General features: G+C 41.5%; 50 protein-coding genes and 1 pseudogene (2 of these 51 cut by a window edge). 32 read left to right on the top strand and 19 right to left on the bottom strand.

Annotated elements, in window-relative coordinates; genetic code table 11:
* On the bottom strand, positions 1–1,293 hold the 5' portion of the coding sequence (surA, locus tag EGC82_RS17465) for a peptidylprolyl isomerase SurA (protein ID WP_124731887.1). 12 nt of this gene lie to the left of the window's left edge; 1,293 of the gene's 1,305 nt are visible here — the first part of the coding sequence; the start codon lies at positions 1,291–1,293; the stop codon falls past the left edge of the window.
* 144 nt (positions 1,294–1,437) lie between these two features.
* Positions 1,438–3,738: an LPS assembly protein LptD gene (lptD, locus tag EGC82_RS17460; RefSeq protein WP_124731886.1), complete on the bottom strand. Its 2,301-nt coding sequence runs from the start codon at positions 3,736–3,738 to the stop codon at positions 1,438–1,440.
* A gap of 143 nt (positions 3,739–3,881) precedes the next feature.
* On the opposite strand from lptD, the gene EGC82_RS17455 reads away from it, so the two are divergent.
* From EGC82_RS17455 to EGC82_RS17435, 5 genes are all read left to right on the top strand, one after another.
* Positions 3,882–4,910, top strand: a complete 1,029-nt coding sequence (locus EGC82_RS17455; protein WP_124731885.1) for an aminoglycoside phosphotransferase family protein — start codon at positions 3,882–3,884, stop codon at positions 4,908–4,910.
* Positions 4,907–5,590, top strand: coding sequence for an N-acetylmuramate alpha-1-phosphate uridylyltransferase MurU (murU, locus tag EGC82_RS17450; RefSeq protein ID WP_124731884.1), 684 nt, complete (start codon positions 4,907–4,909; stop codon positions 5,588–5,590). Before EGC82_RS17455 ends, murU begins: the two co-directional genes overlap by 4 nt.
* Positions 5,591–5,658: 68 nt before the next feature.
* Positions 5,659–6,432, top strand: coding sequence for a co-chaperone DjlA (djlA, locus tag EGC82_RS17445; protein ID WP_124731883.1), 774 nt, complete (start codon positions 5,659–5,661; stop codon positions 6,430–6,432).
* A 46-nt stretch (positions 6,433–6,478) separates the two neighbouring features.
* Positions 6,479–7,432, top strand: coding sequence for a D-2-hydroxyacid dehydrogenase (locus tag EGC82_RS17440; RefSeq protein WP_124731882.1), 954 nt, complete (start codon positions 6,479–6,481; stop codon positions 7,430–7,432).
* 35 nt (positions 7,433–7,467) lie between these two features.
* The gene (locus EGC82_RS17435; RefSeq protein WP_124731881.1) at positions 7,468–7,926 is read left to right on the top strand and encodes a hypothetical protein; all 459 of its coding nucleotides are present in this window, start codon (positions 7,468–7,470) and stop codon (positions 7,924–7,926) included.
* 98 nt (positions 7,927–8,024) lie between these two features.
* On the opposite strand, the gene purT is transcribed toward EGC82_RS17435, so the two are convergent.
* From purT to EGC82_RS17420, 3 genes are all read right to left on the bottom strand, one after another.
* On the bottom strand, positions 8,025–9,215 hold the full coding sequence (gene purT, locus EGC82_RS17430) for a formate-dependent phosphoribosylglycinamide formyltransferase (RefSeq protein WP_124731880.1): 1,191 nt from the start codon (positions 9,213–9,215) through the stop codon (positions 8,025–8,027).
* 305 nt (positions 9,216–9,520) lie between these two features.
* Positions 9,521–10,156: a peroxiredoxin-like family protein gene (locus tag EGC82_RS17425; RefSeq protein ID WP_124731879.1), complete on the bottom strand. Its 636-nt coding sequence runs from the start codon at positions 10,154–10,156 to the stop codon at positions 9,521–9,523.
* Positions 10,157–10,304: 148 nt separating this feature from the next.
* Positions 10,305–11,606 carry a DEAD/DEAH box helicase gene (locus EGC82_RS17420; RefSeq protein ID WP_124731878.1) on the bottom strand — a complete coding sequence of 434 codons (1,302 nt, stop codon included), beginning with the start codon at positions 11,604–11,606 and terminating at the stop codon, positions 10,305–10,307.
* A 653-nt stretch (positions 11,607–12,259) separates the two neighbouring features.
* Here EGC82_RS17420 and EGC82_RS17415 point away from each other — a divergent pair.
* Positions 12,260–13,066 (top strand): alpha/beta fold hydrolase, encoded by an 807-nt coding sequence (locus tag EGC82_RS17415; protein ID WP_124731877.1) that lies wholly within the window; start codon positions 12,260–12,262, stop codon positions 13,064–13,066.
* 5 nt (positions 13,067–13,071) lie between these two features.
* Positions 13,072–14,001: a sensor domain-containing diguanylate cyclase gene (locus EGC82_RS17410; protein WP_124731876.1), complete on the top strand. Its 930-nt coding sequence runs from the start codon at positions 13,072–13,074 to the stop codon at positions 13,999–14,001.
* Positions 14,002–14,125: 124 nt separating this feature from the next.
* On the opposite strand, the gene EGC82_RS17405 is transcribed toward EGC82_RS17410, so the two are convergent.
* The gene (locus EGC82_RS17405; protein WP_124731875.1) at positions 14,126–15,913 is read right to left on the bottom strand and encodes an aminopeptidase P family protein; all 1,788 of its coding nucleotides are present in this window, start codon (positions 15,911–15,913) and stop codon (positions 14,126–14,128) included.
* Between the two features lie 389 nt (positions 15,914–16,302).
* Here EGC82_RS17405 and EGC82_RS17400 point away from each other — a divergent pair, with 389 nt between their 5' ends.
* Positions 16,303–17,517 (top strand): M24 family metallopeptidase, encoded by a 1,215-nt coding sequence (locus EGC82_RS17400; RefSeq protein WP_124731874.1) that lies wholly within the window; start codon positions 16,303–16,305, stop codon positions 17,515–17,517.
* A 532-nt stretch (positions 17,518–18,049) separates the two neighbouring features.
* On the opposite strand, the gene bamJ is transcribed toward EGC82_RS17400, so the two are convergent.
* The 6 genes from bamJ to EGC82_RS17370 all read right to left on the bottom strand — a co-directional run bounded on the left by bamJ (position 18,050) and on the right by EGC82_RS17370 (position 23,238).
* Positions 18,050–18,523: a BamJ family beta-barrel-assembly machinery protein gene (gene bamJ, locus EGC82_RS17395; protein WP_124731873.1), complete on the bottom strand. Its 474-nt coding sequence runs from the start codon at positions 18,521–18,523 to the stop codon at positions 18,050–18,052.
* Between the two features lie 102 nt (positions 18,524–18,625).
* Complete coding sequence (locus EGC82_RS17390; protein WP_124731872.1) at positions 18,626–18,976, bottom strand: DUF1294 domain-containing protein; 351 nt, start codon at positions 18,974–18,976, stop codon at positions 18,626–18,628.
* Between the two features lie 27 nt (positions 18,977–19,003).
* Positions 19,004–20,407 (bottom strand): hypothetical protein, encoded by a 1,404-nt coding sequence (locus tag EGC82_RS17385; RefSeq protein ID WP_124731871.1) that lies wholly within the window; start codon positions 20,405–20,407, stop codon positions 19,004–19,006.
* Positions 20,408–20,451: 44 nt separating this feature from the next.
* On the bottom strand, positions 20,452–21,498 hold the full coding sequence (locus EGC82_RS17380; RefSeq protein ID WP_244212483.1) for a DUF418 domain-containing protein: 1,047 nt from the start codon (positions 21,496–21,498) through the stop codon (positions 20,452–20,454).
* Positions 21,499–21,829: 331 nt separating this feature from the next.
* Entirely contained in the window at positions 21,830–22,717 is an 888-nt protein-coding gene (locus tag EGC82_RS17375; RefSeq protein WP_124731869.1) for a prohibitin family protein, read from the bottom strand.
* Positions 22,718–22,761: 44 nt separating this feature from the next.
* The gene (locus tag EGC82_RS17370) at positions 22,762–23,238 is read right to left on the bottom strand and encodes a hotdog fold domain-containing protein (RefSeq protein ID WP_124731868.1); all 477 of its coding nucleotides are present in this window, start codon (positions 23,236–23,238) and stop codon (positions 22,762–22,764) included.
* 188 nt (positions 23,239–23,426) lie between these two features.
* On the opposite strand from EGC82_RS17370, the gene EGC82_RS17365 reads away from it, so the two are divergent.
* From EGC82_RS17365 to EGC82_RS17305, 13 genes are all read left to right on the top strand, one after another.
* A complete protein-coding gene (locus EGC82_RS17365) occupies positions 23,427–24,317 on the top strand; it encodes a polyprenyl-phosphate transporter (RefSeq protein WP_124732695.1) in 891 nt (296 codons plus the stop codon).
* A 296-nt stretch (positions 24,318–24,613) separates the two neighbouring features.
* Positions 24,614–25,576 carry a YbgA family protein gene (locus EGC82_RS17360; protein ID WP_415837615.1) on the top strand — a complete coding sequence of 321 codons (963 nt, stop codon included), beginning with the start codon at positions 24,614–24,616 and terminating at the stop codon, positions 25,574–25,576.
* An 11-nt stretch (positions 25,577–25,587) separates the two neighbouring features.
* On the top strand, positions 25,588–27,030 hold the full coding sequence (gene phrB, locus EGC82_RS17355) for a deoxyribodipyrimidine photo-lyase (protein WP_124731867.1): 1,443 nt from the start codon (positions 25,588–25,590) through the stop codon (positions 27,028–27,030).
* A 270-nt stretch (positions 27,031–27,300) separates the two neighbouring features.
* Positions 27,301–28,512: an NnrS family protein gene (locus EGC82_RS17350; RefSeq protein WP_124731866.1), complete on the top strand. Its 1,212-nt coding sequence runs from the start codon at positions 27,301–27,303 to the stop codon at positions 28,510–28,512.
* 127 nt (positions 28,513–28,639) lie between these two features.
* Positions 28,640–30,061 (top strand): ammonia-forming cytochrome c nitrite reductase subunit c552, encoded by a 1,422-nt coding sequence (locus tag EGC82_RS17345; RefSeq protein WP_124731865.1) that lies wholly within the window; start codon positions 28,640–28,642, stop codon positions 30,059–30,061.
* 327 nt (positions 30,062–30,388) lie between these two features.
* The gene (locus EGC82_RS17340; protein ID WP_164839240.1) at positions 30,389–30,787 is read left to right on the top strand and encodes a nuclear transport factor 2 family protein; all 399 of its coding nucleotides are present in this window, start codon (positions 30,389–30,391) and stop codon (positions 30,785–30,787) included.
* Complete coding sequence (locus EGC82_RS17335; protein WP_124731863.1) at positions 30,787–31,542, top strand: SDR family NAD(P)-dependent oxidoreductase; 756 nt, start codon at positions 30,787–30,789, stop codon at positions 31,540–31,542. Before EGC82_RS17340 ends, EGC82_RS17335 begins: the two co-directional genes overlap by 1 nt.
* A 60-nt stretch (positions 31,543–31,602) precedes the next feature.
* Positions 31,603–32,871, top strand: coding sequence for an NAD(P)/FAD-dependent oxidoreductase (locus tag EGC82_RS17330; protein ID WP_124731862.1), 1,269 nt, complete (start codon positions 31,603–31,605; stop codon positions 32,869–32,871).
* Positions 32,868–33,689 (top strand): DUF1365 domain-containing protein, encoded by an 822-nt coding sequence (locus EGC82_RS17325; RefSeq protein WP_124731861.1) that lies wholly within the window; start codon positions 32,868–32,870, stop codon positions 33,687–33,689. Before EGC82_RS17330 ends, EGC82_RS17325 begins: the two co-directional genes overlap by 4 nt.
* Positions 33,690–33,817: 128 nt before the next feature.
* The gene (locus EGC82_RS17320; RefSeq protein WP_124731860.1) at positions 33,818–35,056 is read left to right on the top strand and encodes an SAM-dependent methyltransferase; all 1,239 of its coding nucleotides are present in this window, start codon (positions 33,818–33,820) and stop codon (positions 35,054–35,056) included.
* A gap of 76 nt (positions 35,057–35,132) precedes the next feature.
* Positions 35,133–35,663 carry a DUF2878 domain-containing protein gene (locus EGC82_RS17315; protein ID WP_124731859.1) on the top strand — a complete coding sequence of 177 codons (531 nt, stop codon included), beginning with the start codon at positions 35,133–35,135 and terminating at the stop codon, positions 35,661–35,663.
* Positions 35,660–36,322: a chalcone isomerase family protein gene (locus EGC82_RS17310; RefSeq protein ID WP_124731858.1), complete on the top strand. Its 663-nt coding sequence runs from the start codon at positions 35,660–35,662 to the stop codon at positions 36,320–36,322. The genes EGC82_RS17315 and EGC82_RS17310 overlap by 4 nt, the downstream gene beginning before the upstream one ends.
* A gap of 107 nt (positions 36,323–36,429) precedes the next feature.
* Complete coding sequence (locus EGC82_RS17305; protein ID WP_244212482.1) at positions 36,430–36,930, top strand: DUF3833 domain-containing protein; 501 nt, start codon at positions 36,430–36,432, stop codon at positions 36,928–36,930.
* A 102-nt stretch (positions 36,931–37,032) separates the two neighbouring features.
* Here EGC82_RS17305 and EGC82_RS17300 read toward each other — a convergent pair whose 3' ends face one another.
* Positions 37,033–37,377: a DUF3634 family protein gene (locus EGC82_RS17300; protein WP_124731856.1), complete on the bottom strand. Its 345-nt coding sequence runs from the start codon at positions 37,375–37,377 to the stop codon at positions 37,033–37,035.
* Between the two features lie 340 nt (positions 37,378–37,717).
* Between EGC82_RS17300 and EGC82_RS17295 the strand changes: the two genes are divergently transcribed.
* Positions 37,718–37,897, top strand: coding sequence for a hypothetical protein (locus EGC82_RS17295; RefSeq protein WP_124731855.1), 180 nt, complete (start codon positions 37,718–37,720; stop codon positions 37,895–37,897).
* A gap of 224 nt (positions 37,898–38,121) precedes the next feature.
* On the opposite strand, the gene EGC82_RS17290 is transcribed toward EGC82_RS17295, so the two are convergent.
* The 4 genes from EGC82_RS17290 to aptA all read right to left on the bottom strand — a co-directional run bounded on the left by EGC82_RS17290 (position 38,122) and on the right by aptA (position 42,246).
* On the bottom strand, positions 38,122–38,844 hold the full coding sequence (locus tag EGC82_RS17290; protein ID WP_124731854.1) for a TorF family putative porin: 723 nt from the start codon (positions 38,842–38,844) through the stop codon (positions 38,122–38,124).
* A 120-nt stretch (positions 38,845–38,964) separates the two neighbouring features.
* Positions 38,965–39,342 carry a cupin domain-containing protein gene (locus EGC82_RS17285; RefSeq protein ID WP_124731853.1) on the bottom strand — a complete coding sequence of 126 codons (378 nt, stop codon included), beginning with the start codon at positions 39,340–39,342 and terminating at the stop codon, positions 38,965–38,967.
* Between the two features lie 9 nt (positions 39,343–39,351).
* The gene (locus EGC82_RS17280) at positions 39,352–40,851 is read right to left on the bottom strand and encodes a CoA-acylating methylmalonate-semialdehyde dehydrogenase (RefSeq protein ID WP_124731852.1); all 1,500 of its coding nucleotides are present in this window, start codon (positions 40,849–40,851) and stop codon (positions 39,352–39,354) included.
* Between the two features lie 42 nt (positions 40,852–40,893).
* A complete protein-coding gene (aptA, locus tag EGC82_RS17275) occupies positions 40,894–42,246 on the bottom strand; it encodes an omega-aminotransferase AptA (RefSeq protein ID WP_124731851.1) in 1,353 nt (450 codons plus the stop codon).
* 316 nt (positions 42,247–42,562) lie between these two features.
* On the opposite strand from aptA, the gene EGC82_RS17270 reads away from it, so the two are divergent.
* The 4 genes from EGC82_RS17270 to EGC82_RS17255 all read left to right on the top strand — a co-directional run bounded on the left by EGC82_RS17270 (position 42,563) and on the right by EGC82_RS17255 (position 47,212).
* Positions 42,563–44,059, top strand: coding sequence for an aldehyde dehydrogenase (locus EGC82_RS17270; protein WP_124731850.1), 1,497 nt, complete (start codon positions 42,563–42,565; stop codon positions 44,057–44,059).
* Positions 44,060–44,448: 389 nt separating this feature from the next.
* The gene (locus EGC82_RS17265) at positions 44,449–44,871 is read left to right on the top strand and encodes a VanZ family protein (protein WP_124731849.1); all 423 of its coding nucleotides are present in this window, start codon (positions 44,449–44,451) and stop codon (positions 44,869–44,871) included.
* Between the two features lie 37 nt (positions 44,872–44,908).
* On the top strand, positions 44,909–45,742 hold the full coding sequence (locus EGC82_RS17260) for a sulfurtransferase (RefSeq protein ID WP_124731848.1): 834 nt from the start codon (positions 44,909–44,911) through the stop codon (positions 45,740–45,742).
* A 681-nt stretch (positions 45,743–46,423) separates the two neighbouring features.
* Positions 46,424–47,212 (top strand): hypothetical protein, encoded by a 789-nt coding sequence (locus tag EGC82_RS17255; protein ID WP_124731847.1) that lies wholly within the window; start codon positions 46,424–46,426, stop codon positions 47,210–47,212.
* Positions 47,213–47,470: 258 nt separating this feature from the next.
* Here EGC82_RS17255 and EGC82_RS17250 read toward each other — a convergent pair.
* Positions 47,471–47,887: pseudogene (locus tag EGC82_RS17250) on the bottom strand (transposase); the annotation flags it as partial.
* A gap of 1,565 nt (positions 47,888–49,452) precedes the next feature.
* On the bottom strand, positions 49,453–50,760 hold the full coding sequence (locus tag EGC82_RS17245) for an NAD(P)/FAD-dependent oxidoreductase (RefSeq protein WP_124731846.1): 1,308 nt from the start codon (positions 50,758–50,760) through the stop codon (positions 49,453–49,455).
* Positions 50,761–50,993: 233 nt separating this feature from the next.
* Here EGC82_RS17245 and EGC82_RS17240 point away from each other — a divergent pair, with 233 nt between their 5' ends.
* From EGC82_RS17240 to potA, 6 genes are all read left to right on the top strand, one after another.
* On the top strand, positions 50,994–51,542 hold the full coding sequence (locus EGC82_RS17240; RefSeq protein WP_124731845.1) for a cupin domain-containing protein: 549 nt from the start codon (positions 50,994–50,996) through the stop codon (positions 51,540–51,542).
* Positions 51,543–51,987: 445 nt separating this feature from the next.
* Positions 51,988–52,752: a gamma-glutamyl-gamma-aminobutyrate hydrolase family protein gene (locus EGC82_RS17235; protein ID WP_124731844.1), complete on the top strand. Its 765-nt coding sequence runs from the start codon at positions 51,988–51,990 to the stop codon at positions 52,750–52,752.
* 2 nt (positions 52,753–52,754) lie between these two features.
* The gene (locus EGC82_RS17230) at positions 52,755–54,110 is read left to right on the top strand and encodes a glutamine synthetase family protein (protein ID WP_124731843.1); all 1,356 of its coding nucleotides are present in this window, start codon (positions 52,755–52,757) and stop codon (positions 54,108–54,110) included.
* Positions 54,111–54,206: 96 nt separating this feature from the next.
* Positions 54,207–55,607 (top strand): aspartate aminotransferase family protein, encoded by a 1,401-nt coding sequence (locus EGC82_RS17225; protein WP_208646904.1) that lies wholly within the window; start codon positions 54,207–54,209, stop codon positions 55,605–55,607.
* Positions 55,608–55,864: 257 nt separating this feature from the next.
* The gene (locus EGC82_RS17220) at positions 55,865–56,965 is read left to right on the top strand and encodes a polyamine ABC transporter substrate-binding protein (protein WP_059745648.1); all 1,101 of its coding nucleotides are present in this window, start codon (positions 55,865–55,867) and stop codon (positions 56,963–56,965) included.
* 423 nt (positions 56,966–57,388) lie between these two features.
* Positions 57,389–57,671, top strand: the 5' portion of a protein-coding gene (potA, locus tag EGC82_RS17210; RefSeq protein ID WP_124731842.1) for a polyamine ABC transporter ATP-binding protein. 854 nt of this gene lie beyond the right edge of the window; only the first 283 of its 1,137 coding nucleotides appear in the window; it begins with the start codon at positions 57,389–57,391; its stop codon lies beyond the right edge, outside the window.

Below are 57,671 nucleotides of genomic sequence, written 5' to 3'. Positions count from 1 at the left end.
GCTTTCTGGCTCAACGATTTCGATATACGCTTCAGAACGCATTTCGTCTAACCAGGTTTGTAGCTCTTCATTAAACTTACGACGGAAGATTAATTGGTGAGCACGGTTACTGTTAAATTGCTCTGTAGCATCTGTTTTACGGCTAGCTTCAAGTTGAACAATATGCCAGCCATGAGTTGTTCTAAATGGCTCACTGATTTGACCTTCTTGAAGACTCGCTAAGGTTTGAGAGAACTCTGGCACATAAATGCTTGGGTCTGCCCAGCCTAATTCACCACCTTTAGCCGCAGAACCTGGATCTTCTGAATACTGGCTGGCTAATTTTGCAAAATCAGCATCACCTGAACGTACTTGAGCTAAAAAGTTAGTTAACATCGCTTTAGCACGATCTTCCGATAAAATCGGTGATGGTTTTAATAAGATGTGGCGAGATTTAACTTCTGATAATTCTTGCGTTTGTAATCCACGAGTATCAACGACTTTAATGATATGAAAGCCTGAACCTGATTTTATTGGCCCAATAATGTCACCTTTTTTTGCATTGCTAACAACTTCTGCAAATAAAGTCGGCATTTCATTAATGTTCATAAAGTCCCATATACCCCCTTCTAAGGCTTTTGGGCCGCCAGAAGATGCAATGGCAGTGCTACGGAAATCATCACCGTCATTTAAGCGTTTAAGTACGATATCCGCGCGGCGGCTAGCACTTTCAAGCTGTTCGCTTGTTGGGTTACTTGGTATTTCAATCAAGATATGACCAATTTGGAATTCAACATCTTTTAAGCCTTGTTCTTCAATTAGCTTCACTAAACCACTAATTTCTTGTGGTGAAACCTGAATGCGGCGTTGAACTTGAATGCGCTGAATTTCACCTAGGGTGACTTCTTGGCGTAACTGCTCTCTATATTGGCTAAAGCTGGTGCCTTCGCTTTCGATAGTTTGTTGCATTTTTGCAACTGAGACTTTCTGTTCTTTAGCGATATTTTCAATCGTTTGGTCTAATTGTAAATCACCAATTTGTAAGCCGATACGTTCAGCTGTTTGCATTTGTAAATGCGTTAAAATGAGGCGTTCGATAACTTGGGTACGTAAGGCATCATCAGACGGTAAAGCTTGATTAGCAGCTTTAGCATTGGCTTTAACCGTTGACACCATGTTGATGATTTCACTCTCAAGAATGATACCATCATTAATTTGTACTGATACGCGATCTAATGGTATTGGCGCTGCAACACTGGTGTTACTCATAGCCAATGCTAGTAATGCAAAAATTATTTTTTTACTGTGTTTCATCCACAAAATCCTTGGCACATTCGATTCAATATAAACTGGCGATACATCGCCAAAATAAGATTACTACTTCATACTCAACAGCATGTTTGTTGTTATTGGACTATGAGTTTATCGCTAGGTTCAGCAATCTATCACAAAAGATTGCTAATTCCTCAAGTAAAGTGGTTTACGGTAGTTAAATAAGCCTTCATTTAACATGTCGTCTACCCCTAACGGACCCGATCCCCCTAGGCCTTTTATAACAAAGTTTAGGTAAACGCCGCTTTCAAACTCTTCGCGGCCGTCAATGGTTTCTGATAAATCATCATCATAATTAGTTTTGATACGGTAATGATAACTTAGGCGTAATGCCCAGCAACATGATTCGTATTGTACGCCAGTATAAGTTTCAATATTACGAGATTCATTGAGGTCGTAATAGTAGTTACCGACAAAATATAAATTGTCACTAATAGGCCAAGATGTGCGGACACCAGCTTGTGAAATATCAACTTGGTCATTGGTATTGGTATTAAGTAAGTCGGGTACAAAGCGATAGCTTAACTGCAATAATCTGTCATTACTCGGGCGATAATCCAAGGTGACTTCATTTTTTTTATTCTCACCGGTTTCAGTGTCATGTTGCACTGAACCACTGATAAACCAATCGTTGTATAATTGTGCATCTAATTCGGCAGCTAATACCGACGTAGACTGAGAGGCTTCTTCGTAAGTATCGTCAATGCTAACTTTTGAGTTTTCTAAATACATAATCTGACCAACACTAAACTTAAGTTTTTCGCGGTTTGTTTGATCAAACAAGCGGGTGGTAAAACCTAACGTAAATTGATTGGCGTCTGCTACGCGGTCTAAACCTGAATATTGGCGATCGCGAAACAATCCGTAGTAGTCTTCTTGTAATTGTGCTGTGTCATAAATACCAATATCGGATTGGTCTTCATAACCGACATACAGATATTGAATTTGCGGTTCAAGTGTTTGGCGGTATTGCTCGTCAAACATTTGGGTTGCCCGTTCAAAATTGACTTGACCATGTAAACGCGCTTGCGGAATGGTGCGGCTTATACTGTCATTTAAGGTTGAATCTGGATCGATATTTTGCTGCCAATACTGAGTTTGGAGTAATTTTACTTCACTGGTAAACGAGCCTGCAGGTCCTTGAATTGGCCAAATTAAGCTAGGAACTAAGTGTAAGCGGGTCGCAGTATTGTAGTCATTATCTTGATGGCGAAAGTTGGTGAGTTCAGAATTAAATTTAAAGTCGATTGAGTTAAAGATGTCTGCAGAACGATAGTTAAAGTTCAGCTGTGGCATCACTTGATACGGTTTTTCATCTTCGCCAAGGACTTTAATGTCTTGCACACGCATATTGAAGTCCCAGTTACGTTCAAAATAACTGGCTTCACCAATTCGCGATAACTGGTTGTCGGTTGACTGATTTACATCGGAATTTAAATCGTTGAAATAATTATTATCAGACACATCGGTATAGTCTGATCTTACGCGCCAGTTTTTGTTGACGGCACCTTGATGACTCCAATGATACAAATAACGGTCAGCATTTGAGGTTAGCTTACTGTCGCTACCCAAATATTCGACATTGAACTGGCCATTTTGTTGCTCGCCAGCAAGGTAGCGAAATTCTGTTTTGGTATACAAGCCACGCGAGGACATAAAGTCTGGAGTGAAGGTTAAATCAAACTCTGGGGCGATATTCCAATAATAAGGAGTACTAACTTCGACACCGTTAGTGGTGCTAGTACTAAAGCTTGGGAATAAGAAGCCGGTTTTACGCTTATCTGATACTGGTACTGTCATATACGGAATATACAACACCGGAATATTGCCGATACGCAGCTTAGCATTCCAAATCTCACCCCATTCCTCTTTACTGTCAATTTTGATCATGTCAGCTTCAAGCAGCCATGACTCATCGCCAGGGGGGCAGGTGGTAAAGTTGGTTTTGGTTAGTAAGAGATTATTGTCTGAAGTGATCTGGAGTTTTTCTGCATCGCCATGCACTTGTTGGCCATGCAACCAATACTTTGCCCCTTTCAAGGTGGCATTATTGGCACTCATTTGAGCTTCTAAAGTATCAGCTGTAACGGTAAATAACTCGTCTTTGAAGATAAGGTTACCGTCGGCATTCAAGCGCTGTTGTTTTTGATCTAATACGGCATTATCAGCGGCAATATGACGCAGCCCCTGACTGAAACTGACATCTCCCGAAAATTCGGCCTGGTTATTGTAAGAAACAGTGGAGTGATCGCTAATGATAACAATCTGATCGTCAGAGATGCCGGTTAATGCAGCACGATCTTCGAATGAACGAGAAACTGGCGGCGCGACAACGCATTGCGACACAGGCGCTTCGGTCGTTGTTGGCTCATCAGCCAGCACGATATTTGGGAGTAGGCATAATGCCAAAAAATAACGGATCTGCATTGTTGTCAATAATTTATGAATTCTGATACCGGAAAGTTTTGGAGAGAAAAAGATACTCAGCTAGATGAAACATTCCATTCTTTAGCTGTTTCCAAATGTTATGCTGGCTATAATAAAGCAATTTTTCGTTAAGAGCCATTGAGATGATTTTATCTGATCCAAGATTTATCGCGTTAAATAACTGGTTACAACAATATTTTGGCGAAAAAGTTGCCATTAACTTGATCTGCGGTGATGCCAGTTTTCGACGTTATTTTCGTATTCATCATCAAGGTAAGCATTATATTGTTGCTGATTCACCTATCGACTTAGTCCCTATCGCGCCCTTTGTGGCGGTAGCGAAAGCTTACCAATATGCTGGATTAGTGGTACCGCAAGTGCTTGCTACCTGCAATGAGTTCGGTTTTGTGTTACAAACCGATGTAGGTGAATTACAACTGTTGTCGGTACTCAATAAAGACAATGTGACCGACTATTATCAACAGGCATTACATTTATTAGCGCTGATTGCGACGGTGACGGAAACCGAAAATGGTCCATTAGCAAATTACGATAGCGCTTTTGTGATGCGAGAATTAGCAATTTTTGTCGATTGGTTATTAAAAGAACATTTAGATTACGCATTGACGAACAATGAGCAGGCAATGATTAAGTCTACGTTTAGTGCGTTAACTCAAAATGTCATTGCCCAACCCCAAGTCGGCATGCATCGTGATTATCATAGCCGTAATTTACTGATAAATGATCAAGCGTTAGCGGTTATCGATTTTCAAGATGCTGTATATGGGCCGGTGACTTACGATGCTGTTTCGCTGCTGCGTGATTGTTATGTGCGTTGGCCAGACGATGTCGTTAATCCGTTGATGAGATATCATTATCAACTCGCAAGAGATCATGAATTGATTAATGCCAATATTACGTTTTCAACTTATCAACAATGGTTTGATTTAATGGGCATACAACGTCACATTAAAGCCGCCGGTATATTTGCGCGTTTATATCATCGTGATGGTAAGCGCGGTTACTTAGCCGATATTCCATTAACCTTACAATATGTTGCTGATATTGGGATGCAATACCCAGCAATTGCTGAATTTAGCCAATGGGTGAGTAAGGTGATTTTGCCATTAGTAAACCACAAAATCATTAATGAGGCGGTAAGTGAAACATGAAAGCAATGATTTTAGCGGCGGGGCGCGGAGAGCGTCTGCGACCATTAACCGACTCTTTACCTAAACCGTTAGTGAGTGTTGCTGATAAACCGTTAATTGAATACCACTTAGAAAAACTGGCTTTATTAGGCGTGGCTGAGGTGGTGATTAATCAGGCCTGGTTGGGGCATAAACTACCTCAAATGCTAGGCGATGGCAGTCGCTGGGGCATGAATATTAGTTATAGCGAGGAAACCACCGCTCTAGAAACGGCTGGTGGTATCAAGCAAGCATTACCGATGTTGGGTAATGAGCCATTTCTCGTTATCAATGGTGATATATTTATCGATTATTTACCCGATATCGCCTTGGCCTATCACAGCGTTAAGCAAGGTGAGGCCGATGCCTTTTTATGGTTAGTTGATAATCCGCAGCACCATCCACAAGGTGATTTTGCTATTGGTGCCCAAGGTCAATTAACATTATGCAACGAGTCAAGGTTAACGTTTGCTGGGCTAGGGGTTTATCATCCTCAATTATTTAGTGACTTACCCAATGGTAAACAAGCTTTGGGACCGTTGCTGAAACAATCCATTAACCAACAGCGGATTTATGGTGAGCATTTTAAAGCTTATTGGTGCGATGTTGGCACTCTTGAGCGACTAGAACAATTGCAGAATAGATTACGGGCTCAAGCTTAAGTCATGTGATTGCGCCTAAGTGATGGGCGCAGAATATATTAATTATTTTAACCGTAGTGGAAAATAACATGCGAATTTGGGGTAAAGTTTTTGGGTTTATCATTGGGTTTATGTTCGGGCGTTTTTTTGGCGCTATTTTAGGCTTATGGTTAGGCCATGCTTATGACAGGCGTCAGGGGTTAAGCTCGTTAATTCGTAAAGGCGGTGAACGTCAGGCAATGTTTTTTAATGCTACATTTGCCGTAATGGGCCATGTTGCTAAAGCATCAGGACGCGTAACAGAAACCGACATTCGTATTGCGACCATGCTAATGGATCAAATGAAGTTGTCGGGGCAATCTCGTGTTGATGCACAAACTGCTTTTCGCCAAGGTCGCCAAGCTGATTTTGATTTATTAGCCCAGTTAGAACTGTTTCGAAAAGCCACCCAAGGCAGAGTTGAGCTAGCGCAGATGTTTTTGGAAATTCAAATTCAAACGGCTTTAGCCGATGGCGAGTTACAAGCTAATGAGAAGCAAATACTGTCTGTTATTGCCACTAAGCTAGGTCTAGCTGCCCAACTTGATGCTTTACTGGCGCGTTGGCAAGCAGAGTTTAGCCACCATCAGTCGCCGCAAGGAAATCAAATGCCGCTGACCGATGCCTATGTGCTACTAGGTGTGCAAGAATCTGCTAGCGATCAAGATGTTAAGCGCACTTACCGCAAACTGATGAATGAACATCATCCAGACAAACTTGTGGCAAAAGGCTTACCAGAAGAAATGATGGAGCTGGCTAACACCAAAGCGCAAGATATCCAAGCCGCTTACGAGCGCATTAAAACCTCTAGAGGAATGCGTTAGCGCAAGCCAATAACGTATTTTTGTAAGCAATGAAATGGGGCTGTAAATGAAAATAGTAGTATTAGATGGTTATACACTTAATCCGGGTGATTTGAGTTGGCAAGCGCTTGAAGCATTGGGCGAATGTGATATTTACGACCATACAACACTCGACCAAATCGTCATTCGTTGCCAAGGTGCGCACATCGTACTGACCAATAAAACCCTATTGAGTGCTGCGACCTTAAAGCAACTGCCCGCATTGACCTATATTGGTGTTCTAGCCACTGGAACTAATGTGGTCGATGTTGATGCAGCAACAGCGCAGGGCATTGTTGTCACTAACATTCCCGCTTATGGCCCAGATGCCGTAGCACAAATGGTGTTTGCGCATATTTTGCATCATCACCAACAAGTGGCTTTACACCATCAAGCTGTTAAAGCCGGGCAGTGGGCTGCTAATAGAGATTTTTGCTTTACCTTAAGCCCATTAACGTCATTAAAGGGCTTAACTCTTGGCGTGGTAGGTTATGGCGATATTGGTCAACAAGTCGCTAATTTAGGTATCGCTTTTGGGATGAAAGTATTGATTACTACCCCGCAACCTAAAACCAACTTACCTGATGCTATTCAATGGTGTGAACGCGACAGTTTGCTTAAACAAGCCGATATTATATCGTTACACTGTCCGCTTAATGTTGGCACTAGATACATGATTAATCGTGACAGTTTAGGCTTACTCAAGCCAGGCAGTTTAGTGGTTAATACCGCCCGCGGTGATTTGATAAATGAAACCGATTTAGCTCAGTGGTTAAATAATGGTAACGGCTTTGCAGCAGTTGACGTGTTATCGACCGAGCCACCCTTTAGCCATAACCCATTACTTAGTGCCGCAAACATAACTATTACGCCACATATTGCTTGGGCAACATTGCAGGCTAGACAAAATCTACTCAATATAGCGGTCGAAAATATACTTAATTTTCAACAGGGTAATGTATCGAATCAAGTTAACGGTTAATGCCTTTTATCAAAAAGTAATACGGATATTCGCTTATGTCACTATGGAAAACCTTGTTTGATTTTGTCGATAAAGAACGTACAAGGTTTGATAACGTGCGCCATGACACCCATGCGCTGCAATTTGAGATTGAATCAAACATTCATTTTATCGTTGATGGTTTAGCGCTAAAACTTAGCGCTGCCGATATTATTAATGGGCTAGAAACCAAAGCATTTGAACATGCCATGAGCTCAGGTTTACGTATTCGACAGGCTACATTAAGCACTAAAATTATTGAGGGTTATAAAGAGTTCGATAAGTATTTAGGTGAGCCTAGTGATGTGCTAGTTAAAAAGCTGTATATGAAAATTACCGTATTACGAAAGCTGATTAACGCCGGTAAGCTTGATCAAGACCTTAAGCTTAAATCATTGTTTCGTTTGCTGATGTTAGTTCACTTTCACTTAGCGGCTAAGCCGCTGCCAAAAGCTAAAGTTAAAGCTAAAAACTAAAATATCAGGCTAATGCCGCTCATTTTATCACTCATTAAAATACATAAAGCCGCAGGGACTTATAAAAACACTGCGGCTGCAGTGTTATTTAGCTGCGTTTAAAACAATACCTTGATATGGCTGGCAACGTTTTTTGCTTTTTCGACTGCTTGTTCTACCGTGTTATCGCGGGCTAGCGCCACACCTAAGCGACGGCGACCATCAATGTCTGGCTTACCAAATAAGCGTAATTGAGTGTCGGCGGGCGCTAAAGCGGCTGCCATACCCTGGTAACGGATATTGGTTGATGTGCCCTCAGCAAGAATAACCGCAGAAGCACTAGGACCATGCTGCACAATATTGCTTATTGGTAAGCCTAAAATCGCACGTACATGCAAGGCAAACTCAGATAAATCCTGGCTGATTAAGGTCACTAAACCAGTATCGTGTGGCCTTGGCGACACTTCAGAAAAATACACTTCATCACCACGAATAAATAGCTCAACACCAAAGAGTCCATATCCACCTAATGCCTCAACAACTCGTTGGCTCATCACTTGTGCCTTGTGTAATACCTCAGCCGACATCGCCTGGGGTTGCCACGATTCACGATAATCGCCATCTTCTTGTCTATGGCCAATGGGATCGCAAAAATGAATGCCATTTACGGCGCTAATCGTCAGTAAGGTAATTTCGTAATCAAATGGAATAAAAGCTTCAACAATCACTCGTCCTTTACCTGCTCGGCCGCCTTCTTGGGCATATGCCCATGCTTGCTGAATGGTTTGTGCTGACTTAATCACACTCTGGCCTTTACCAGACGAACTCATTACTGGCTTAACTACGCATGGAATGCCAATGTCGGTAACGGCCTGTTCAAATGCAGCTAGAGTGTCACAGAAAAAGTACTGTGATGTTGGTATTGATAACGTTTCTGCCGCAAGTCGTCGAATACCTTCACGATCCATGGTGAGTTTAGCCGCGTTAGCGGTTGGCACTACATGCAAACCTTGCTGCTCTAGTTCCACTAACGTTTGAGTGGCAATAGCTTCAATTTCTGGAATCACTAAATCTGGCTGCTCCAGCTCGATAACGTCTTTTAATGCTTTTGCATCCAGCATGTTAATCACATGAAAACGATGGGCAATTTGCATTGCTGGGGCATTGGGATAGCGATCCACTCCAATAACTTCAATACCGTAACGTTGTAGCTCAATGGCAACTTCTTTGCCGAGTTCACCGCAACCTAATAGCATCGCCTTAATCGTGCCAGAAGTATTTGCTGTGCCAAATGTAGTAGCAATAGACATGGTAATTTACAGCCTCTGTGTAGGGATATTCTTATATACAGAACAGTGTAACGAGATGAGGCATTAAAAATCCAATATAAAAATCAATCATTGGCTAAAAACGCATGTATTTCGAGGTTTGTTGTGATGAAAGATTGTATTTAATTACGATAAGTCTAGATGTATAGGCGTGTAGTGGTGAACATGCCAAGAGTGAGTGGATAATAGTCATCACACTACAGCGTTGAATTCAGGGGGAGGATAAGATAAAAAAGCCAACATCATTGAATTAACGTTGGCTATAAACGATTTGAATTTAGCGTTAACTAAGGTTTAACGAGTAACTCAGCAGCGGTTAAAATGAGCTCTGGCGCAGGGCGAACCTTGTAGTTTGGATTCACATATTGAAAATGAATTAACCCACTTTTATCTGCCATATAGACAGCCGGCACCGGTAATACTAAACGCTTTTCACCCTGGGGAGTGGTAAATAGCTCATTAGTCACCGCTAAGCTTGCAGTATATTTTTTTGTGATATCTGCGCTGGTGTAATAGGCTAAACCAAAAGCTTGCGATGCTGCCATTGACGTGTCTGATAGCAGTAAATAATCGAGTTTTTGATCGTTGATTGATGCGCGCATTTTTTCTGGCGTGTCAGGTGAAATCCCTACTAACTGAAAGCCCATTTCAATTAGTTTAGGTTCAATTGCTTTTAATTGACCCATTTGCGAATTACAAAATGGACACCAACCGCCACGATAAAAGAAAAATATCGTTGGTTTTTGAGCGATAAGCTTACTTAATTCAACCGCTTTACCATCAACGTCTTGCAAGGTAATGGCAGGTATTTGGTGACCATTAAGTAGCGGCATGACATTATTTTCGTCACTGGCAATGGGTTTAGCCACACTGGCTAGGCTAGTTAGCGTGAGCGCAGTGGCGATAAGCAGAGTTTTTAACATGGTATGTCCTTGTATTGTAATATCCCGAAAATGATTATTAGCACAGTAAAGTATATAACTTGTAGAAGCAGACCTGCTATTAGCCGAAATAGTTTCATTAAAACGTAAAAAAGGCGCCGAAGCGCCTTGTTGATATAGCAGAGTAACTTTATTTAATCTTTTTGTATTTTACTGTGCTGCTTACTTTACCGACTTTAACACGACGACCATCCATGTTTTTCTCAGCAATCATTTGCGCGCCAGCGTTATCGCCGCGTTGTTGTTTTTTGGCAAAGCTACGACGCTTTTCAATTTGCTTAAGCAGTACTTCTCGGCTACCAACTTCATAACCAGGTACTGTGATACGACGAATTTGTTGGCCGATGAGTTTTTCGATATCCGCTAGAGTACGTTCTTCTTCACGGCTCACAAATGATATCGCGACGCCGGTTTTACCCGCACGACCGGTACGGCCAATACGATGGACATAATCTTCAGCTAAAAAGGGTAGGTCATAGTTAACAACGTATTCAAGATTTTTAATATCAAGACCACGAGCAGCAACTTCGGTAGCCACTAATACGCGAATTTTGCCTTCAACGAATTCACGCAGTGCACGACGACGGCTGCCTTGTGCTTTCTCGCCATGAACGACACCTGATGGAATACCATCTAAGTTCAGCTCTTTAACTAATTTATCTGCAGCGTCACGAGTCGCAGTGAACACCAATACTTGTTGCCAGTTTTTGGTACCAATAAGCTCAGATATTAATTCACGCTTACGACGCTGTTCAACCGGATACACCACCTGACTAACGGTGTCAGCAGCAGTATTTTGTTTATCAACCGTAATCACTTTAGGCTTATCAAGCATGTCATTGGCCAGCTTTTTAACCTCAGTAGAGAAGGTCGCTGAGAACAACATGTTTTGACGCTTTTTGTTTACTGCTTGAAGGATCTTTTTAATATCGGCACTAAAGCCCATATCAAGCATACGATCGGCTTCATCAAGGACTAAAAACTCAACATTAGACAAACTTAAATTACATGCCACTATGTGTTCAAGTAAACGCCCAGGCGTTGCCACAATAACGTCAGCACCGCGTTTAAGTTTCTGCGACTGAGTCTCAATTTTAACGCCACCATAAATGGTTAATACGGTTAAGTTGAGGTGTTTACTGTAAGCAGTAATGTTGTCGGCAACTTGCGCTGCTAGCTCACGGGTAGGCGTAAGAATTAAAGTGCGAGTATTAGACGGCATCGTCTCTTTTGGGTTGTCGCACATTCTTTGTAATATAGGCAATGCAAATGCTGCAGTTTTACCGGTACCTGTTTGAGCGCTAGCTAGGACGTCTTCACCACGACGGATTGCTGGGATCGCTTGTTGTTGAATTGGCGTCATAGATTGATAACCGCACTCAGCGATCGCGCGTAATATTTCTGGGGCGAAGCTAAAAGATTCGAATTTCATGGTGCGGTTCCTGTATGTACATCAAAACAAAGCGATTTAGTTGTGATAAGTTAAGTTATCTATACAACGTCAATCTAGAATATTGGGGCCGATAGCCATTATTAATGGCAGACTTCATGCTTAACTGGGTTGATTAACGTCTTAAGATAGTTGAAAAACGTTAAGCTTGAATGATACACCCAATTGAGTGCCATCGATAAGCGGCCGCGGAGTATAACAAACTTTTGTTTAAATCCTGAACTTTATCTGTGTCCAGAGAGTAAGATTTTTTAGTAAAGACAAGTTTGACGGCTATGGCGATACGCTAATGCTATTTAGGTCAGGTAGTGTTCAGCACAACAAACAGTTTTTTGATCAAAAATAAGCTAGTGTTAGCTGCGCGTCGCGCCGTATTAATGCCATCCACCAGTCCTGTTATACCGTGATTATTGGCTTAGCGCTGCTAAGTTTGATACAAGATATGCTCTGTAATTGGATTGGTCAGCGTCAATGCTACCTCAGTGTGCATCTCAATAGGGGATTGCTATAAAGGGGATATAAAATCGCCAACGTATTGAGGATAAATTGTCGGCTTAATTAATTTACATTGTTCAAGTTATCGATCTACTCAGCGACTAGTTACTATTTAGTATCAATAAAAGAGGATAAATTGCATGGTAAATTCGAATGGAGTTCTTGCTCGCAATAATGTGAAAATAATGGGTCACGGTAGTAAAACGTTGGTGCTTGCTCATGGATTTGGATGTGATCAAAACATGTGGCGCTTTTTAACCCCAGAATTAGCAAAGCAGTTTACTATTGTACTATTTGATTATGTTGGATCTGGTGCTTCTGATATCTCCCAATACAGCAAAAGACGTTATGGCCAACTTGAAGGATATGCTGAAGACATTATCGAAGTATGCGCAGCATTACACTTGTCGGATGCCATTTTTATCGGCCATTCGGTGAGTAGTATTATTGGCGCAATCGCTGCGATTCAAAAACCTAAGTTATTTTCTAAGTTAATAATGATATGCCCTTCACCATGCTTTTTAAATTTTCCACCTGAGTATTTAGGCGGTTTTGAAAAAGAAGATTTGCAAGAACTGTTGAATCTAATGGATAAAAACTATATTGGTTGGGCTAATTATTTAGCACCGTTAGTGATGGGAGCAACAAATTCGGATGATTTAATCGGGGAGTTATCAGGCAGCTTTTGTTCTACCGATCCGGTGATTGCTAAAAACTTTGCAGAAGCCACTTTCTTATCTGATTATCGTTACCTTTTAAAAGAGATTCAACAACCGTCATTAATTTTACAAAGTGAAAATGATGCGCTGGCTTCAATATTTGTTGGCAAGTTTGTGGCCAGTGAGATAACTCATAGTACCCTTCACGTTATCGCTGCTGAAGGCCATTGTCTGCATATGACGCATCCCGAAGCCATTATGGATTTAATAATAGAATATGCGAAATAATACCAATGATAAATAACCAACTAGCGAGTTATGAAGCATATAACATCTCTTCTGATAGCTTTCCATGTGGCGCTTTAGTCACAGATCCTTCCAGAGTTATTACCTACGTAAATTCATATTTTACTAACGAGCTATTGTGGAAACCTGGTGAGCTTATCGGTAAAAGTGCTGATGTGATATTGACTCATTCATCAAGAATATTTTTTCAAAGTTATTTAATTCCAACACTTTTACATGAAAAAATATGTCAAGAAATGCAGCTGATAATATTTAATGCTCAAGGGCTGCGCATTCCGATTACGGTTAATGCAAGTTTACGTGATGATGGCTGTATTTATTGGAGTTTTTTCAATGCATCTAAAAGAGACCAACTTTATGATGAGTTAATAAAAACCAGAGAAATACTTGAACAGCAAGCGGAAAAACTAAAGCTACTTGCTTCAACCGATGAGTTAACTGAGTTGTTAAATCGCAGAGAAATGAAATACCGCAGTGCTTTAGTGCTTGAACAAGCGGCAAGATCTCATCAGTCGGTAGGTTTATTAATGCTAGATATTGATCATTTTAAAAAAATAAATGACACCTTTGGCCATCTAGAAGGTGACCGAGTTTTAAAGGAACTGGGTAAGTTATTAAAGGAATTCTGTCGACAAACCGATCTTGTGTCTCGTTTTGGTGGGGAGGAGTTTCTGATTATGTTACCCGATACCAGTCTGAGTGATACGTTAGTATTTTGCCAAAGGCTGCATAAGTCAATTGAGCAAATTAAAGTAGATGATAGCCTAGTGACTGTGAGTATTGGGGTTAGTATTGGGGTTAGTATTGGCGAAGATAAAATATCCTTTACAGACTTATTTACTCAAGCCGACAATGCGATGTACAAAGCGAAAACATTGGGTAGAAATAGAACCGAAGTTTATGCTGCATACTCTTGAATAAACCGAATTAGATTTTCTGCCGATAAATTAGCAAAAGATTAATTTTGCACAAACTAAAAAGGCTTAGGACAACTCATTCATCCTAAGCCTTTCATGTTAACGATTGCAGCAGCGTTAAGGTTTAAATCGCTACAGTGACTCTATTCAGCCAAGCTAGTTCGTCACCTTGCATTAATGGCGCTAAGGTTTGACGGACCTTTTGTTGATATTGATTGAACCAGTTCACCTCAAAATCAGTTAACAATGATTTATCGATTAAGCGTACATCCATTGGAATATGAGTTAATACATCAAACTCGTACATTTCACGCTCAGCACCTTGTAGCGCTTGGCAATGTTGTACAGTTACCAGGTTTTCAATGCGAATACCAAAACCGTCGGCGCGGTAATAACCCGGCTCGTTCGACAACACCATGCCAGGTAAAAGTGCCACGCCATTGACGTTTTTGCCAATACGTTGTGGGCCTTCGTGCACACTTAAAAAGTGGCCGACGCCATGGCCTGTGCCGTGGTCATAATCAAAACCGTGTTGCCATAAATATTGGCGTGCAAAGGCATCGAGTTGTACACCAGAAGTGCCTTTAGGAAAACGTGCCGTGTCTAAAGCAATATGACCTTTTAATACTAAGGTCACCATTTTCTTTTGCTCGTCGGTCACCTTACCAATAGCAATGGTGCGGGTAACATCGGTGGTGCCATCAAGATATTGAGCGCCAGAATCGACCAAGTAAATACTGTTCATGGCCATGGTGCTTGGCGTGCCATTATTGTGATTGTAATGGCACATGGCGGCATTGGCACCGGTAGCTGAAATGGTGTCAAAGCTTGGCTCGCGGTACAGTGGGTCTTGTAATCTAAAGCTTTCTAACTTGTCAGCCAGTTGCGCTTCATCATGCATGATATTTTGCTCAACTTGGCTGTCTAACCAGGCTAAAAAACGGCTCACGGCTGCGCCATCACGAATATGACACGCACGCATTCCGGCTAATTCTGCGCTATTTTTTTGTGCTTTAGGTAGTGCTACCGGATCGGTACCAATAATCAGTTTAGCACCGCCTTTTTGTGCCAGTAACTGCGAGTAAGCGTTGGCAGAATGTGGGTCGGCTAATAATTTCACCCCCTTCATTTGTACCAATACCGTTGCCAGCTCAGCTTCATCTTCAAAGCTAACGCCTGCGCCAACGTGTTCGGCAATGTTTTGCGGTACTTTGGCTAAATCGGTAAAAAAGGTCATGTCGCCATTGGCTGATAATAGTCCGCAACCTAGGATAACAGGGAAGCGAGGCACATCATTACCACGGATATTCAGCAACCAACAGCATGAATCCAAGGCGGCAATAAGGGCGATATCAGCGCCTTGTTTTTTCACTAATTGACCAATTTGTTGACGTTTTTCGATGCTATTACGTCCCGCGCCTTGATGACTAAATAATGTCATTGTAGATGCAGATGGTGCAGGGCGATCTATCCAACTGACATCAATTGGGTTGGTATCGACTTCGACGACATTAATTTCGGCTTTATCCAATTGCGTTTTAGTTTGTTGATACCAAGCAAGCGTATGCAAGCGGCTGTCGATACCGACGCTGGCACCAGCAGGTAAGGTGTCGATTAGCCAGTCAATTTGTGGGTCGTCATGCAGGCTTAAGTACTCAAATAAATTACCGTCTACCTGTTGGCGTACTTGCACGGTGTAACGGCCGTCGGTAAATATTGCTGCACGGTCTTTTAGCACAATTGCCATGCCTGCAGAGCCGGTAAAACCAGTGGCCCAATGTAAACGCTCATTACGGGCTGGGACGTACTCACCTAAATATTCGTCTGCGCGGGGAATGATAAATGCATCGATTTGATTAATTTCAAGTTGTTGGCGAATAGCATTAAGGCGCGTAGCAATAATATTAGACATGGTTTCTCCGTGGGAGGCGACTGATGAACTCAGCTCTGTAGAATGAAGCGATGATTATCGCAACTGTAACCGTTAACTGGCAAGTGAAGTCGCTTAGATTATCTTTAACCGTCAGAATAAAATTGTAACCTTATATTGTATACCATGGTAACAAAGTGTTGCAGGCTGTATCCTCTGAGATATTGATTATCTTGTATCGTTAAACAGGGTAAAACGATTCATTTTAAGTCATCTATTGCTAGGGCCTGCTGAGTTTTTTTGCCGTATAACGATACGACAAAGCTTCTGCTTTGTCGTTTGTATTTAAGTAATGACCAACAATTCGCTGTAAAAAAAACAGAAAGATCAACAAGCCCTAGATAAATAATAACAATAATAAAGGAAAATCTATGACAATCGGTGTCGGCGGTATTAGCCCGCAACAAGCATTAGCAGCACTAACCAATATGACCGAGGGCGTAGTAGCGGTAAGTGAGGATGAATTTAATCGACGAATTCAACATGCACAACGATTGATGGCACAACATGGTTTAGATGCAATCTATGTTAATGCGGGAACTAATTTGTATTATTTTACCGGTACTCGTTGGTTTTCTAGTGAACGGATGGTGGGGGCAATTATTCCTGCCGTGGGTGAGGTGCAATATATTGCGCCCGCTTTTGAACTTGATACCTTGCAGGGATATATGACCATTAAAGGCCAAGTGAATACTTGGCATGAAGATGAGAGCCCATTTAAACTATTTGCCGATGTGTTAGATAATATTGGCTTAAAACAAGCAAAGATTGGTATTGATGAGTCAACTGCCTTTTTTATTAGTGATGGCATTTCCCAAGCGTCACCACAACATCGTTTTTTAAGTGCAACAACCGTGACGGCCGGATGTAGGATGATTAAGTCTATTGCAGAGTTAGCTTTAATGCAGCGTGCAAAAGATATGACCCTTGAAGTGCATAAAGCCACCGCCAGTATCTTACGCGAGGGTATCACCACCGCTGAAGTAGAAGACTTTATTAACCAAGCTCATTATGCTGTGGGCGCGCCTAAAGGTTCTTATTTTTGTATCGTATTATTTGGCGAAGATACCGCTTATCCGCATGGGGTTAAATCACCTAAAGCATTAGCATTAAATGATACTGTATTGATTGATACAGGTTGCCAGTTACACGGCTACAACTCAGATATTACCCGTACTTATGTGTTTGGTGAGCCAAATGATCGCCAACGTCAGTTGTGGCAACTTGAGCAAGATGCGCAAATTGCGGCATTTGATGCAGCTCAAATTGGCACCTCTTGTAGCTCTGTCGATGCGGCTGCCCGCAAAGTGTTAGAAGCTGCAGGCTTTGGCCCCGATTATAACGTGCCGGGTTTACCTCATCGCACCGGCCATGGCATTGGCTTAGACATTCATGAATGGCCATATTTGGTCCGCAATGATATTACGCCATTAGCGGTTGGCATGTGCTTTAGTAACGAGCCTATGTTATGTGTGCCAGGCGAGTTTGGTATCCGTCATGAAGATCATTTTTACATGACAGCGCAAGGACCAAAGTGGTTTACTGCACCAGCGAAATCGATTGACGATCCGTTTTATCTAGCATGATATTTTTTTAATTATCACTGACAAATATAGTCAACTTAACGTCGTGGCGCTTCGCCCACACCCGACCAAGAAGGGAAAAAATGCTTTCCCCTCTTGGATCACCCCAGCAGCTCCGACAAAGTGTTGATCCTCATAGCATAACAAAAATCGCCTAACGACTCAGATGGTACATCTGATGTGAATGGACTGACGAATGTCGTGATGACATGGATGTCACTGAACGACCATGTACCCCTGAGTCTGTGTCATATCTGCAAGACAGGAGTCTACATGCTTTGAAACACATGGATGTGCTATAAAGGCCATGATGTCACTACGGCATTTTTATCACGCTATTTCGGACACTTCGGACGGAGAATCCTTGAAGCTGCAGATTTATGAGTTTTATTAAGTTGTTTTCGGGGAACAGGAGGATTAAGAAAAATTAGCTAAGTGGTATGAGTCAAGCAATAGCAAAAAGCCTCCGCTATGGAGGCTTTGGATTTTTGGTGTAGTTCTTAGTGTGAAAACGATGTCATCTATTATTTAATTTTTAGTTAATTTCAAATAACTCAACATCAAATATCAACACTGAGCCACCTTCAATTTTTCCGCTTGAGCGATTACCGTAAGCCAATTGACTAGGAACATAGAAACGGAACTTATCACCAATTGTCATTAATTGAACGCCTTCGGTCCAACCTGCAATCACTTGATTTAAGCCAAAGCTAATGGTTTCGCCGCGATCAACTGAACTGTCAAATACAGTACCGTCAATCAAGGTGCCATGATAATGCACTGTGACTTTACTTTTTGCGCTAGGGTGTTCTTCAGTCTTTTCGCTATTCACTAACACTTCATATTGTAAGCCCGATAAGGTTTGTATAACACCTTCGCGTTTGGCGTTGTCAGCTAAAAAAATCTTACCTTTCTCAATATTCTCTTTTGCGGCTTTTTGATTGTTAGATTGAGTGAAAAAATAAAAAATAACGCCCGCAATGACCACAATGGCCAAAATCATACGCATAGTTGCTCTCAAATGGTGGGGGTAACAGTGTCGCTAGTTTAGCGCATAAACGAATAGGCTAATACTTTTCAGCACGACTGAAAGGCAAAATTGAAGCAAGGGTTAACGGTATGCATCAAATAACGGATGCCATAGCAGATAACACAATAAGCTAATTCCAGCACTGTTGAGTATGATGCAACACCATAAAAGCCGTTTAAAAGATGACTTTTGGGTTTTATGGCGTAAGTGATACTGGCCAAGTAGCGCTGCAGGCCAGCCGCCGATCAATGCAAAAAATTGTAAGGTACTTTCTTGTACGCGCCACTTTCCTTGTTTAGCCGCTGATTTGTCGCGGTAATACAAAGCAAAAGTAAGCAGATTGATTAAACCATATACCCCAGCTAACCAGGGCTGGACAGCGCCCCAAATAGCGCCGATAAGCAGTAACATTAACCAAGCAAATTTGCTCATTCTACTATCAATCCTTTAGGATAAACTTCAGTCGAGGTAACTTATTTCAAATTCAACCAATGCGGCGTTGTCTTGTTCTGAGTCAAATGTAGCTTCAATCGTGTAGTTATCGGTATCGATATTGATCGAATCATAGTTGTCTTCAGCAGTAGGATAGCGGGTCATAAATTCACTTTTTGTTTGCGGTAGATTTAACGCTGTAACTGCCTGGGCAAATGTACCTTGGGTATATGTTTTTGTGGTTAGTGCTGATGTGAGTTTAACTCGAGTGATCACTTGGTTCGTTTGTTTTACCAGTATAAAACTTGACAGCATAAACCACTGTTTATCCTGTGTTAGGTTGAAGCTATTTTGCTGAGTGTTACTGATATAACGTGCTGCAGAGCGCTCTGCTAAGGTAGTATTTTTACCGCTTACAATATTAGCAAAACTTTGAGTATTAATCGCATTGAACTGAATTTGACTAATCGGTGGGGTGAATTGATTGCTATGAAGACTAAATTGAGTCAACTCAGTGCTTGCAGGTTTTGTTGCACAGGGTTTGTAGTCTGCAAAATCCATTATTAAGGTATTATTTTGATGCTTAATGGCATATTGATGAGAGGTCATTTTTACCGCTTTATGATCGCTCTTGGCTAACACATCGACTAGTTCAGTTCTGATATTAATTTTGCCAAACAAGGTCCATGGATTTTCGTCGAAATTATCATTAAAGCTAATAATATTTTTACCATGTGCGCTCAGTAATGCACTTGTTGAGCTGGAAAATTCAACTTTATCATTAATCAAAATAAACCACAGACTACGACCATATAGCCAAGCCGACTGATTTTTTTCAAGTGATAGTTGTACACTGGCCGGCCCAAGAGTATTAAACAATACTTGGCTTGATGCTCCTATAGGAATACCGTAAACATGGCTAAAAGATACATCTGCTTGCGGTTTTTCAACCGCTTTTGCAAGGGACTCTAACGACTCTTCAGCTGTTTCACTGACTTGCCAAGTATAAGTTGTCACCGACAGTTTTTTGCCTAAATGATTATACGGTGTAGGTGTAGTAGACAACGATTGATCATCAGTGCATAGCTTAAGTAAGTCGGCCTGGTATTCAATCACCTTTTTATAGTCATTTTTCTCGCTACTTTTAGTGATACTCGTTGTATTCAACTCCATCAGCATGATGGCGTCAGCTTGCTGTTGTTTTGCTGCTAGCTGTAATTTGACCATACTGGTGTTGAACATACTTAATTCTTTTTTTTGTTCTGTTTGATTTTGAAAGTCAGCCGTTAGATAAACGTCTCTCGTTTCAAGTTGGTTAATAATAGTGGGGCTGCAATGAGGTTTAAAATCTAAAATAGGCGGTAATGTATCTGCGGCAATAGCACTAAGGCTAATGATATTTAACAATATGGCACAGTATTTTAGTTGCATTTATTCTTCCTTGATTATGGTTCATTACTCAACTCGTGAGTCTGTTAACTTGTGCGGGAGACTAATGCTCGCCACAGTTTTTCTAATGGACCTTGGTTAAATCTCCGTAAATATATATCGGCCATTAATAACTGTAACACACTATAGATTATGGCGATTGACAGATAACCTATGCGGTCTAGCGAGTACAGCCAGTCAGGTGTTATATAGCGTAATAGTACAATACCTACAATTGATTGGAGAATGTATAAACTAAATGCCAACTTACCAACGTTTTGCAGTAGTTTCAGTCTATGCGGAGTGTTTTGGCAATATTTTACAATAATATGGATGTATATTAATGCTGTTGCAATAGCGCTAAACCACAACAATAGATCTGATATCGCTTGCCACATCGGCTTACCACTAAGACTTAATAGTGAATCGAATGATGATAATATTATTGCCCAAAATACGCATTGCCACAGGGTTTTATTGTCCAAGCCATCGATAAAAATATTGCGTTTATATAACGCCATTCCCAATAACATTAGGCCAGCAATAAACCACATTAGGGTTAAGGGGATCACCGCTAACATATAAGCCAATAAGTTTAAATGTAGGGTGAGTTGTTGTGTGTAGCTGCCTGTCCAAGCTGAGAGTTGCTCGATGAAGAATGCCGAGTCACGCAAATAAACTTGCTCGTCTGGCATCAATGAAATAAGTGCAATTGGGATTAATGATAAAAAAATAAACCATTTAGCTTTGCGAATTAACTCATCTGCACTGAGTGTTATATAGCGAAAAGCTAATAAACCTGCCACACCATAAGATAATAATATATCGCCAGGAAATATAAATATGGCGTGGATGATCCCAAAGATAATTAACCAATACTGACGGCACTTTATTCGTTGATTTTTTTGTATTTTGCAGGTCATAGCAATATTCGTCTGCTGGCGTTGATATTGAATTAATATTCCCACACCAAATAACATTGCAAATAGACTAAAAAAACGACCTTCTAAGAAAAAGTTACTTAGAATGGCTATGACAATATCTGAAGTCGGTTGAACTTCATGGGGAGCATAACCAAAAAAACTATTACCCATAAAGTAAATATTAAGGAAAAAAATACCTAATACGCCAAGCCCCCTAACAGCGTCAAGATTAGCCAGGCGGATGGGGTTGATTGGAGAGCGATGCTCATCTATATTTTTTGCACTATTAATCGCTAAATTCCTTTTGCTATTAGCTGTTTATAAGCCATCTTTACTCTTTAAAGAGTTGCTGTTAGAGGTTACCAGCCAAAAGCTGTAATGCAACTAGATAATGCGTTTGGGGAAGGGGAACGATTATAAAAAAACCAAGCGTTCAGCGTAATGCCGCACGCTTGGTTTGTTAAGTATTTTGTTAAGTATTTTGTGAAGTAAGTCTGCAGGCTTATTTGGTTGTTTGTACTTCAAGGAACGGGATAGTACCAGTGGGTAGCATAGTTGTTGGTAAGCGCCCATCCCAACGTTCCGCTTTAGTTAATTCAACTAAATTTTGATTTTGCGCTAGTGCTTCAGCACGAATTTTAATGGCTGATGCTTCTGCGTTACCTTTAATACGGATACTTTCAGCCTCGGCAATTGCGCGGGCCAATTGTGAGTCTGCTTCAGCTTGTGCTTGAGTCACGGCAATTTGGGCACTAACACGCTCTTTTTCAAGATTCTGTAATTGTGTTTGTACTTCTACTTCTGCGCGCATTCTGTCTTCTACTGATTTCTCGTATGCGTTGCTAAAATCGATATTTTCAATCTGTACCGAATTAATGGTCACCGGGCCTTTAATCGATTTAGTAATGGCGTCAGTCACATCAATACCAAACTTGATACGCTCTTGAACGGCTGAAATAGCTGTATACTTACCAAAAATATTCTCAATCTGTGTTGGTACTTGGCGGTCGAGTAAACGCGACACCATTAAGTCGATACTTTTGAAATTAGCATATACTTCTTCAACACGATCTGGCGGTATGCTAAATGTGACTGATGCGCGTAAAGTGGCAGGTTGTTGATCGCGGCTATACGCCTGTAAACCTTGGTAGTTTGCGGTGTGAGTTTGGGTTGAGATCTTAACCACGGTATCCATTAGTGGAATTTTAAATCCAAGACCTGGTTCTGCAGTATCGATAATTTTACCGTTACGCAGCAATACCCCACGTTCGCCCTGATCAATGGTATACCAGCTACCATATAAACTCATCAGCATTAGCAGTAAAACTGCGACAGGAATAATTTTACCGAGATGATTTGTGTTAGCTTGCGCCAGACCATTTTTTAACATTATGCTTCCCTAGCAAAGTGAATAAAGGTGATTAATTTACCTGGTTATTTTTTAGGTTTCTCTGAAATCCAAAGCTTAATATGCCCTTGGACCACCACAACACCGTTAGTGTCGTAGGCTTTTACGTCGACTAACATATCACCCACTTGCCATTGATCTGGTGTTACCTCTGCCACACACATAATATCGCTACCTGCTTTGGCTGTATAGTCAACTGACATGCCTTTAGGGATCCAACGAAGATGCGAAGGTATAGAGGCTTCAGCCATGGTGCCCATGGCCATTTCTAGGCCGTTACAAATTGCAATGACGTGCACTGTACCAATGTGGTTTTGGACTTTTTTACGTTTTTTAATTAGACATTCGCAACGGTTAACACGTAACTCGTTGATGTAAGGGTGTACCGTGCCAAAGTATGGTGCCATACGCGATACCATTTTAGAAAAAATATGTTTTCCAAATGGATACGAAGTGACTTTTGTGTAAAGTGACATGACTTTGTTAGGTTTAGTTGGTGTCATTAAAAGACTCTATTATTGATTGAATGAGTTATCTGGTCGGATGAGATTAACATTGTTGTAACGCATGGTGAAGTGTTGATCAATATTTTCCATCGCTCATTTCACTGCCGACAGGTATAATTTTGCTGGTGTCGATTCTTTAAGGATAAATTTTGAAATCTAACTTGTTGTTAAATTATATCAAGGGTATGGCCATGGGGGCCGCTGACGTTGTTCCGGGTGTTTCTGGCGGTACTATCGCATTTATTTCTGGAATATTAGATCCGCTTTTGGACGGTATTCGTAAAATCAATCTGTCTTTGTTTAGCATTATTAAGCAACAAGGAATAAAAGCGGCGTTTATGCACATAAATGGCCCTTTTTTACTCTGTGTCTTTGGCGGGATCCTCACCAGCATATTTACCTTAGCAAAACTAATTTCTTGGCTATTAGCGACGCATCCTATTCCGGTTTGGTCATTCTTTTTTGGCTTGATTATTTACTCTGTGGTTCACATGGTAAAGCAGGTTGAAAAGTTCACTGCGCTGCGTATTGTGATGTTTTTAATTGGGGTGGCATTTGCGTGGGCAATCACAGTGCTACACCCTATTGAAATGCAAGTGAGCTACCTTAACTTCTTTTTCTGTGGTGCCATTGCTATCTGCGCCATGATATTGCCGGGAATTTCGGGTAGTTTTATTTTGCTGTTATTAGGCATGTACCCTGCTGTTTTAGCCGCGGCAAAAGGGTTTGATATTGTTTACTTGGCATGTTTTGCAATTGGCGCTGTGGTTGGGCTGTTAAGTTTTAGCCACGTATTATCGGCATTATTACGTAAATTCAATGACGCGACTTTATTATTCTTAACAGGATTAATGTTAGGCACACTCGGTAAGATTTGGCCTTGGAAACAAGTAATTAGCTGGCGCGAGAACTCTAAAGGTGAGTTAGTGCCATTGCTAGAGCAAAATCTGTCTCCGTTTCAGTTTGAGCAAATTACCGGCGAGTCATCACAAATGGGTATTGCTATAGTGTGCGTATTGGTTGGGATTGGCCTGGTGTGGGGATTAGAGCGCGTCGGAAATCAAGCTAAAAACTAACTTATAATGTTAATTTGGAACGCTAAGGTTCAGGGTATCGTTGAACATTAACAAAAAAGCAGAACGTTGGTTCTGCTTTTTTGTTAATCATTTTTGATAAGTGTATGGTGATTTTATTTTTAACTATCTTTTTTGATTAATATCTAGACATATATTGCAAAAAACAACAAATATCCCTATAAATAATGAACTTAATTGCGTTTTACTCGTATATTCCTTTTAATTACATATACGCTAAATATGCTATCTTTTTAATCCCACGTCGGGAATTTATGGTTGCCACAGGAGTGCATAACATGCCAGATATCGATACATTTGTGCCAGAAAAAATCCAAATTGGGATCAGTAGTTGTTTACTGGGTAACCAAGTTCGTTTTGATGGCGGACACAAAAACTCCTATTACTGCAAGAAAGAAATCGAACCATTTTTTGAGTACACCACAGTGTGTCCTGAAATGGCCATTGGCATGGGTGCGCCACGCAAAAGTATTCGCCAAGTACGCGACGGCGATATTATTCATATTCGCAGTGCTGACGGCTCATTAGATGTTACCGATAAACTCAATGAATATTCTAAAGCCAAAGTAGAAGAATTAGATTACTTAGGTGGTTATATTTTATGTGCTAAATCACCTACTTGCGGTATGGAACGAGTAACTGAGTACAAAATTGGTACTAATAATGGTTCTAGAGTGGGGATCGGTGTATTTGCTAAAACGTTGATGGAACGTTATCCATTGCTACCCGTTGAAGAGGAAGGTCGTTTACATGACTTACCGCTGCGAGAGAACTTTTTTACCCGAGTATTTGCTTACAACGATTGGCAGAAAATGACCCAGTCGGGGCTAACCAAACACAAGCTAATGCAGTTTCATTCGCGTTATAAGTATTTGTTAATGGCGCACAGCCCTAAGTGGTATCGCGAGTTAGGGCCTATTCTGGCTGACATTCAAGATTTACAACAATCGGCGCAGCTATATTTTGAGGGGTTTATGACCGCACTTAAAATTATTGCAACACGTAAAAATCATACGAGTACCTTACAGCATATTCAAGGCTATTTTAAAAAACAGCTGAATGCGGCTCAAAAAGAAGAATTAAGTGAATCGATTTTAAAATATCGCCAAGGAGTACTTCCTCTGCTGGTGCCAATTACCTTAATTAATCATTATGTACGTGAGTTCCCTACACCATATATTGAAGAACAAGTGTATTTAAATCCGCATCCTGAAGCTTTAAAGCTTCGTTACGCCTACTAGATCGAGTGTTAATGACTTCTATGAATAGCTTGATGTGGTTTAGGCAAGATTTACGGGTTGCTGATAACCCAGCATTGGTGGCAGCGTGTCAATTTGCCCTGCAACATCAAGGCAAGGTTAGGGCTGTGTATATTGTGACACCGTCGCAATGGATGCGGCATGATGTGGCACCGATACAAATTGATTTTATTCAACGGCATGTCAATCTATTAGCACAGTCACTTGCCGCATTGGGCATACCATTAGATGTACTGCATCTTGAGTGGTTTAGCGACACTCATGCAGCGTTAAAAGATTATCTGCAGCAGCATCATATCGATGCTGTATTTGCTGGTAGCGAGCCTGAAATTAACGAACGCAGCCGCGATAATGAGTTAATTGACCAGGGGATACCACTGACGTTGGTTGATCAAGATTGTGTGTTAGCTGCCGGGAAAGTGCAAAATTTATCGGGTGACATGTATAAGGTATTTACCCCATTTTCTAAAAAGTGGAAAAGCATTGCGAGTCAAAAAGCCATTGTACCGTTAGCGGTACCTGCTCCTGTTGCAGCGGCATTAACATTGCCTTCAACTATCGAATTTAACTATCAAACTCGTAGTAGCGAACAATGGGCTGCAGGCGAGGGCGCAGCCAAGCGAGCACTCGAACAATTTTTAGCAAGCCAAGTTGCCGATTACCAAGCCGATAGAGATTTTCCGGCGCTTGAAGGTACTAGCCGCTTATCGCCTTTTTTAGCCATCGGAGTCGTTAGTTCTCGCCAATGTGTTGCGGCAATATTAGCCCGTTACCCTGAAGCGTTAGTTGATGATACTTGTGCTGCAAAAACCTGGTTAAATGAACTCATTTGGCGTGAATTTTATCGGCATCTGCTGGTGGCATTTCCACGTTTATCGATGGCGCAAAACTTTAATGAGTTAGGTAAAGGTATTGCTTGGCGTAACAATTCAGATGAATTTACTGCTTGGTGCGATGGACAAACAGGCTATCCGATTATTGATGCTGCAATGCGCCAATTAAATCAAACTGGCTGGATGCATAATCGATTACGCATGGTAGTTGCTAGTTTCTTAACCAAACATTTATTAGTAGATTGGCGCTGGGGTGAACGTTACTTTAGACAGCAATTGATTGACGGCGATTTAGCCGCTAATAATGGTGGTTGGCAATGGTCTGCAGGTACAGGATGTGATGCACAACCTTACTTTAGAGTGTTTAATCCGATGACTCAAAGCAGTAAGTTTGATCCCGATGCTAGCTTTATTAAACGTTATGTTCCAGAGCTTGCCCGTTGGTCGTTAAAAGACATACACGAGCCTAAAACGGTTAACGTTAATGATTTATTTGCCCAACGACAAGGCGATGGCTATCCACAACCTATTGTTGAACACAAGATGGCTCGTCTTCGAGCGATAGAAGTGTTAAGTGCACTAAAACGAGGTCAACCTAGTTGATTAATCATTAATTTTACCGATTATCCTGTTGGTTCTCTTAACCGCCTAAATTCGATAAATCCACAAGTTCAGTATAATGCCGCTATTATCCTTTATGATAATAGCGGTTTTTTTTGCGTTAGCTCACACTATGAGCTTGGCTCAATAGTGGATTGGTGAGTATTGATTGAAGCTGATCAATTAACAGCATAGAATACCCATATCAAAGATTTATATATAATACATGTTTAAATCTTGTTGATGTTAACCCACTAAGTGAGTGTACTGCTTATGTTGAATATTGATGATCCTGCTGAAACTGATAACACTCCTGCAATATGGCGTTTAGGTTTTAGGCCATTTTTTTTGGGTGGCGCAAGTGTCGCAGCCTTATATATTCCATTGTGGCTAATGGGTTGGTTTACGCCACAATATAGCTTATTTAACAGCGAGTTTTGGGCTAACGTTGTGCCGTTATGGTGGCATCCACACGAAATGCTATTTGGTTTTGCCATGGCGATAGTGTGTGGTTTTTTACTTACAGCAGTACAAGCGTGGACTAATCAACCCACCATCACCGGGCGCGCATTAATGGTCACCTTTGGTTGTTGGCTCATAGCCCGCTTAATGTTGCTATTACCAATGAACATACCTTTGGTATTACCCGCAATATTTGACAGTTTATTTTTAGGCTTAAGTGCCTATGCATTATGGCGTTGTATTTACCCAGTGAAGCAATGGCGTAATATTGGTTTTCCCATCATGCTCGTGGTGGCATTACTGGTCAATTTAGCCAGTTATTATGCTTTGTTTGACCGCAACTTTTCACTATCAACTCAATTGTGGCAAGGGATGATTTGGTGGTTTGCTATGGTGATTACGATTGTAGGCGGACGAGTTATTCCATTTTTTACAGCAATGAGAATTAAACAACCCAAGCTCGATCCCATTATTGCGCTAGAGAATACGTTAATATTAGCGATGGGCTTACTCTTTATTCAAGCTATTACTCATTGGTTGCCTAAGGGGATTGAACAAGTATTGTTAGCTGTCGCGGGGCTATTACATTTAGTCCGTTTTGCTCGCTGGCAAGCTCATAAAACCCTAAAAGAACCGATGCTATGGTCGTTACATATTTCGTATTTGTCGTTGCCAATTACCTTGTTATTGATGGCAGCCAATATTGAGAACGAATATGCCTATCGTACCTTGCTACATTTGTTCGCTATTGGTGGCATAGCATCATTATGTTTATCAATGATTTCAAGAGTCTCACTTGGACATACAAGTCGCAATATCTATCAAGGCCCTAACATGACGTGGGCATTTTTATGTGTGCCTCTTGCCGCAGTATTACGAGCTGGAATGCCTTTGTTGATGCCTGAATACACCCAAATTTGGTTATGGGCAGCAGGTGCTTGTTGGTTTATCGGCTTTGGTTTATTTGTATGGTTTTACGCGCCGATTTTAATGCGTCCGCGCCTTGATGGTCGTCCAGGATAACGTGAGCTAAATTGATAACGCAAGTTAGCTAAACAGTTAACTTACACTAAACAGTGCAAAAGTAGTGCTACAGACTTATCGAACAATGTAGCGCTGTAAATTAAGAGATTGGAGAAAGGTTAGCAATATGATGGATCTACTTATCGATGTGATAATGAAAGCCACTCAACCGATGCGAAGCAAGGTAGGGTTAAGCATTATTATTAGTGCAATGGCACTGTTGAGCCTAACATCTTGGTCGCTCAAAAGTGCTGAAGTGGATCCTAATCAACTGAAATTTCCACAACAATATGATTCTTGGCAAGCAACCGTTGAGCAATCTGATCGTGAAGATATGCTGGCGCAATATCCTGCGAGCATCATTTTGTGGGCGGGGTCGTCATTTGCAAAAGAATACCATAGTCCTCGCGGGCACCAATTTGCAGTAGCAGACGTTACCCATACTTTACGCACTGGTGTTGCAATAGCAGAAGGCGATAAAGGGTTATCTGCTAGTTGCTGGACTTGTAAAACTCCGGATGCACCGAGACTCATGAAAGAGATGGGTATTGAGGGTTATTCTGGTGCTAATTTTGTCGACTTAGGTCGTGAAATTAAATCTGTGGTGTATTGCAGCGATTGTCATGTTGATGGCAGTGCTAAATTGGCATTGCCTCGGCCACATGCACAAGATGCGATGGCAAAAATTAAACTGCCTTTTGATCAGCAGGACAGCGCAATGCAAGGGGCGCAAGTTTGTGGGCAATGCCATGTGACCTATTACTTCCAGCCAGAAAATAATAACAAGGTTAATATTCCGTGGATTTTCGGTAATTCAGCCGATGACATTGAAAAGTATTACGACACTCGCCGCTTTTATGAGTGGATCCACCCGATTTCTAAAACGCCGATTTTAAAAGCACGTCATCCTGAATTTGAACATTGGAGTCGTTCAACTCATGCTAAAAAAGGCGTTACGTGTATCACCTGCCATATGCCTCAGGCTACCGATGACAAAGGCGCTAAGTTTACCGACCATAAGGTTGCTGGTGCGTTAGATAATTTTGATCGTACTTGTGCCAGCTGCCATAGCAGTAAAGCTATTTTAGTTAAAAAGCTTGATCAAGCCAAAGCTGACATTAACCTTAAAGCACGACATGTTGAAGGACTATTAGTCAAAGCACATTATGAAGCAAAAGCGGCTTGGGATGCTGGTGCGACATGGCCGCAAATGAACGATGCAATTATGGGGATTCGTCATGCACAATGGCGTTGGGACTTTGCTATGGCATCTCATGGCATGTACGCCCACAATCCTAAAGAAGGTATCGCACTATTGAACAAAGCCACTGAGCAGATTACTTATGCTCGGGAAGCATTAGCGCGAATACTGAATCAATTTTCAGTGACCAAGGTTGAGTATCCAGATTATAGCAGCAAAGAAAAAGCCCATGCTGCTATTGGTTTTGTTGAAGCTGATGCCATTAAAGCAAAACAAGCTTTTATTAAACAGGAAGTTGATAAGTATTGGCAGCCGGTAGCTAAAACGGGTTATGAGGTTTCTAAATAGATATACCAATTAACTGACTTCACTAACGCCTAAGCTCTGCTTGGGCGTTTTGCTTTGTGACTTGTTTAAAACGTTGATCTACTTCTTCGAACTGATCGTATTTACTCGAATAAGTTTTTTATTTGTTTCACGGAGATTAAATACTTTTATCTTATTGTCATATAAGGCATTGTTATAGGTATGTTCCGTGAGTTTTGTTGGTCGCGTAATAGGAGTCTGTTAATGCAAGGTACACAATCGATAGTTGATACTCAATCAGAACCATTAAATACGGATAGCTCAGCGTCTGTTAATGGTCATCCGGCTATTGTTGATGCCTTTATTAATATGTATCAGCAGCTTAATAAAGATAATTTATTTTTACTGCGTCAAGTCTATCACGATGATATTTGCTTTAGAGATCCCATGCATCATGTCGAGGGTATAGAAGCATTAACCCATTATTTTGCCAACATGTATCAAAACGTTATCAACATCGAATTTGATATTAAAGAAGTCGTGGTCAGCGCAGATAAACAACAAGCTGCGTTGTATTGGACTATGAGTTATACACATCCAAAATTAAGTAAAGGGCAGCTGATCAATGTTGAAGGCATGTCGCAACTTAAATTTTCCGATAAAATTTATTCCCACAGAGATTACTTCGACCTAGGACAAATGCTCTACGAGCAAGTACCGTTTTTAGGCGGTCTTATCGGCTTACTTAAAAATAGAGTGGCTAAGTAATGACAACAGATAACGTGAATCGCACAGCAGTATTAATCACCGGAGCTAGCTCCGGTATTGGTTTAGCCTTAGCTGAGCATTACCTTGCTCAAGGTATTGCTGTTATAGCCTGTGGCCGTAACGCGCAAGCCTTGCAAGCTATTACTGGTGCTACGCCGCTGGAATTTGATATTACTGATAATGCACAGGTGCAAGCTGCCGCGTCTAAGCTTAAGCAACTTTTACAACAACATCATTGGCAGCTTCAGCAAGTGGTGCTTAATGCTGGAAGCTGTGAATATATTGACGATGCCTTGCATTTTGACTCAACTTTATTTGCTAGAGTCATCAATACCAATGTGGTTGCTACGGGGTATTGTTTGGAACATTTTTTACCACTATTAGGCCGTGGTGCCCAACTGGGATTAATGAGTTCAAGCGCCACCTATTTACCGTTTCCGCGTGCTGAAGCGTATGGTGCATCAAAAGCGGCGATTACTTATTTAGGTCGTAGCTTACGAGTTGATCTTGCCAAGCATGGTATCGGGGTTAGCGTTATTTGCCCTGGTTTTGTGAAAACGCCTTTAACCGAAAAAAATGACTTTGCTATGCCCATGCAAATTACGCCGCAGCAAGCCGCCGTGGCTATTTATAATGGTATGCAACGCCAAAAGCGTGAGATCCATTTTCCAACCAAATTTACGTGGTTACTTAAGTTAGCTTCATTATTACCAGAGAAATTATTGGTGTCCCTATTGACGCCTAAAAATAGCTAGCTCAAGTCAATTAACAATAAGAACAATAAAAAATAATAATTAGCGTCAAGGATCAACTAAATGAAAAATATTGCGGTCATCGGTAGTGGAATTTCGGGCTTAACTAGCGCCCATTTATTAAGTCGTGAACACACGGTAACTGTGTTTGAGGCAAATGATTATATTGGTGGGCACACGGCTACCGTAGATGTGGAAGTTGCTGGCCAGCAATACGCAATTGACTCAGGCTTTATTGTGTTTAACGACCGTACTTATCCACTTTTTGAAACATTAATGGCGCAACTTAAAGTTAAATCGATACCGACAGAGATGAGCTTTAGTGTCAATAATGCTATTACCGGGCTTGAATATAATGGTCACAATTTGTGGAGCTTATTTGCTCAGCGTCGTAATTTATTTCGTCCCAGTTTTTACAAATTTTTAGGCGAGATTGTTCGTTTTAATAATAGTTGTAAAGTGATTTATGAAGCAGACCACTACCCTAACGCTTCTTTAGGGGAGTACTTAGATCAACAAGGTTTTTCTGCCTTTTTCTGTGAGCATTATATTTTGCCTATGGGCGCCGCAATTTGGTCTGCTAGTATTGATGATATGCGTGGTTTTTCTTTGCGATTTTTTATTCGTTTTTTCCAACACCATGGCTTGCTAAATATTAATGATCGCCCGCAGTGGTATGTACTTGAAGGCGGATCGCGCAGTTATATCCCAGCGTTAACGGCACCTTTTAGCGATCGAATTAAGCTTAATTCTCCGGTGACAGGGATAAAACGCAGCGATGATGGCGTGTATGTTCAAGTGGCTAAAGGTGAGTGGCAGCGTTTTGATGATGTGGTATTGAGTTGCCATAGCGACCAAGCGTTAGCTATGCTAACTGATGCAACTGAAGACGAAATAGATGTATTAGGCGCAATGGAGTACCAAAATAATGAAGTGGTGCTGCACACCGATATTAAGCTGTTACCCAAGCGTAAAGCGGCATGGGCAAGTTGGAATTATCGATTAGATGGTGAAAATGAGCAAGACATTGCCCAGCGTCCAGCTAGTGTGACCTATAACATGAATATTTTACAGTGCTTGCCAGCGAGTGCGCCCACATTTTGCGTAACCTTAAATCAAACGGCATTAATTGACGACAGTAAAATTTTACGTAAGTTTAATTATGCTCACCCGGTATTTAATGATGCCAGCATGAAGTCTCAAGCAAAAAGATCGCTTATCAATGGTAAGCATAATACCTATTTTGCAGGTGCCTATTGGCATAACGGATTTCATGAAGATGGTGTTCGTAGTGCGGTTGAAGTATGTGATCTTTTTGGAATTAGTTTATGAATCAAACCACATCGTTAATGAAACATGATCAATTAAACAGTGGCATATATAGCGGCAAGATAAACCATCGTCGTCACATGCCTAAATTGCACAGTTTTGGTTATAACATTGCGATGATGGCAATTGATTTAGATGAACTGCCGGCATTAACGTCACTGAGTAAATTGTTTTCTACTGATAAGTTTACTCCGCTTAAATTTAAGCCTAATGATTACCTCAATGCGCTACAGCAGCAATTTGCAGATAAGCTGGTATTGGATCAGGCTTGTTTGGGCACAGATGCAATGGCATTGAAACAACGCGTACTGACAACCATTGCGCATTTAGGTGCGACAACAATATGCGATAAAGTGATATTTTCAGGACAGATCCGCCATTTTGGTTTTTACTTTAGTCCGGTTAATTTTTACTTTTGCTATCATCAAGACGACATGGTTTATATGCTTGCCGAGGTGAGTAATACTCCCTGGAATGAGCGCCATTGTTATTTAGTTGATATGGCTAATACCGCTCAAACAGATAAAGTGTTTCATGTGTCGCCATTTATGAATTTAGATATGCACTATTTGTGGCGTATCACGCCTCCTGCTAAGCATCTGAAAGTAACCATTGAAAATAGAAATGATAATAATGATAAATTATTTGATGCCGGTTTAGTGTTAAAACGTCAACCGTTGACCTCGCGTTCAATACGCCACTTTATGCTTAGCTACCCATTGATGACGCTCAAAATTATGTTAGGTATTTATTGGCAAGCGATGAAGTTATTTATTAAGCGGATCCCCTTTGTTGGCAAGCAAACCGTTAAAGTCAGTTAATCACTAATACCAAGCATAGTTAAAAATATAGTTGCAAAATGTAAACCAAATAAGTAGTTATCACGTATTAGTCTTTCATTACGCCAACAAAGCGAACGAACAAGCAGTGTATGAACTGGAGAAATGACATGGAAAATATGGTGACAGAAAGTAGTATGACTCAAGTGAGTTTATCTGACAGCCTAGCAAGAAAAATTCTTCTTCGCGCACTAGCGCATCTTGCTGAAGGTCATTTAACGATTGTCGATGGTAACCAAACCTCAGAATTTGGCGATGTTAAAAGTAACATACACGCAACGATGCAAGTGCAGCATGCTAACTTCTATCGTCAAGTGGTATTTGGTGGTTCAATTGGTGCCGGTGAAGCTTATATTCAAGGCCATTGGTGTAGCCCAGATTTAACTAAAGTGGTGCAGATTTTTGCCAAAAACTTAGCGCTGCTAGACAATATAGAACGTTATTTTTCATGGTTGAGCAACGGCATTAATCGTTTTAAGCATGTCTTTAACCGTAATTCTGAAACGGGTTCAAAACGCAACATTCTGGCTCATTACGACTTAGGTAATGATATGTACAAGGCGTTTCTTGACCCAGAAATGATGTATTCAAGTGCACTTTATCCTGCCGAAGACAGTACTTTAGATGAAGCGCAATTACACAAATTGCACACCATTTGCGAACGTTTAGAGTTAATTCCAGGCCAAACCCTGCTTGAAGTAGGAACGGGTTGGGGCGCACTGGCCATTTATGCCGCAAAACATTACGGCGTACACGTCACTACCACTACCATTTCAGATGCCCAGTACGATTATACTCAAGCACGAGTGAAGCAAGAAGGACTTGAGGATAGCATTACCTTACTTAAACAAGATTATCGCTTATTAACGGGTGAATATGATCGGGTGGTATCGATAGAAATGATCGAGGCTGTGGGTCACGAATATTTAGGCGGTTTTTTTGAAAAACTACAGCATATGCTGAAGCCTAATGGCCGCATGCTTATCCAAGCGATAACCATTGCTGACCAACGTTACAATAGCTATCGTAAGAGTGTCGACTTTATTCAGCGTTATATTTTTCCGGGTGGTTGTTTACCATCTGTGAGTGAAATGACCCGACACATCGCCAAGAAAACCGATATGGTTACTTGGTCTATCGACGATATGGGCAAAGATTATGCGCGTACCTTAAAGCACTGGCACGAAAACTTTGATGCCGCTTACGATAAAATAAAAGCTTTAAATTATGGTGATGATTTTATTCGCATGTGGAAGTTTTATCTAAGCTACTGTGAAGGCGGTTTTTTAGAACGTACCACTAGTACGGTGCACTTAGTCGCGGTTAGACCTCAATATCGACCTCAATAGGTTGTAATATTAACTGGTCTTTTATATCCCCGGTAATACGTTGCCGGGACGTCTCATCCTGTTTGTGTGAGGTGTTATGTCTGCTTACGGTATTCCGCCAACATTATTCATCTTAATTAATGCTTTGTGCTTTCAATTAGTCTGGTGGGCGGGTGTGCTTGCTCATAACCAACTCATCTTACTGTCTATTTTGTTACTCATTAGCCATTTTTTATTATCATCATCTGTTCGTCATGATGCGCTGGTAATGTGTGTCTGTGGTGCGATTGGCATAACGGTTGACAGTCTATTGGTGTGGTTTGGCGTATTTCAGTTCGATAATATGCCTTATTGGCTCGGATTGTTGTGGCTCTACTTTGCACTTTGTTTAGATTACAGCTTAGCGATATTTAGAAAGCTAACCTTGTGGTTACAATCATTATTGGGTGGTGTATTTGGTTGTTTAAGTTATCTCGCAGGCGCTAAATTTGACGCAGTCGCGTTACCTTTGGGTGATGCTTGGAGCGCGCTAATATTGGCATTGATCTGGAGCGGTTTATTTCCCGTATTACTCATTATTAGCTCTCGCATCACAACGGTGGACCTTGCTTTGGAGAATCGTAGATGAAAACCTTACACAACGTCGCTAAACCGACACCGTATTTGCGCATGCCTCAAAGCAGTCATTGGTTGGTAGAATTACTGTTTGGCGTAGTAGGTGCAGTTGTATTATCACTAATTTTTATGCTGAGTCTTAGTGATGCGTTTGCCAATGATACCAGTCAAAATAGCGATTGGAACGGTACAAGCGATAAGAGCGAAATAAGCAACATAAGCAACATAAGCGATATGAACGGAGCATTGATTGAAGTAGGCTCTGCCGACATGAGTCTTCTATGGCTCGATATTTATAGTGCAAAGTTATTTTCTATCGACGGTAAATATCAAGCTAATCGATTTCCAATGACTCTGGACATTAAATATCATCGTGATATCGACGCCATTGATTTGGTCGATGCCACTATTGAACAGTGGCAACATTTAGGTTTTACCAAAGCCAATATCGAGCTCTTTCGCCAACAGTTAGTCAATGCATGGCCCAATGTAAAAGAGGGCGATAGACTCACATTTAGAGTTAACACGCCTGAAGATGCGGTCTTTTTACTAAACGATGCGCCATTTTATCAAGTTAATAACACTCAGTTTCCTGAAGCTTTTCTCGATATCTGGTTGTCAGAAAAAACCAGTCATCCCAAATTACGTCAACAATTAATTGGAGCTAACTAATGCACGCGACTCTATTCTCCATATCTCAAAGGGCTTATGTTTCAACACTAGGGATAATAAAAAAGTTTACTCATGTGTGTTTGTTTAGCGGATTACTTCTAGGTGTTATGTCATGTTCATCAGCATCGATTGAAGATTATCAACAAACCACGCCTACGTTAGACTTGGTTACATTTTTTGACGGTAAGCTAACGGCTGCAGGCATAGTACAAGACTTTTCTGGCAAGGTGACGCGTAAATTTACTGTGACTATGGAAGCGCACTGGACCGACTCGCCTGAAGGTAAGCAAGGTGTGATCAACGAATGGTTTATTTATGATGACGGTGAAAAGCAAACTCGGGTGTGGAAAATTACTGATAAAGGTAATGGCGTTTACCAAGGTACTGCCAATGATATCTTAGGTATTGCTGAGGGTGAATCGCGCGGCAGTGCATTACGCTGGCGCTATGATATGCAATTAGCCGTTGATGGCAGTGAGTATGAAGTCCATTTTGATGATTGGATGTTCCTAGTTGATAACAAAACCATTATCAATAAAAGTGACATTATTAAGTTTGGCATTACTGTAGCCCAAGTGACCTTGGTCATCTCTAAGCAAGAAGACTAAGCAACAAGACTAAGCAACAATATTAAGCGTAATATTAATGTCCTTGTAAACATAAAAAATGGACCCATTAGGTCCATTTTTTATGTTTACAAGGCAGCTTTATTAGCCTTTAAGCTTGGATGCGTCTGACGGTTTTTTATCGTAATACTCAAACGGAAATTGGTTACGAATCTGCTGGATTAAATTATCGCCAATATTGGCCGACACATGCAAACGTACATCTCCTGACTTTTCTGCTCTGACCGTGCAAGTCAGTTTATTAGACTTGGCTATGGCACGACAATCACGTTCAAACTTCTCCGGTATTTTGCCCTTATGCTTGTTGAGCTTGCCATCTTTAAAATGCATTTCAAAAAGTGTTAATCCACGGCTACCACTAAAGATCAGTTTATAGGCCAGAAAAAACAACACTGCAATTACCAGTATTTTAATGAGGTTATCAGCCATGGTTTGCTCCTTTGTGGCGTACATTTATATCATTGCTATAACCATAAGATACTCTGGTACGCGATGGATGCAATGCTATTTTATTGAAATATATGCGCTAGATCGAAGTTATTTCCTATCAACAAGGTGTCATTGATCAATACAGGATAATTTTGTTATTTAAAGCTGCTTAAGCCAAAATGTGTGTTAAATCAATCTATAGCATAGTCGATATGTGGTTGGTGCTTATTTAGCCTGGTTTAGATTGTAAAAACAGCTTCCTAATTAAATGGTATGTGCTACATTTAGTGACTGCATAAGCGCATGTAAATGGATGTATAACGTATTTTAAGGATTAAATATGCCACTCTCTAATGCTACTCGCTGGGCCGAAATTTGTGAAATCCAAACGTCATTGATGCGTGATTTAGCCGATAAATTCCCACAACGTCGTCAACAATTACACAATATTGCAGACGGTTGGCAAAGCGTTAAAAAGCAAGCTCAAGAACAATCGTTAACCGGTTTGTCGACTAAATAACGTCAGCGTTCTTCATTGTTCCCCTTAACTAATCTCCACCTTGGTGTAGGCTTTAGCTATAAAAAAACCGCCATTGGCGGTTTTTTGTTTTTATACAAACTTGTCACTGGCTAATTGCAAGCATCAGCTGTAAACATGAGCCGCAATTGATAGTCGCAATGGTGCGTCATCATGTGCTCGTTACCGTTTTTTTTAACAATGTCTGTATCGATTAACCACAGTGGTTAAAATGCGTAACTGACGCTCGCTAATAAAGTACCGGTGTTTTTATATAGATCAGAACTTACTTTATTATTACCATCAATATCGGTGTCTAAATACGCAACCGAGATACCAAAACCTGACACTTCAGTTGATACACCAATAGAGTAATCTGAATAGCTATCAAACCCTTCGCCATCATCAATCGCGTCACCAAAATTGTAGCCATAGTGTAGGTCTAGGCTCCAGTTTTCAGCAAACTCCCAGCCATAATTGATTTCGGTGTAATGCAGATCAAGATCGCTGCCACCATAATCATTAGTAAACCAGTAAGCGGCTCTAAAACCACTAAAGTCGATACCCGCGCTGACCTCTAGATAGTCTAGTTCGCTATCGCCAGGGTAGTTGTAGCGATACAGAGTTAAGTCATAACTGGTGTTGTCGTTTAGTTCTCCGTAGTAACCCGCGTACAAGTCTACTTCTAAGTCTGGGCCGTTATAGCCTGGTTCATCAAAGTCGACATTACTGCCCCAGGCACCGACAAAAAATCCACTTTCATGGCTCCAATCGATATTGGCTTGTAGCGCAGGGTCGCCAGCAGTTTGTGATATACCACGGAAACGATAATCGTTAGTTACCGTGACCGCACCAGATACTTCAGCCGTAGCTAACGGAGCCAGTAGGGTAGCTGATAACGTTAATCCGCTTAACAGTGCAATTCGCGTTCTTTTGAATGTTTTCGACACGATATTATCTCCATTTACATAAAATACAGTGACTGATATTTAACTATCTAGCGACTGTGTATGCCACTTATCAGAATCAAAACCGCCAGGGCTTTGTCTGTACCGCATGGCGGTTTAACACTATGTTTGCTCAAGCTGTTGTTCAAACATAACGTAGATTTTTTTACAGTGATTAACCACTTCCCATGTGCCAGTAAATCCGGCTGGAATAACAAATTTATCACCCGCATTAACGGTTAATTGTTGGCCCTGGCTGTCGGTAATAATGCTGCAGCCTTCAACAATGTCGCAATATTCATATTCGCTATAATTGATATTCCAACGGCCAGACTCACTTTGCCAAACACCCACATTGAACTGCTTACATGGGCTTTCAAAATGATTCTGAACTGACTGTAGAGGATTACCTGTAAGCAGTTTTTCATTGGCTAAGTGATAAGACTCAACCGCGGTTGATTGGTGACTAAAAAGAGTTATATCGCTAATATTTTTGCTCATGGCGTTCACTTATTTCATCGTCGGCATTATAAATGCTGAAGGTTCGTTACTGTCGTTCTTAGCTTGAGGCCAACGTGCAGTAATAGCTTTACGCTTAGTATAAAAGCGCACGCCATCGGGGCCATGCATATGCAGAGGTCCAAATAGCGATCGTTTCCAACCACCAAAACTATGAAATGCCATCGGTACTGGAATAGGCACATTAACCCCAACCATACCTACTTCAACATGGTGACAAAAATGGCGTGCGACTTGACCACTTTGCGTAAAAATAGCAGTGCCATTACCAAATTCGTGTTGGTTAATCAGCGTCAATGCATCGGCATAGTTGTCGATGCGGACGATGGCTAACACAGGACCAAAAATTTCTTGTTGGTAAATGCTCATCTGCGGAGTCACATGGTCAAATAAGCACGCACCTAAAAAGTAACCCTGCTGGTGGTCTTGAATACTGATGTCTCGGCCATCAACGACTAATGTTGCACCTTCCTTTACGCCAGCGGCAACGTAGTCGCGAACTTTGGCTAAGTGCTGCGCTGAAATTAACGGCCCCATGTCCATCTCTGGAGTAATACCACTGCCAACTTTTAAGATACTAATTTGCGGTAATAATGCCGCCACTAATTTATCGGCCACATCACCTACGGCTAATACCACCGAAATAGCCATACAGCGTTCACCTGCACTACCATAGGCGGCACCCATTAATGCATTGACGGCTTGATCTACGTCAGCATCTGGCATTAATAACATGTGATTTTTAGCGCCGCCCAATGCTTGTACGCGTTTACCGTGAGCAGAGGCAGTACTGTAAATATATTCGGCAATCGGGGTTGAGCCAACAAAGCTAATGGCATGAACATCGGGGTGAGCTAATAAGGTATCCACAGCTTCTTTATCGCCATTAATTACGTTAAACACACCATTTGGCAGGCCTGCTTGTGTCAGTAATTCAGCAATGAACATCACAGCGCTTGGATCTTTTTCAGATGGCTTCATGATAAAAGTATTACCGCAGGCTATTGCGATAGGAAACATCCACATAGGCACCATCACTGGGAAGTTAAACGGAGAAATCCCCGCGACAACACCCAACGACTGATTAACCGACCATGAATCTACGCCACCACCGACTTGCTGAGTATGCTCGCCCTTGAGTAAATGCGGAATACCACAAGCAAACTCAACGACTTCAAGCCCCCGGGTAATTTCACCTTTAGCATCATCTAACACTTTGCCGTGTTCAAGGGTGATAAGTTTGGCTAATTTATCAATATGCTGTTCAACTAAGGCTTTAAATTTGAATAATACCCGAGCACGGTTGAGTGGCGTGATTTGTGACCAGGTTTGATAAGCTTGTTTGGCTGCACTAATTGTTAAGCTGACTTCATCGTGACTTGCCAGTGATACTTGGCCACGCGTTTCCCCCGTAGCAGGATCATAAATGGTTTGATTACGTTGGCTGGCTGGAGTGTGTTGGCCATCGACAAAATGAGTAATGTTAAGCATGAACTGGATCCTTTTAAGCAAAAAATGTGTATTCAAAAAACATTAACCAACAGCATTAATTGCATCACTAATATGATTAACCATGTCGTCGATTTGAGACTTTTCGACAATCAGTGGTGGCGATAATGCGATAATGTCAGCGGTTGCCCGCACCAATGCGCCCTGTCTAAAGCAGTGATCAAAAATGGCATAACCGCGTTTACCCACGCCTTTATCGCTCGGCGCCAGCTGGATACCTGCAACTAAACCAGTATTACGAATATCAATAACGTTTGGTAAGCCTTTAAGGCTGTGAACCGCTTGTTCAAAGTAAAGCTCAAGCCCCTTAGCGCGGTCAAATAACTGCTCATTTTCATATATTGATAAGGTAGCTAGCGCTGAAGCCGCCGCCACTGGATGGCCTGAATAAGTATAACCATGGAAAAATTCAATTAACTCATCTGGGCCATGCATGCAGGTGTCGTGGATAGTATTACTGACAAACACCGCGCCCATTGGAATCGCACCGTTGTTAATGGCTTTGGCTGTGGTGATCATATCTGGCGTAACCTGCCAACGCTCGCTGGCAAAGGCTGCACCAAGACGACCAAAACCGGTGATCACTTCATCGAAAATGAGTAAAATACCGTGCTTATGAGTAATTTCACGTAGGCGCTTTAGGTAACCGTCTGCTGGTAAAATTACCCCTGCCGACCCTGACATGGGCTCGACAATGACAGCAGCAATGTTTTCTGCACCATGTAAGGTAATAAGTTGCTCAAGCACTTCTGCTTTATCCAAACCGTGAGGCGGTAAGCCGTGGCTAAAAGCATTATTGGCAATATCGAGGGTGTGAGGTAAGTGATCAACACCTTGGAGTAATTGTTGGCTGAATGTTTTGCGATTATTGCCGATCCCACCGACTGAAATTCCGCCAAAACCGACACCATGATAACCAAGCTCGCGACCGATAAACCGAGTTCGAGTGGCTTGACCATTGGCGCGATGATAGCAAAGGGCCATCTTTAAAGCGGTATCAACAGATTCAGAACCGGAATTGGTAAAAAATACTTTCTCCAATCCATCAGGGCTTAACTGACACAATTTATCGGCTAATTCAAATGCGAGTGGATGGCCCATTTGAAAAGAGGGAGCAAAGTCCAGTTGGCTAATTTGCTTGCTCACCGCTTCAGATATTTCCTGCCTACCGTGGCCAGCATTGCAACACCATAAACCTGCAGTGGCATCGAGTATTTTATTACCTTCAATGTCGGTGTAATACATGCCTTGTGCCGATACAAGAAGGCGTGGGTTAGCTTTAAACTGCTTATTGGCAGTAAATGGCATCCAAAAGTGCGCCATATTTGGCCAAGTTTGTGATGAATCGCTGGTTCCATTTTGCTGATATTCGCTCATAAATTGACTCTACATTGATAGCTACAATTATTAGGGATTCATCTCAAACCGGTTAAATAATGAGTGACGAATATTCGCTATGCTATGTCAAAAATAATGAACGTTAAAGTGTTTTGTGCATTTATTTAAACTAAATACGCCTATTTTGTAAAATATATTGAAAATTTCTTGCTGTTCAGCATAATCAGGTGACAATATTCATTAACGTTATTGTGTCGGCAATCTATTTTAGACGACATAAATTTGTGTTAGCACTTAGGTTATTAGCATCTAAATTATGAGTGCTTATCAATCCATATATTATTTAGAGGTCACAATGAGTACTCCAACAAGTCGTAGCGATTGGGAAGCACTAGCAGCGAGTCTGAACATTACCGGACAAGCTTTCATTAATGGTCAATATCAAGGTGCATCATCAGGTGACACATTTGACTGTATCAGCCCAATTGATGGCAAAGTGCTAGCCAAAGTTGCTAGCTGTGATCTAGCCGATGCAAACCTTGCAGTGGCAAATGCACGTGAAGTGTTTGAAGCGGGGACTTGGTCAATGTTACCGCCCGTTAAACGTAAGCAAGTGATGATTAAATTTGCTGATTTACTCGAAGCCAATGCCGATGAATTGGCATTACTTGAAACCCTAGATATGGGTAAACCTATTCAATACTCAAAAGGTGTTGATGTAGTGGGTGCCGCTCGCGCTATTCGTTGGTACGGCGAAGCTATCGATAAAATTTATGACGAAATTGCGCCAACGGCTCATAACGAGATAGGCATGATCACCCGCGAGCCTGTTGGCGTAGTTGCCGCCATTGTGCCATGGAATTTCCCAATGATAATGGCATGTTGGAAACTTGGACCATCATTAGCCACTGGTAACAGTGTCATTTTAAAGCCATCAGAAAAATCACCACTTACCGCCATTCGTATTGCACAAATTGCGATTGAAGCGGGTATTCCTGCTGGGGTGTTAAACGTATTACCTGGCTTTGGTCATACAGTGGGCAAAGCGTTGGCACTGCACATGGATGTCGACACTTTAGTCTTCACCGGTTCAACTAAAATTGCTAAACAGTTAATGATTTACGCAGGCGAGTCGAATATGAAGCGCGTGTGGTTAGAAGCCGGTGGCAAGAGTCCTAATATTGTGTTTAATGATGCGCCAGACTTAAAAGCTGCAGCTGAAGCAGCCGCAGTAGCCATTGCTTTTAATCAAGGTGAAGTGTGTACTGCTGGTTCTCGTTTATTGGTTGAATCAGGTGTAAAAGATGAGTTAATTAAGCTGATTGTTGAACAAATGCAGGGCTGGCAACCCGGTCATCCACTGGACCCTAAAACCACTTGCGGTGCGATGGTCGATCAACAGCAACTGACTAACGTGCTTAATTACATCAAAGCCGGTAGCGAACAAGGTGCTACCTTGGTAGATGGCGGCAAGCAAGTGATGGCCGAAACTGGCGGTATGTATGTACAACCTACCATTTTTAGTAATGTTAAAAACGACATGACCATTGCCAGCGAAGAGATTTTTGGCCCGGTATTATCGGTTATTGAGTTTGATGGTATGGAACAAGCCATTAAGATTGCTAACGACACTATGTATGGTTTAGCTGCTGGTGTGTGGACCTCAAACTTAAGCAAGGCACATAAAACGGCTAAAGCATTGCGCAGTGGCATGGTGTGGATTAATCACTACGATGGCGGCGACATGACAGCCCCATTTGGTGGTTATAAGCAGTCGGGTAATGGCCGTGATAAGTCATTACATGCATTTGATAAGTACACCGAAATCAAAGCGACTTGGATTGCTTTATAACTAATATTTATTGTATAGATTGATATCAAGCCCTTTAGCAATAAAGGGCTTTTTTTATCAGCAATCTCAGGGCAAAGTTAATCTATGGTTATTAACCCGCTTTTGGGTTATTCACTGGGTAGCACAAACTTGTAATAAATGAGCTTTACGGGTCTATACGCTATAGTCAGAAGACAAATAACAAGTTTGATTTAAAGGTGCTAAATATTCCGATTCTTGCTTGATTATCCTGCCTACTTAATCTGAGTTGAGGTTAAGTAAAATTAACGCGCAACCTTGTCATTTTCGCAGTAGACTGATAGTTAACGTTAGAGAGTAATTTATGTTAACCAGTTAATTAAATTATCTTTTTTACTTTATATTTAACTGTCATACACGGATGAACATAGATGACCCTCAAAACCTTTTCTCGTATGGCTATTGTTATCACCGCGGCTTTTTTTAGTTTTATTGTATGGATTATTTATTTAGCCAATACCGGCAGCCACAGTATATTTTTCGATTTGATTAAACCGATGCCTTATGGTGACAAGGTTTGCCATATGTTGTTATTTGGTTTATTAACCTTTGTGACCAATTTAGCCTTACAGAGTCGTCATTTTCAACTCGGTCGTCTTCCGCTTTATTATGGCACTGTGTTAGTGTCGATATTCGTTCTGAGTGAAGAAATCAGTCAGGGATTTATCCCGTCAAGAACATTAGACATCATCGACTTAGTTGCCGATGCTGTAGGTATTACTTTATTTAGTTATTTAAGTGGCTTAACTCAGCATTACATAGACAATGGTCGTGATAATTCGAGCTTAAGTTAGTCTCAGTATTCCCCCCAATAGCATAGAGAGGTTTAATGTGAATTTTCCTTTAGTGACCACCGATTGGCTAGCATTACATCTGCAAGATCCCGAGCTTGTGATACTAGATGCCAGTATGGAAATTGTACTGGGTAAAGAGCCACTGGTATACGATGAACTTTACGTTATCCCTGGCGCACTATCTTGCCAAATGGATAAGCTTTTTTTTGATCATCGATCTTCGCAAACCCATGCAATGCCAACGGCTGAACAGTTTACAGAGACTGCGCAATCATTGGGAATAACACATAACAGCACAGTAGTCATTTACGATAACCAAGGTATTTATTCTGCCCCGCGTGCGTGGTGGACTTTTAAAACGATGGGTTTTGATAAAGTATTTGTACTTGATGGCGGTTTACCACAATGGCAAGCCGAAGGTCGAGACACTGTACGCCAGTTTGCTGCAGCGACTCACTCTGGTGATATTAAAGGTCGTTTGCAGCAACACAAGGTATGTGACACTGAATTTGTGTTAACTCATCTTGGTCATGCTAATGTTGATATTATTGATGCCCGCGCAGCAGGGCGTTTTAATGGCACCTTACCTGAACCTAGAGTGGGTATGCGCAGTGGCCATATTCCAGGTTCACTCAACTTGCCGTTTGCTCAGGTATTAAGCCGCTTTAAAATGAAATCAACACGTGAGTTGCACACTATTTTTGCCGCTTTGGATACGAGTCATAATGCGCAACGAGTATTGAGCTGCGGTTCTGGGATCACAGCCTGTATTTTGATTTTAGCCTCTCATGCAGCAGGGCATCATCAAACAGCGCTTTATGATGGTTCATGGGCAGTTTGGGGAGGAGATGCAGCACTGCCAATAGAATAGGGTCAATTGAATAATTAGTGGGTATTTTTTGTTTTATGGCCTACGGCCACTAACGTCGTGGCGCTTCGCCCACACCAGACCAAGAGGAAACCAACGGCTGTTCCCTCTTGGAACTCCCAGCCGCCCCGCAACATTTTCAAACAGCGAAAAGGTCGCCATGGGGATTGATCCAGCTTTTGACCTCTCTTGTAGACAGCCTCGGTCTTATTCGAAAATGCTAACGCTTCCGATAGGCCATCCATGGCCACCGAAAGCTAGCCTGACGTCCTGTCAGGCTCACGCTATTTTCTTCAACGGCCTCAAGTTCAGAGTTGAATTTGGATCTTTAAAGCACACTACGTGTTAGGACAATAGTGACTTAGAACTTATCTTGTTATAAAAGTTTACCCTGACCCAATGACCCAATTAAATTCGAGTACATAATCCTCATTGAAACCGTTAGGCTTAAAGATGTAAGATAGAAAAATATGATGAAAAGGAATTTCAATGAAATATTTACCTGTTACTCAATATCAACAGACTAAAACTGCTCTGTATCCCATAGCCAGCATCAAAAAAAGCAAATTCCTATAGCATGAAGCATGCCAATTAATATGGATGTGGTATCGGCAAAGTCCAACAAGCGATTTATGCCCTGCAAACCACGCAACGCATAAATACTAAAACGTTAGGAGTATACAAATGTCAGATTCCAATCTGATGCCAGATAAAATTAAAAGCCCTATTCAGCTTATGGCGGCATGGTTTGTTATGTTGGTATCTGTAATCACAGTACTACTAACAACCGCAGTAAATATAGAAAAGCCTGAATGGGCTGCTGGATACTTGGTTATATCGGCAACCGTTGTGATTGTCATCGTCATTGGGTGCGTTTTACTAATGCTAACCAAGTACAGGCCACATTTACAAGATGGCAAAGAGTACGCTGAATGGATAAAAGAGCAAGGTGCATATTCGCAGGGCGAAGTATTACGGATGGAAACTGTTACATCTATCGATGCTAAAGAAAATGCAAAAGATCAGGAAGTCGAGACTAGTGACATTAATAATATATCAGTTTCAGTTATCGATATTATGGGGTCTACTGAAATTGTCGAATCCCTTAAGAACAAAGGATTTAATGCGGAGATACACCCTCACAGACACGAAGAATATGATAAGCGTGAACCATTAAAGTCAATCAAAGGTGAGCAAGAGGGAATCTGGGTTGGCTCCAGAGTTGAAGCTGATATTGCAATAAGAGCAATAAACGTTGCGTTAAAGGTTTGGCCTGACCTGAAATACATTGTTATACCTTCAGATAACAGTAGCCCACCAGATCATGTTAATGATCAAATATTCATAGGTGGCTCAAGCAAAACTCCAATTGCCCGAGGAACACGCCCTTGGTCACTTGAAGAGTTAAAGTCTCTTAAAGAAGATATTAATATTAATGAATTTCATCGCAAGATTCGTGCAAAATACTCATAACAAATAAGGATAGGCCGCGCGAAGCCGCGTCCTTATCCCAAGTGTTGAACAAGCCCGAACACCTGAGAGTGACTCTTTATTATGTAAATAACAGCTCGAGAAAACGCGCTGTTTGATGAGATGGTTATCGTGCTAGTTTTCTGTAGTCAGCAATTTCCCTTAGCTCATTTGCTAATTATTTAACTCTCTTAATTTCAGTGCGTTAAATTAATCCTCCACGGTATTCAGTTAAGCCATTATCCTTATTATTTTCCAGCATTAGGTTATGAGCCGTAAATTTGTCGGTCGTTTCACTATGCCCATAAAGCGCATTGGCTGCTGACAGCAGGGGCAACTGCGCGTTGCTAATCTACGCTTTATCTCGGGAATGATTGGGCTTTCTGTTACTTGAAACTGCGCCCCTGCAACTGCCAGCATAAGCTGTATTTGTAGCCTGAGCTTTTTGGCGTTACCTCTGAGTAATCCATAGTCACGGACTCGCCTTAATCCCTTCGGTAATACGTGTTGCAGTATTAACCAGAGAAATTCTATGGCGGGTAAGGTGCGTACTTTTGTCGACTTTGTTTGGCTGTCTTCATACTCGAAACCCACTTGACCATCGACAAGACTGACGATGCTTTTATCGGGCAGTACGCCACGATAAAGATAGCGTGATAGATACTGCAACGAATTTAGTGGGGTCAGGGTAAACTTTAATAAAAAGGTAACTTTTAACCCACTTTTGTCCAAAAACGAGTTGTTCTTAGCCTTCAAATGCCCAAATTCAACTCTGAACTTGAGGCCGTTGAAGAAAATGACGTGAGCTAGCCATGGATGGCGTACTAGCTTTGGAGGGGAAGGGACGCCCCATCTGAAGCGTTAGCATTTTCGAATAAGGCCGAGGCCGATTCCAAATAGAGTTAAAAGCTGGATAGATTTCCGTCGCAATTTTTTCGCTGCTGTTGTTTGGTGAAAAAGCGAAAATGTTGCCGGAACGGCAGGGGTGATCCAAGAGGGGATTGCTGTTGATCCCCTTTTGGCCCGTGCAGGGTGGAACCTTGCGATCTTAAGCGTTAGTGGCCGAAGGCCATAAGTACAAACACCTGGATCCCGGCTTAAAAGCACTGCCGGGACGACGAGAAGAGTATTAACCAGTTTTGTCCAAAAATGATTTGGTCTTAGCTTTCAAATGCCCAAATTCAACTCTGAACTTGAGGCCGTTGAAGAAAATGACGTGAGCTAGCCATGGATGGCGTACTAGCTTTGGAGGGGAAGGGTCGTTCCTTGGCATCCGTGCCACCACGACATTTGTGAATCCATTCACATTAGACTCCCATCGGAAGCGTTAGCATTTTCGAATAAGGCCGAGGCCGATTCCAAATAGAGTTAAAAGCTGGATAGATTTCCGTCGCAATTTTTTCGCTGCTGTTGTTTGGTTAAAAAGCGACAATTTTGCCGGAACGGCAGGGGCTAATTCTTTTATAAAAAGTAAAGAGGGGATTGCTGTTGATCCCCTTTTGGCCCGTGCAGGGTGGAACCTTGCGATCTTAAGCGTTAGTGGCCGAAGGCCATAAGTACAAACACCTGGATCCCGGCTTAAATACACTGCCGGGACGACGAGAAGAGTGTTAACAAGCTTTGTCCAAAATGATTTGGCCTTAGCTTCAAATGCCTAAATTAAACTCTGAACTTGAGGCCGTTGAAGACTATTTATAAAAAAATACGTGAACTGATTAAGCTTCCGAATTCATATTCATTGAGGCCGTTGAAGAAAATGATGTGAGCCCAGACATGGATGTCTGGCTAGCTTTAGAGGGGAAGGGTCGTTCCTTGGCATCCGTGCCACCACGACATTTGTGAGTCCATTCACATCAGACTCCCATCTGAAGCGTTAGCATTTTCATTCTTTACAATAAAGAGGTGGCCGAAGCAGGCTAAAAGCGCGGTCAAAAGCTGGATTCAACCACGTCGCGAAATTATCGCTTCTCAGATGATTTTGATGTGGCGGCTGGGAGTTCCAAGAGGGAATAGTCGTTGATTTCCTCTTGGTCTGGTGTGGGCGAAGCGCCACGACGTTAGTGGCCGCAGGCCATAAAGTACAAAGCAAAACAAACACTTGGATTCCGGCTCAAAAGCATTGCCGGAATGACGCCGTATTTGGCCTGTGCAGGGTGGAGACTTGCGATCTTAAGCGTTAGTGGCCGTAGGCCATAAAAAGAACAAAGGTTGACCCCTTTGCCAACCCACAGCAAATTCCAACTCTATAGCAAATCCTTCATCCTATGATAAAACATTCCAGCTGCAAGCAGTGGCGATCGCAACATTGGTCCGCCTGGGAAGGTCATGTGTTTAATGTCATTAAACACATCAATACGTTGTGATTGCTGGCTAATGGCTTCAGCAATTAATCTTGCTGCCATATGCGTAGCATTTACCCCGTGTCCGGCATAGGCTTGAGCAAAGTAGATGTTGGCTGCATCAGGTAAACGGCCTATTTGCGGCATGCGGTTGGCGCCGATGCCCATCATGCCGCCCCATTCATAATCAATTTTGATACCTTTTAATTGCGGGAACACTTTTTCAAGATTAGGTCTTAATTCGGCTTCAATATCTTTTGGGTCTTTACCAGAATAAGTGCATAAACCACCAAATAATAAACGACGGTCGGCCGACAAATGGAAGTAGTCTAACGCCACGCGCATGTCGGCAAAGGCCATGTTTTGTGGAATAATGCTGGCACATTGTTGTTCGGTTAACGGCTCAGTGGCTAATAAATAGGTGCCTGTTGGCAATACTTTCCCACCAAGGAAAGGGCTTAATTTATTACCAATATAACCATTACCCGCAATGACTAGATAGTCACAAGTGACTTCGCCTTCAGCGGTAATGATTTTGGGTTTTGCACCTTTAATGATTTTTTCTGCGGCGCTGTATTCAAACAATTGCGCACCCAGTTCGCGGGCTACACGCGCTTCACCCAAGGCTAAGTTGAGCGGGTGTAAATGACCGCTGCCCATGTCGACTAAGGCGCCTTGGTAAAAGTCTGAGCCGATAACGTCGCTTATTTGGCTACGATCAAGCAGTTTAATGGTCTTTTGGTAACCTTGAGATTTAAGTTGTTGGTATTCTTCGGCTAAGTCATCCATGTGCCGTGGTTTTACGGCTAAATCGCAATAACCCATGTGTAAGTCGCAATCGATGTTGTGCTCGGTAATGCGCTCAGTAACAATATCAACCGCTTCAAAACCCATTTGTTGAATAGATTTTACACCTTCATCACCAATTTCATTTCGAAATTGGCTCGCGTCATGGCCGATGCCGCGGATTAGTTCACCACCGTTACGCCCAGATGCGCCCCAACCAATGCGTTTAGCTTCGAGTAATGCCACGCTGTATCCACGTTGCCTGAGTTCAATAGCGGTATTAATTCCGCTAAATCCACCACCCACAATACACACATCAACGGTTATCTTTTCGGTGAGTTTTGGGTGCTGATAAAGCTCTTTTGCACTCGCTACATAAAAGGAGTCTGGATAGTGTTGGCTATGAATCGGGGACTTATGTGGCATAAACGCTCCAAGCTATTGATTATATGTGTAATAATAACTTATAGATGAATGATTTGATGACATGTAAGCCATCTATAGTGTGCATTTTATTTAACACTTATTTAGTCTAAAATACAATTGCTTTGATTTAAGTAAGTTATCATGCTTAATTGGTAGATGTTTCTGGTAAAGTGTTAATAATCTGCAACACTTTAATAGCAGGCTGTTAGTCAACATTTAATAGGGGAACAAATTTGGATATTGGTGCAAACCTAAAAGCTGTTCGCAAATTGAAAGGCTTATCTCAACGCGAGTTAGCCAAGCGTGCAGGGGTTACCAACAGTACAATTTCAATGATTGAGAAAAACAGTGTTAGCCCGTCTGTGAGTTCACTTAAAAAAGTCTTGGCAGGGATCCCTATGTCATTAGTGGATTTTTTCTCAATTGATGATGGTTCTATCGGTGATCAAAAAGTGGTTTATCGTGGCAATGAGTTACTGGATATTGGTACCGGTGAGCTTGTTTATAAACTGATTGGCCGTGACTACCCAAACCGCGCGATGTCGGTGATGAGTGAAACGTATCCTGTCAATGCTGATACTGGTGCTGAAATGTTGCAACATAAGGGCGAAGAGGGCGGTATTATTATAGAAGGTAAGCTTGAGCTTACTGTTGGAGCAGAAGTGTTTATTCTAGAAAAAGGCGACAGCTATTATTTTAACAGTGAACAGCCTCATCGATTTCGTAATCCATTCGAAGAACCTTGTAAGTTAACGAGTGCAACAACGCCAGCTGATTTTTAATGGCTTATCTGTTAATTGTTTCTGCTTATATCCAGTATTATTGTTCTGAGGAATAGTGCAAGGTCAACCATAAGCCTTGCTATTCTCAGCTGTCTAAAAGCTAATTACATGTTCATTTTTAGCTGTTTTTGATTATGTTTTTAACATGTGATTATTGTCTTGTGTAAAGAATATTAAGCAACAAATTCCCTTTTATTGTGCAACCGCCTCCCCATTTTAGCGCATTATATAGTGAAATCTCACCAAGGTTACGCAAATGTTTTTTTTCGGCTTTACGGTTGTTTTAAAGTTATATATTTGTTTTTAAAGTGTTTTAATTTATTTTTATTAAAAGTTGTTTTTATCCTCAGTTATCCTCTTGCCTAGCTAAAAAATTCCGTGTAGTGTGTGAAAAAATGAACACGTAAAACAATAAGTTCATCACATTCTTTGCTAAAGGTGAGATATGTCTCTGTCAGGTCTTCCCCTCATCGGGGTAGTAGCGTGCAATCAGCAAATTGGTCTTCATCCATTTAACATCGTGGGTGAAAAATATTTATTGAGTGTGGTCAATGGCGCAAAAGGATTCCCGTTGGTTATCCCATCACTGGGCATCGACTTACCCATTGAAGCTATTCTTGCTCGTCTCGACGGTATCCTTTTTACAGGTTCACCATCGAATGTTGAACCTCATCATTACCAAGGTCTTCCTAGTGATGAAGGCACAAGTCATGATCCTAAGCGCGATGCAACTACTTTACCGCTGATAAAAGCTGCCATCGATGCTGGGATCCCGGTATTAGGTATTTGTCGTGGTTTTCAAGAAATGAACGTGGTGTTCGGTGGCAGTTTGTATCAAAAATTACATGAAGTTGGCACATATATTGAACATCGTGAAGATAAGAAAGCCCCTTTAGATAAACAGTATGGTATTTCGCACAAGGTTAATCTTGTTGCAGGTGGGCTTCTTCACGATGCATGGGGCTGTGACACCGCAGAGGTAAACTCTGTCCATACTCAAGGCGTTGAACGTCTTGGTGAGGGGTTACAGCCAGAAGCATTCGCTCCAGATGGATTAATCGAAGCATTTTCAGTGAAAAATGCGAAAAATTTTGCATTAGGTGTCCAGTGGCATCCAGAATGGAAAGTAACCGAAAATGCATTCTATACTGCAATTTTCGAGTCATTCGGACAAGCCTGTAGACAACATGCGGCAACACAAGAGAGATAAAAATGGATAAGTTAATCGCTTTTTTAAAAGATAAAAAAATTACCGAAGTAGAATGTGTCATTAGTGATATGACTGGCATCGCGCGTGGCAAAATTGCCCCAGTTGATAAGTTTGTGTCAGAAAAAGGCATGCGTTTACCTGAGAGCGTGTTGTTGCAAACGGTTACTGGTGATTTCATTAATGAAGAAATTTATTATCAACTTCTTGATGATGCTGATATCGATTTTGTCTGTGTACCAGACGAAAATGCTGTATTTATGCTGCCATGGACTGTTGAGGCTACGGCTCAGGTAATTCACGATTGTTATGATCGCATGGGTAATCCAATTGAATTATCACCGCGTAACGTATTGAAAAAAGTGCTCAAGCTTTATGAAGATAAAGGTTGGGAACCGGTTATTGCGCCAGAAATGGAATTTTATCTTACCAAACGTTCTGACGATCATGATTTACCGCTTAAGCCACCTATTGGTCGTTCTGGTCGCCCAGAAGCTGGACGTCAGTCTTTCTCAATCGATGCTGCTAACGAATATGATCCATTATTTGAAGACATGTATGACTGGTGTGAAATCCAAGGGTTAGATATTGATACCTTGATCCACGAAGACGGTCCTGCGCAAATGGAGATCAACTTCAGCCACGGTAATGCATTGTCGTTAGCCGATCAGGTGTTTATTTTTAAACGCACATTGAAAGAAGCCGCGTTAAAGCATGATGTTTGTGCCACCTTTATGGCTAAGCCTGTTACCGACGAGCCTGGCAGTGCCATGCATATTCACCAAAGTGTGCTTGATATTAAAACTGGTAAAAATATTTTTACTACCGAAGATGGTACTCAAAGTAAATTATTCCTCAGCTATATTGCTGGCTTACAACAGTACATTCCTGAGTTGTTACCGTTAATGGCGCCAAGTGCTAACTCATTCCGTCGCTTTTTACCCGGTACATCTGCACCAGTAAACTTAGAATGGGGCGTTGAAAACCGCACTTGTGGTCTGCGTATTCCTGAGTCATCACCACAAAATCGTCGTATTGAAAACCGTATTCCAGGCGCTGATGCTAACTGTTATTTGGCGATTGCGGCCAGTTTATTATGTGGTTATATCGGTATGGTTGATAACTTAAAGCCTTCAACACCGGTTACTGGTAAGTCGAACGATAGTCGTACTAATAACGAAAACTGCCTACCTTTGACATTAGAAGAAGCGTTAGTCGCAATGCAAAGCAGTGATGCCTGTATTGAGTACTTAGGCCAATCATTTACCACAGGTTTTGTGGCGGTAAAACAAGCGGAACTTGAGAACTTTAGACGCGTTGTAAGTTCTTGGGAACGTGAGTTCTTATTACTAACAGTGTAATAGTGTGCGGGCATGTTGGCTCACATTATTGATGTGTGTGAATAACAGCAGGTAGCAGATTCAAATAGATGTGCTACCTGCTTGAAAGGATACAGTATGACAAACCCATTATCGTTAGATGCGCTGACTCCGCAACACAAGCTTGAGCGTCTACAAACTGCGGATAAACAGCATTTTATTCACCCGTTCACCGATTCAAAGGGCCTCGCTGAAAAAGGCACCCGGGTAATTGAGCGGGCTGATGGCGTGTATTTGTGGGATGTAATGGGTAATAAACTGCTCGATGCCATGGCGGGTCTATGGTGTGTCAATGTAGGTTATGGTCGGCAGTCAATTGTTGATGCCGTTAGTCAGCAAATGCAAACACTGCCTTTTTATAATAGTTTTTTTCAATGTTCTCATCCTCCAGCGATTGAATTAGCGCAAAAAATTGCTTCTCTTGCGCCTGCTCACATGAATAACGTGTTTTTTACTGGTTCAGGTTCTGAGTCAAATGACACTAACTTACGTATGGTGCGACGTTACTGGGATTTAAAGGGCAAACCAAGCAAGAAGACCATCATCAGCCGAGTGAATGCTTACCATGGTTCAACTGTTGCGGGTGCCAGTTTAGGTGGTATGTCGGGCATGCATGAACAAGGCGATTTACCGATCCCTGGTGTGGTGCATATAGCGCAACCTTATTGGTATATCGAAGGAAAAGATTTGTCAGTCGAAGCGTTTGGTTTACAGACTGCGCAGGCATTAGAAGCAAAAATTATTGAACTAGGCGAAGACAATGTCGCGGCTTTTATTGCTGAGCCTTTTCAAGGTGCAGGTGGGGTGATTATTCCGCCTGTAACGTATTGGCCGGAAATTAAGCGCATATTAGCCAAATACGATATTTTATTTATTCTTGACGAAGTGATCAGTGGCTTTGGCCGTACGGGTAAATGGTTTGCGTCAGAGTATTTTGATTTACAACCAGATCTTATTTCTATCGCGAAAGGCATGACTTCAGGTTATATGCCAATGGGCGGAGTGATTGTGTCAGACAAAGTAGCTGATGTGATAAAACAAGATGGTGGTGAATTTACTCATGGTTTCACCTATTCAGGCCATCCGGTTGCCGCTGCTGCTGCATTAGAAAACATTCGTATTATTGAGCAAGAAAAGTTAGTTGAACGTGTCGCCAACGATACTTCGCCTTACCTACAGTCGCGCTTACAACAACTAGCGGAGCATCCGTTAGTGGGTGAAGTGCGCGGTATTGGTTTGGTCGCTGCCATAGAGTTAGTTAAAGACAAATCATTACGCCAACGGTTTGATGCCAGCGTTGGTGTGGGCACCTATTGCCGCGATGCATGTATTACCCATGGTTTAGTGATGCGTTCTGTCGGTGACACTATGATAATTTCGCCGCCATTAACGATTAGTCATGCTGAGATTGACGAGTTAGTCACTAAAGCGACCCAAGCGTTAAATGATACTTATCAACACGTAAAAACAATGGCATGACGTTCAGTGCTTGAATAATTATTGTCATGTTGTGATTTTTAATTAATTGTATTTTTAACGATTGAGTAATTGAAAATATGATTGGTAAAATTCACGCACAAGGAAGTCAGTAATGTCGCGTTAACCATACCGATGCATAGTTAAGTTGTAGCATTGGATAATTTCTTTCAGTAGAGAGAAGATTTTACACGCTGGTATTACTAGCGAAAAAAACGAATGTCAGTACCATTCTGACCATTATCCAACAGGGAGAAAGTATGAAGCTATCAAATAAACTATCCACATTGGCCTTAATTACTGCGGGTGTGTTTTCAAGCACCGCTATTCAGGCTCAGGAAGTGGTTAAAATGTACAACTGGTCGGATTATATTGCCGAAGATACCTTAGCCAATTTTGAGAAAGAAACCGGTATTCATGTTATTTACGACGTGTTTGACAGTAATGAAGTACTTGAAGCTAAATTGCTTTCTGGCCACAGCGGTTACGACATTGTTGTGCCGTCTAATCACTTTTTAGCTAAGCAAGTTAAAGCTGGTGCTTTTCAAAAGCTTGATCGTACTAAGTTGACTAACTATGCCAACTTAAAGCCTGATTTAATGAAGCAATTGCAAAAAGCTGATCCGGGCAATGAGCACGCTGTTCCGTATTTATGGGGCACTAACGGTATTGGATATAATATCGATAAGGTCAAAGCTGTATTAGGTGAAGATGCGCCATTTGATTCTTTAGAGCTTATCTTTAATCCTAAGTATGCTGAAAAAATTGGCTCGTGTGGTTTTGCGATGCTTGATTCAGCCGATGACATGCTACCTCAAGCGTTGATTTACTTAGGCTTAGATCCTAACAGTAAAAATGCTGCTGATTATAAAAAAGCGGCTGAAGTTCTGGAAAAAGTACGTCCTTACGTGACTTATTTTCATTCATCGCGTTACATTTCTGATTTAGCGAATGGCGATATTTGTGTTGCGTTTGGTTTCTCTGGTGACGTATTCCAGGCTGCTGCGCGTGCTAATGAAGCCGGTAACGGTAATAAGATTGGCTACTCTATTCCAAAAGAAGGCGCCAACTTATGGTTTGATATGTTAGCCATTCCACAAGATGCCACTAACGTAGATAACGCCCATAAACTGATTAACTACTTACTCCGCCCAGAAGTGATTGCACCAATCAGTAACTATGTTGCATATGCTAATGCTAACGTACCAGCACAACCCTTAGTTGACGAAGCTATCCGTAACGATCCAGCGATTTATCCGCCACAATCGGTTATTGATAAGTTGTATATCGGCGATATTCGCCCATTAAAAATCCAACGCGTTGTAACACGTGCTTGGACCAAAGTGAAATCAGGTCAATAATTTGAATCACTAGGGCCTGTTGATCTTTCAAGGTTATTTTTGCAGCGAATTGTTGGCCATTTGTACAAGGCAGAGACTTTGAGGTGTAGTTATTCTACATAAAAAGTCGATAACACAGTAAAAATGGCCAACAAACGCTGCCCGAAGGGTTCGGCTAAAAACGTTTTACTCTTTGTTGAATGCATTTTGCTTAGATGACTAGGCATCAATCCATTCGCCTCGATTAAAACGTTTTTAACTCGAACAAAATTCAACCAGCAAAGATCAACAGGCCCTAGTACCAGGGCGAGATTTTTCGCCCTGTTTTTACAGCAATATTGATGTACTTATTGGCTAATTTAGCCACTTTAACAGATTGTTACGTGTGCTCTAAAACAGGCTGTTCTGTTGGGCACGCATACCCCAAAAAGGCGGAGCAGTATTATGGTAAACACCTCGGGCGTCACCAATAAACCAATCACAAAGACGCAAGATGAAGTGCTGCTCAAAATTGAGCGTGTCAGCAAGTTATTCGATGATGTGCGCGCGGTAGATGATGTATCGTTAACCATTAATCGTGGCGAAATATTTGCGTTGCTGGGTGGTTCTGGTTCTGGAAAATCAACTTTATTGCGCATCTTAGCGGGTTTTGAAAAACCGACTGAAGGCCGTATTTTCTTAGATGGTGTCGACATTACTGATATGCCGCCGTACGAACGCCCTATTA

The sequence above is a fragment of the Shewanella livingstonensis genome (assembly GCF_003855395.1).
In the GTDB taxonomy this organism is placed as follows: Bacteria; Pseudomonadota; Gammaproteobacteria; order Enterobacterales; family Shewanellaceae; genus Shewanella; species Shewanella livingstonensis.
This window is presented reverse-complemented; position numbering and strand designations above follow the sequence as displayed.

Excerpts from the sequence above, each read along its gene's own strand:
- EGC82_RS17285 (WP_124731853.1), bottom strand. The coding sequence starts at position 39,342 with ATGAGCAAAAATATTAGCGATATAACTCTTTTTAGTCACCAATCAACC.
- EGC82_RS17360 (WP_415837615.1), top strand. The coding sequence starts at position 24,614 with ATGCCAGATATCGATACATTTGTGCCAGAAAAAATCCAAATTGGGATC.
- EGC82_RS17245 (WP_124731846.1), bottom strand. The coding sequence starts at position 50,760 with ATGCCACATAAGTCCCCGATTCATAGCCAACACTATCCAGACTCCTTT.
- EGC82_RS17400 (WP_124731874.1), top strand. The coding sequence starts at position 16,303 with ATGACAATCGGTGTCGGCGGTATTAGCCCGCAACAAGCATTAGCAGCA.
- EGC82_RS17410 (WP_124731876.1), top strand. The coding sequence starts at position 13,072 with ATGATAAATAACCAACTAGCGAGTTATGAAGCATATAACATCTCTTCT.
- EGC82_RS17405 (WP_124731875.1), bottom strand. The coding sequence starts at position 15,913 with ATGTCTAATATTATTGCTACGCGCCTTAATGCTATTCGCCAACAACTT.
- EGC82_RS17345 (WP_124731865.1), top strand. The coding sequence starts at position 28,640 with ATGATGGATCTACTTATCGATGTGATAATGAAAGCCACTCAACCGATG.
- EGC82_RS17440 (WP_124731882.1), top strand. The coding sequence starts at position 6,479 with ATGAAAATAGTAGTATTAGATGGTTATACACTTAATCCGGGTGATTTG.
- EGC82_RS17270 (WP_124731850.1), top strand. The coding sequence starts at position 42,563 with ATGAGTACTCCAACAAGTCGTAGCGATTGGGAAGCACTAGCAGCGAGT.
- phrB (WP_124731867.1), top strand. The coding sequence starts at position 25,588 with ATGACTTCTATGAATAGCTTGATGTGGTTTAGGCAAGATTTACGGGTT.
- EGC82_RS17255 (WP_124731847.1), top strand. The coding sequence starts at position 46,424 with ATGTCAGATTCCAATCTGATGCCAGATAAAATTAAAAGCCCTATTCAG.
- djlA (WP_124731883.1), top strand. The coding sequence starts at position 5,659 with ATGCGAATTTGGGGTAAAGTTTTTGGGTTTATCATTGGGTTTATGTTC.
- EGC82_RS17420 (WP_124731878.1), bottom strand. The coding sequence starts at position 11,606 with ATGAAATTCGAATCTTTTAGCTTCGCCCCAGAAATATTACGCGCGATC.
- EGC82_RS17235 (WP_124731844.1), top strand. The coding sequence starts at position 51,988 with ATGTCTCTGTCAGGTCTTCCCCTCATCGGGGTAGTAGCGTGCAATCAG.
- murU (WP_124731884.1), top strand. The coding sequence starts at position 4,907 with ATGAAAGCAATGATTTTAGCGGCGGGGCGCGGAGAGCGTCTGCGACCA.
- bamJ (WP_124731873.1), bottom strand. The coding sequence starts at position 18,523 with ATGCGTATGATTTTGGCCATTGTGGTCATTGCGGGCGTTATTTTTTAT.
- lptD (WP_124731886.1), bottom strand. The coding sequence starts at position 3,738 with ATGCAGATCCGTTATTTTTTGGCATTATGCCTACTCCCAAATATCGTG.
- EGC82_RS17230 (WP_124731843.1), top strand. The coding sequence starts at position 52,755 with ATGGATAAGTTAATCGCTTTTTTAAAAGATAAAAAAATTACCGAAGTA.
- EGC82_RS17425 (WP_124731879.1), bottom strand. The coding sequence starts at position 10,156 with ATGTTAAAAACTCTGCTTATCGCCACTGCGCTCACGCTAACTAGCCTA.
- EGC82_RS17380 (WP_244212483.1), bottom strand. The coding sequence starts at position 21,498 with ATGGGTAATAGTTTTTTTGGTTATGCTCCCCATGAAGTTCAACCGACT.
- EGC82_RS17350 (WP_124731866.1), top strand. The coding sequence starts at position 27,301 with ATGTTGAATATTGATGATCCTGCTGAAACTGATAACACTCCTGCAATA.
- EGC82_RS17365 (WP_124732695.1), top strand. The coding sequence starts at position 23,427 with ATGGCCATGGGGGCCGCTGACGTTGTTCCGGGTGTTTCTGGCGGTACT.
- EGC82_RS17220 (WP_059745648.1), top strand. The coding sequence starts at position 55,865 with ATGAAGCTATCAAATAAACTATCCACATTGGCCTTAATTACTGCGGGT.
- EGC82_RS17280 (WP_124731852.1), bottom strand. The coding sequence starts at position 40,851 with ATGCTTAACATTACTCATTTTGTCGATGGCCAACACACTCCAGCCAGC.
- EGC82_RS17320 (WP_124731860.1), top strand. The coding sequence starts at position 33,818 with ATGGAAAATATGGTGACAGAAAGTAGTATGACTCAAGTGAGTTTATCT.
- EGC82_RS17455 (WP_124731885.1), top strand. The coding sequence starts at position 3,882 with ATGATTTTATCTGATCCAAGATTTATCGCGTTAAATAACTGGTTACAA.
- EGC82_RS17390 (WP_124731872.1), bottom strand. The coding sequence starts at position 18,976 with ATGAGCAAATTTGCTTGGTTAATGTTACTGCTTATCGGCGCTATTTGG.
- EGC82_RS17225 (WP_208646904.1), top strand. The coding sequence starts at position 54,207 with ATGACAAACCCATTATCGTTAGATGCGCTGACTCCGCAACACAAGCTT.
- EGC82_RS17295 (WP_124731855.1), top strand. The coding sequence starts at position 37,718 with ATGCCACTCTCTAATGCTACTCGCTGGGCCGAAATTTGTGAAATCCAA.
- EGC82_RS17370 (WP_124731868.1), bottom strand. The coding sequence starts at position 23,238 with ATGACACCAACTAAACCTAACAAAGTCATGTCACTTTACACAAAAGTC.
- purT (WP_124731880.1), bottom strand. The coding sequence starts at position 9,215 with ATGTCTATTGCTACTACATTTGGCACAGCAAATACTTCTGGCACGATT.
- EGC82_RS17335 (WP_124731863.1), top strand. The coding sequence starts at position 30,787 with ATGACAACAGATAACGTGAATCGCACAGCAGTATTAATCACCGGAGCT.
- EGC82_RS17375 (WP_124731869.1), bottom strand. The coding sequence starts at position 22,717 with ATGTTAAAAAATGGTCTGGCGCAAGCTAACACAAATCATCTCGGTAAA.
- EGC82_RS17385 (WP_124731871.1), bottom strand. The coding sequence starts at position 20,407 with ATGCAACTAAAATACTGTGCCATATTGTTAAATATCATTAGCCTTAGT.
- EGC82_RS17305 (WP_244212482.1), top strand. The coding sequence starts at position 36,430 with ATGTCATGTTCATCAGCATCGATTGAAGATTATCAACAAACCACGCCT.
- EGC82_RS17415 (WP_124731877.1), top strand. The coding sequence starts at position 12,260 with ATGGTAAATTCGAATGGAGTTCTTGCTCGCAATAATGTGAAAATAATG.
- EGC82_RS17315 (WP_124731859.1), top strand. The coding sequence starts at position 35,133 with ATGTCTGCTTACGGTATTCCGCCAACATTATTCATCTTAATTAATGCT.
- EGC82_RS17340 (WP_164839240.1), top strand. The coding sequence starts at position 30,389 with ATGTATCAGCAGCTTAATAAAGATAATTTATTTTTACTGCGTCAAGTC.
- EGC82_RS17325 (WP_124731861.1), top strand. The coding sequence starts at position 32,868 with ATGAATCAAACCACATCGTTAATGAAACATGATCAATTAAACAGTGGC.
- EGC82_RS17330 (WP_124731862.1), top strand. The coding sequence starts at position 31,603 with ATGAAAAATATTGCGGTCATCGGTAGTGGAATTTCGGGCTTAACTAGC.
- EGC82_RS17300 (WP_124731856.1), bottom strand. The coding sequence starts at position 37,377 with ATGGCTGATAACCTCATTAAAATACTGGTAATTGCAGTGTTGTTTTTT.
- EGC82_RS17310 (WP_124731858.1), top strand. The coding sequence starts at position 35,660 with ATGAAAACCTTACACAACGTCGCTAAACCGACACCGTATTTGCGCATG.
- EGC82_RS17265 (WP_124731849.1), top strand. The coding sequence starts at position 44,449 with ATGACCCTCAAAACCTTTTCTCGTATGGCTATTGTTATCACCGCGGCT.
- aptA (WP_124731851.1), bottom strand. The coding sequence starts at position 42,246 with ATGAGCGAATATCAGCAAAATGGAACCAGCGATTCATCACAAACTTGG.
- EGC82_RS17435 (WP_124731881.1), top strand. The coding sequence starts at position 7,468 with ATGTCACTATGGAAAACCTTGTTTGATTTTGTCGATAAAGAACGTACA.